At 53.2% G+C, this 42,114-nt stretch carries 35 protein-coding genes and 2 pseudogenes; 21 read left to right on the forward strand and 16 right to left on the reverse strand.

Features of this window, described 5'->3' with window-relative positions:
• The 4 genes and pseudogenes from B9P82_RS25575 to B9P82_RS25595 form a co-directional block, all read left to right on the forward strand.
• A pseudogene (locus B9P82_RS25575) lies at positions 1–182 on the forward strand (IS5/IS1182 family transposase); the annotation flags it as partial.
• Positions 183–977: 795 nt separating this feature from the next.
• Positions 978–1,460 carry an Hcp family type VI secretion system effector gene (locus B9P82_RS25585; RefSeq protein WP_101701232.1) on the forward strand — a complete coding sequence of 161 codons (483 nt, stop codon included), beginning with the start codon at positions 978–980 and terminating at the stop codon, positions 1,458–1,460.
• Positions 1,457–1,936, forward strand: coding sequence for a DUF2778 domain-containing protein (locus B9P82_RS25590; protein ID WP_101701233.1), 480 nt, complete (start codon positions 1,457–1,459; stop codon positions 1,934–1,936). The genes B9P82_RS25585 and B9P82_RS25590 overlap by 4 nt, the downstream gene beginning before the upstream one ends.
• The gene (locus B9P82_RS25595) at positions 1,936–2,202 is read left to right on the forward strand and encodes a hypothetical protein (protein ID WP_047499199.1); all 267 of its coding nucleotides are present in this window, start codon (positions 1,936–1,938) and stop codon (positions 2,200–2,202) included. The genes B9P82_RS25590 and B9P82_RS25595 overlap by 1 nt, the downstream gene beginning before the upstream one ends.
• Before the next feature lie 483 nt (positions 2,203–2,685).
• Here B9P82_RS25595 and B9P82_RS25600 read toward each other — a convergent pair whose 3' ends face one another.
• The 5 genes from B9P82_RS25600 to B9P82_RS25620 form a co-directional block, all read right to left on the reverse strand.
• A complete protein-coding gene (locus B9P82_RS25600) occupies positions 2,686–3,009 on the reverse strand; it encodes a DUF1889 family protein (RefSeq protein ID WP_071524484.1) in 324 nt (107 codons plus the stop codon).
• A gap of 113 nt (positions 3,010–3,122) precedes the next feature.
• Positions 3,123–4,934: a diol dehydratase reactivase subunit alpha gene (locus tag B9P82_RS25605; RefSeq protein WP_101701234.1), complete on the reverse strand. Its 1,812-nt coding sequence runs from the start codon at positions 4,932–4,934 to the stop codon at positions 3,123–3,125.
• 10 nt (positions 4,935–4,944) lie between these two features.
• Positions 4,945–5,373 (reverse strand): diol dehydratase small subunit, encoded by a 429-nt coding sequence (locus B9P82_RS25610; RefSeq protein WP_047358662.1) that lies wholly within the window; start codon positions 5,371–5,373, stop codon positions 4,945–4,947.
• Between the two features lie 2 nt (positions 5,374–5,375).
• Positions 5,376–5,960, reverse strand: a complete 585-nt coding sequence (locus B9P82_RS25615) for a propanediol/glycerol family dehydratase medium subunit (protein ID WP_101701235.1) — start codon at positions 5,958–5,960, stop codon at positions 5,376–5,378.
• A gap of 11 nt (positions 5,961–5,971) precedes the next feature.
• Positions 5,972–7,639: a propanediol/glycerol family dehydratase large subunit gene (locus B9P82_RS25620; protein WP_101701236.1), complete on the reverse strand. Its 1,668-nt coding sequence runs from the start codon at positions 7,637–7,639 to the stop codon at positions 5,972–5,974.
• 391 nt (positions 7,640–8,030) lie between these two features.
• Between B9P82_RS25620 and B9P82_RS25625 the strand changes: the two genes are divergently transcribed.
• From B9P82_RS25625 to B9P82_RS25640, 4 genes are read left to right on the forward strand one after another with little or no spacing between them, the layout of a single operon-like run.
• On the forward strand, positions 8,031–8,459 hold the full coding sequence (locus B9P82_RS25625; RefSeq protein ID WP_047358664.1) for a GlcG/HbpS family heme-binding protein: 429 nt from the start codon (positions 8,031–8,033) through the stop codon (positions 8,457–8,459).
• Between the two features lie 22 nt (positions 8,460–8,481).
• Entirely contained in the window at positions 8,482–9,645 is a 1,164-nt protein-coding gene (gene dhaT, locus B9P82_RS25630; protein ID WP_101701237.1) for a 1,3-propanediol dehydrogenase, read from the forward strand.
• Between the two features lie 16 nt (positions 9,646–9,661).
• The gene (locus tag B9P82_RS25635) at positions 9,662–10,015 is read left to right on the forward strand and encodes a glycerol dehydratase reactivase beta/small subunit family protein (protein ID WP_016157512.1); all 354 of its coding nucleotides are present in this window, start codon (positions 9,662–9,664) and stop codon (positions 10,013–10,015) included.
• A complete protein-coding gene (locus tag B9P82_RS25640) occupies positions 10,016–10,546 on the forward strand; it encodes a cob(I)yrinic acid a,c-diamide adenosyltransferase (RefSeq protein WP_101701238.1) in 531 nt (176 codons plus the stop codon).
• Here the strand turns inward: B9P82_RS25640 and dhaR are convergent.
• Positions 10,524–12,449 carry a dihydroxyacetone kinase operon transcriptional regulator DhaR gene (gene dhaR / locus B9P82_RS25645; protein ID WP_016154585.1) on the reverse strand — a complete coding sequence of 642 codons (1,926 nt, stop codon included), beginning with the start codon at positions 12,447–12,449 and terminating at the stop codon, positions 10,524–10,526. The genes B9P82_RS25640 and dhaR overlap by 23 nt on opposite strands.
• Positions 12,450–12,541: 92 nt before the next feature.
• Positions 12,542–13,639, reverse strand: coding sequence for a glycerol dehydrogenase (locus B9P82_RS25650; RefSeq protein WP_016154586.1), 1,098 nt, complete (start codon positions 13,637–13,639; stop codon positions 12,542–12,544).
• A gap of 561 nt (positions 13,640–14,200) precedes the next feature.
• Here B9P82_RS25650 and B9P82_RS25660 point away from each other — a divergent pair.
• Positions 14,201–15,859 (forward strand): glycerone kinase, encoded by a 1,659-nt coding sequence (locus B9P82_RS25660; protein WP_101701240.1) that lies wholly within the window; start codon positions 14,201–14,203, stop codon positions 15,857–15,859.
• Positions 15,860–15,924: 65 nt separating this feature from the next.
• On the opposite strand, the gene cfa is transcribed toward B9P82_RS25660, so the two are convergent.
• On the reverse strand, positions 15,925–17,079 hold the full coding sequence (gene cfa, locus B9P82_RS25665; protein ID WP_047358666.1) for a cyclopropane fatty acyl phospholipid synthase: 1,155 nt from the start codon (positions 17,077–17,079) through the stop codon (positions 15,925–15,927).
• Between the two features lie 67 nt (positions 17,080–17,146).
• On the opposite strand from cfa, the gene B9P82_RS25670 reads away from it, so the two are divergent.
• The gene (locus B9P82_RS25670; protein ID WP_047358672.1) at positions 17,147–17,995 is read left to right on the forward strand and encodes a helix-turn-helix domain-containing protein; all 849 of its coding nucleotides are present in this window, start codon (positions 17,147–17,149) and stop codon (positions 17,993–17,995) included.
• Here the strand turns inward: B9P82_RS25670 and B9P82_RS25675 are convergent, their stop codons facing one another.
• Positions 17,996–18,769, reverse strand: coding sequence for a siderophore-interacting protein (locus tag B9P82_RS25675; RefSeq protein WP_046276265.1), 774 nt, complete (start codon positions 18,767–18,769; stop codon positions 17,996–17,998). It abuts the gene before it with no gap.
• A gap of 235 nt (positions 18,770–19,004) precedes the next feature.
• Here B9P82_RS25675 and B9P82_RS25680 point away from each other — a divergent pair, with 235 nt between their 5' ends.
• Positions 19,005–19,679, forward strand: coding sequence for a PadR family transcriptional regulator (locus B9P82_RS25680; RefSeq protein ID WP_161623113.1), 675 nt, complete (start codon positions 19,005–19,007; stop codon positions 19,677–19,679).
• 53 nt (positions 19,680–19,732) lie between these two features.
• Here B9P82_RS25680 and B9P82_RS25685 read toward each other — a convergent pair whose 3' ends face one another.
• Positions 19,733–21,253, reverse strand: a complete 1,521-nt coding sequence (locus B9P82_RS25685) for a methyl-accepting chemotaxis protein (protein WP_016154592.1) — start codon at positions 21,251–21,253, stop codon at positions 19,733–19,735.
• Between the two features lie 430 nt (positions 21,254–21,683).
• On the opposite strand from B9P82_RS25685, the gene ygjG reads away from it, so the two are divergent.
• Complete coding sequence (gene ygjG, locus B9P82_RS25690; protein ID WP_049259762.1) at positions 21,684–23,063, forward strand: putrescine aminotransferase; 1,380 nt, start codon at positions 21,684–21,686, stop codon at positions 23,061–23,063.
• Positions 23,064–23,153: 90 nt separating this feature from the next.
• Here the strand turns inward: ygjG and B9P82_RS25695 are convergent, their stop codons facing one another.
• Positions 23,154–23,486 carry a tRNA-binding protein gene (locus tag B9P82_RS25695; protein WP_016157522.1) on the reverse strand — a complete coding sequence of 111 codons (333 nt, stop codon included), beginning with the start codon at positions 23,484–23,486 and terminating at the stop codon, positions 23,154–23,156.
• 209 nt (positions 23,487–23,695) lie between these two features.
• Here B9P82_RS25695 and ebgR point away from each other — a divergent pair, with 209 nt between their 5' ends.
• From ebgR to B9P82_RS25715, 4 genes are all read left to right on the forward strand, one after another.
• Complete coding sequence (ebgR, locus tag B9P82_RS25700) at positions 23,696–24,679, forward strand: transcriptional regulator EbgR (protein ID WP_101701241.1); 984 nt, start codon at positions 23,696–23,698, stop codon at positions 24,677–24,679.
• 206 nt (positions 24,680–24,885) lie between these two features.
• Positions 24,886–27,978 carry a beta-galactosidase subunit alpha gene (gene ebgA / locus B9P82_RS25705; RefSeq protein ID WP_101701242.1) on the forward strand — a complete coding sequence of 1,031 codons (3,093 nt, stop codon included), beginning with the start codon at positions 24,886–24,888 and terminating at the stop codon, positions 27,976–27,978.
• Positions 27,975–28,424, forward strand: a complete 450-nt coding sequence (locus B9P82_RS25710) for a beta-galactosidase subunit beta (RefSeq protein ID WP_101701243.1) — start codon at positions 27,975–27,977, stop codon at positions 28,422–28,424. Before ebgA ends, B9P82_RS25710 begins: the two co-directional genes overlap by 4 nt.
• A gap of 65 nt (positions 28,425–28,489) precedes the next feature.
• Positions 28,490–29,923, forward strand: coding sequence for an amino acid permease (locus tag B9P82_RS25715; protein ID WP_016154598.1), 1,434 nt, complete (start codon positions 28,490–28,492; stop codon positions 29,921–29,923).
• A gap of 210 nt (positions 29,924–30,133) precedes the next feature.
• Here B9P82_RS25715 and B9P82_RS25720 read toward each other — a convergent pair whose 3' ends face one another.
• Genes B9P82_RS25720 through B9P82_RS25740 form a run of 5 tightly spaced genes read right to left on the reverse strand, consistent with a single transcriptional unit; the run spans position 30,134 to position 35,760 of the window.
• Positions 30,134–31,192, reverse strand: coding sequence for a glycoside hydrolase family 130 protein (locus B9P82_RS25720; RefSeq protein WP_049268724.1), 1,059 nt, complete (start codon positions 31,190–31,192; stop codon positions 30,134–30,136).
• On the reverse strand, positions 31,176–32,759 hold the full coding sequence (locus tag B9P82_RS25725; protein WP_101701244.1) for an alpha-glucosidase: 1,584 nt from the start codon (positions 32,757–32,759) through the stop codon (positions 31,176–31,178). The genes B9P82_RS25720 and B9P82_RS25725 overlap by 17 nt, the downstream gene beginning before the upstream one ends.
• A 10-nt stretch (positions 32,760–32,769) precedes the next feature.
• Positions 32,770–33,597, reverse strand: a complete 828-nt coding sequence (locus B9P82_RS25730) for a carbohydrate ABC transporter permease (protein ID WP_016154601.1) — start codon at positions 33,595–33,597, stop codon at positions 32,770–32,772.
• The gene (locus B9P82_RS25735) at positions 33,598–34,464 is read right to left on the reverse strand and encodes a carbohydrate ABC transporter permease (RefSeq protein ID WP_016154602.1); all 867 of its coding nucleotides are present in this window, start codon (positions 34,462–34,464) and stop codon (positions 33,598–33,600) included.
• A gap of 9 nt (positions 34,465–34,473) precedes the next feature.
• Positions 34,474–35,760: an ABC transporter substrate-binding protein gene (locus B9P82_RS25740; RefSeq protein WP_016154603.1), complete on the reverse strand. Its 1,287-nt coding sequence runs from the start codon at positions 35,758–35,760 to the stop codon at positions 34,474–34,476.
• A gap of 211 nt (positions 35,761–35,971) precedes the next feature.
• On the opposite strand from B9P82_RS25740, the gene B9P82_RS25745 reads away from it, so the two are divergent.
• From B9P82_RS25745 to B9P82_RS25765, 5 genes and pseudogenes are all read left to right on the forward strand, one after another.
• A complete protein-coding gene (locus B9P82_RS25745) occupies positions 35,972–37,018 on the forward strand; it encodes a LacI family DNA-binding transcriptional regulator (RefSeq protein WP_101701245.1) in 1,047 nt (348 codons plus the stop codon).
• 25 nt (positions 37,019–37,043) lie between these two features.
• Positions 37,044–38,432 (forward strand): phosphohexomutase domain-containing protein, encoded by a 1,389-nt coding sequence (locus B9P82_RS25750; RefSeq protein ID WP_101701246.1) that lies wholly within the window; start codon positions 37,044–37,046, stop codon positions 38,430–38,432.
• On the forward strand, positions 38,429–39,496 hold the full coding sequence (locus B9P82_RS25755; protein WP_049040409.1) for an ABC transporter ATP-binding protein: 1,068 nt from the start codon (positions 38,429–38,431) through the stop codon (positions 39,494–39,496). Before B9P82_RS25750 ends, B9P82_RS25755 begins: the two co-directional genes overlap by 4 nt.
• Positions 39,497–39,637: 141 nt before the next feature.
• Positions 39,638–41,656 carry an oxidoreductase gene (locus B9P82_RS25760; RefSeq protein ID WP_016157531.1) on the forward strand — a complete coding sequence of 673 codons (2,019 nt, stop codon included), beginning with the start codon at positions 39,638–39,640 and terminating at the stop codon, positions 41,654–41,656.
• Positions 41,657–41,897: 241 nt separating this feature from the next.
• A pseudogene (locus B9P82_RS25765) lies at positions 41,898–42,114 on the forward strand (IS110 family transposase); the annotation flags it as partial.

The raw sequence follows: 42,114 nt of genomic DNA on the forward strand, positions 1-42,114 counted from the left end.
GGACAACAGATTACAACCGTCGCTCGATAGCGGAAACGGCGATGTACCGGGTAAAACAGCTGTTCGGGGGTTCACTGACGCTGCGTGACTACGATGGTCAGGTTGCGGAGGCTATGGCCCTGGTACGAGCGCTGAACAAAATGACGAAAGCAGGTATACCTGAAAGCGTGCGTATTGCCTGAAAACACAACCCGCTACGGGGGAGACTTACCCGAAATCTGATTTATTCAACAAAGCCCTGCTCCGGGTAACGTCGGCAAAATATTTTGCTCAGTACCCGGCGCAATATCCCGGCGCACGCCGTCGAACTCAAAAAGTACCGCTGCGGGATAGAAATCATCTCGAGCACTTGCGACAACAAACACACGTCTGCGTCGTTGGGCCACTTCCGAAAAATTGAAGATTACCCGCCGCCGGGAGAAGGAAAACCGCAGGAGCGGAAAAGGAAACCGGGCGATCAGTGGCGGCTCACGTCTGAGTGCCACGTTAATTAATAAAACAGGTTAATAATTATTAAAATAACCTAAAATGCAGATAATCAATATCCGATAGATAACAAACAATATCGAACAAATAATTTACATTACCCTGAATGATTTCATCGGTTTATCTCGGTGCGCAATCCATTCAAATATTCTATCATTACATTGAGCTGTTCCCGATTGGCGGCCAGCATCTCACCAGAAAGTGAACCACATAAAAATCCATGATAATCGACAAAGAAAAATGCTTCAGAATTTAAAGATCACTTATATTCTTCCAGTTTTTTAATTCCAAATTATCGCATTTATGAATTTTTTATGTTTATCGATTTCAATATTCTCCATTATACTTTCCTTTCATTTATTTTTTATATAAATCCAAATAACACATTCACATATATGTTATTTACCAGCTTACAATAAAATTATTTTAGACATACTAGCGGCTTAGGTTATAGGATTTAGTCACCTCATTAACTAAAAGGCGTTTATATAATGGCTATTCCTGCATATTTATTTTTAAAAGACGACGGCGGCGCGGATATCAAAGGTTCAGTTGATGTCCAGGATAGAGAGGGAAGCATAGAGATTCTATCTTTTGGTCATAGTCTGCATATTCCGACAGACAGCAGAACCGGAAAACTCACCGGCACCAGGCAACATGCCCCCCTTAACTTTCAAAAAGAGTTCGACTCTTCCAGCCCGTATCTTTACAAGGCTATTGCCACCGGGCAGACACTTAAAAGCGCAGAATTTAAATGGTACAGAATTAACGACGCCGGGCAAGAAGTTGAATACTTCAACATGTTGCTTGAGAACGTGAAGATCGTCAGCTCCGCGCCGCATATGCTCGATATCAAAAACCCGGCGACCGAAAAACATAATCATCTTGAAAACGTAGCCATGCGGTATGAGCGGATTACCTGGAAATACTGTGATGGCAACATTCAGTTTTCTGATGCGTGGAATGAAAGATGATCCGGTGCACCTTCCATCTTAATGGCGGACAGCTATCAACATTAAGTTGCCCGGGCGTTGGTTTTTTCCCGGCGTACTCAGGAAATGCAGGGCCACACAGGAATAACCCTGCTTCGATTACAGTAGTAAAAAAAGGGCCATTGCCGCCCGGTCTTTACTACATCGTGACGCGCCAAAGAGGCGGGCTTCACTCCCGCTGGCGGGATATGGTGCACGGCTTAGAGAGCGGCTCAGATCGCGATCTATGGTTTGCGCTTTATCGCCAGGATAGCCAAACTGATGATATCTCATTCATAGACGGTGTTGAGCGGGGTAACTTCCGTTTACATCCCGCGGGTAAATCGGGCATTAGTGATGGCTGCATTACGCTACCCAGCCATGCAGATTACGCAATCTTACTTGAGGCTTTATTAAGCACACCATCAGTTATGGTTACGGCTCAATTAAAAGCGTTCGGCACAATACAGGTGTACTGATGAAACCGGCCACACATGTTTTTTTATGGCTTTCTGAACTGCTCGCCCTGACAGTGGTTTACACCCTGCTTTGTTACTTCATCCCTGATGAAGCGTTTATGGCGTGGTATGAGGAAAACTATGGATTCATACAGGAAGCGCACTGGAATGACGGGTTTTCACTGATTCTGTATTTTCTGGCTATAGCCATCACTACGTTTGCGATCTGGTTTATTGCTGCTGCCAGACAGAGGAAGTGGAAAAAATCACAGGGTGAAAACACATGACGTTTACGTGTCCAGGCTCTGCCAACGTATTACCTTGTGATTCGAACATGACCACCTGACAGGTGGCCACAGCGGAAATACACCACAAACGCGCCGAAGTTATTAGGCGCGTTTTTATTACCTGTAACTTTTAACGCCCCACAATCCATACTCAAAAAATCACAAAAATTACTTTATATAAAAAAGTGTCCACCTGTTCACCTTTTGGATTTTTATTATATTTATCATGAAATTAAGTGGTTAACATCCACTTCAGCCACGTCGATAATGTCCAGCTTGTTCGCTAAGATCAAATCAACTGAACCTGGCTGATAGCGCTCTACCTGTTTGCACCGAAATGTGAAATGAGTAACAAGAAAAACAAGTCAGGCAGGGACGGAAAGTGTTTCACGTGATAAGGCGAGAACATGCGAAAGGCAACCCCCTCTGGACGTCGCCATCCAGAGATGGAAACGTCCGTTAGAGTTTGATTCGATAGTCAGCTCAAACTAGCTCTTTGAGCTGCTCCTGCATATAAGTTGAAAAATACTCTGGGTTCTTGATAAGGATGCGGTTACCGGAGGCCACTTTTTCTGCCCATCCGGCCACTTTTTTCGTGAACTCGGGATTCCATCCCTCCTGCTCACCCCGTGCCATCACAGCTTCCGGACTTGCTGGCACACCTAAGTCATGCAAATACTTTAAGATTCCCTTAGCGGTACTTTCATCCATTGAATGGGGTACTGACGCCGAAGTGTTCATACCACCAATAAAATCCAATGCTTTCTCAATTGCTGTTGGCATGCTCTTATCCTTAAAATTAACCACGTGAGAGACACATTTATACTATGTACCCAACTCCGCCGGGATATCAAAGAGAACATCACCTTTATTTGATTTACCCCGCAGCTAAACGCTTGCGGCGGCTGTTTTCTGCACGATTAATTCGCTATTCCGGCCAAAACCAGCCCGGTCGCTACCGCATTACGCGGCCCTTCGGTACCACGGATGTTGCCCTGTCCGGCAACCACGCCGTAATGCGCCAGCGCGTCGGTGATCATCTGCGGGATTTCGAAATCCAGCGAGGAGCCGCCCACCAGCACCACAAAAGTCATATCGCGAATAGAGCCGCCGGGTGACACCTGGCGTAAAGCGCGCAGGCAGTTGGTCACAAAAACTTTCTCTTTGGCCTGTCGGCGCACCAACCGAATTTTTTCCAGCGAGGTCTGGTTATCTACGGGGATCAGCTCGCCGTTTTTCAGATAAACGACTTTGGCAAAAACTGACGGACTGAGCGGTTCGCGAAAAAACTCCACCGCGCCGTTCTCGTGGCGAATGCTGAACAGGCTCTCCACTTTTGCCAGCGGGTATTTTTTAATTTCCTCCGCCAGATACGGATCGCTTAAGCCCAGCTCGGTTTGAATCAACAGGCTGACCATATTCCCCGCGCCAGCCAGATGGACCGCTTTCACTACGCCATCGCTATTGATAATGGCGGCATCGGTGGAGCCTGCGCCTAAATCGAGGATCGCCAGCGGTGCAGCACATCCGGGCGTTGTTAACGCACCGGCGACAGCCATGTTGGCCTCCACGCCGCCGACTTCAACCGGGATGTTTAACCGGGCGCTCAGCTCACTGGCGATGGCCTGCATCTGTAAGCGATCGGATTTCACCATCGCCGCAATGCCAACGGCGTTCTCCATTGAACACTCCCCGGCAATACCGCCCTGCACCTTGCGGGGAATAAACGTATCCACCGCCAACAGATCCTGAATATACACCGCGTTCATGTCGTGACCGGTCAGCGAGGCCATCACCTTACGCACCCGCTCCAGCATGCCGCCTGCATGCGTACCTGCTTCACCACGAATATCGCACACGGGCGCACAGGTGCTCATCGCCTGCATAATGGCCTGTGCGCCTTGCGCTACGTCGGCTTCACCGCCGCGCTTTTCGCCGCGGATAAAGATCTTACCCGCCGGGATCACCCTTGAGCGCACATCACCCTGCGGGGTTTTCAGCACCACGGCGGAACGGTTGCCAATTAGCGCCCTGGCGATGGGGACGATAGTTTGCGTTTCCTCGGGCGTCAGCGTAAAGAAGGTCGCGATGCCGTAAGGATTCGACAGCACTCGCACCACCTGTCCTGGGGCCGCCACTTCCACCGCCGCCAGCACACCTTCCGGCACCTTCTCCAGCAGGGTGACTTCATCTACCACCGGCATTGTTCGACGCAGACGATTGTTCACCAGCACGCCATCATCTTTTTTCAGGATCGCCGCCACCACGTTGACCCCGCGATCCAGCGCCTCATTGATATACCAAACCGCCTCGAGGAAATCCCTCTCCTCACCGACCAGCGGGATCCAGCCCTGGGTAAACCGATCTTCACTCAACGCCGCCAGCTTCTCCACGGCGATGGTGGTTCCCATTCCCACGCCAACGCCGCCGGGCGTTTGCGGGTTATGCCCAATCATTGTTGATTCGGTAATGATGGTTTCAGTGATGGTTTCCATCGCCACATCGCCAATCACCGGTGCCGCCTCGTTGATGCAGATTTTCGCCACATCCTGAAGCGACCACGGGGTGTTATTCAGCGCCTGCTGCAGGGAGGCCACCACCCCGGCAATATTGTCCCGTGTGCCTTTCATACCGGTCGTAGCGACAATCCCGCTGGAGATAAACCGGCCATGCTGCGCCAACGCCACTTCGGTGGTGGCGTTGCCGATATCAATCCCTGCAATTAACGGCATACAACCTCCGTCACTGGCTGCCTTTACGCAGCTTGTTTCTCTGCAGATACACCTCTGCCGACTCGCGGACAAACCCGGCGTTCACCGTGGCATGCCAGGTATGTTCCAGTTCATCGGCAATGGCCTGAAGCTCGGCGAACGAAGAACGAAACGGCCGCAGCGCGTTGTAAATTTCAAGAATACGGGCATCCGGGATTGCTATAAGCTCCGCCGCACGACGGAAATTACGCGCCACGGCGTGACGCTGCATCTGTTCGGCAATCTGCGCCTGGTACTCCAGCGTTTGCTGAGAAATACGCACATCCTGCGGACCTACGCGGCCCGCCAGCACATTCTCAAGGGTAATCTCGGTTAGCGGTTTGCCGGTAGGAGTCTGGATTTTCTCCGGGCAGCGGGTCGCTAATGGATAATCCTGCGCGGTCATGATGTTGTCGTTCATGGTCATTCCCTTACGAGTGCAATATGCAGCGTGACAGGCGCAGCATCCTGCACCACGTGTTTGGTTTCTTTGATATGAAACAGCGCGGCCTTGGCCATAAATTTGGGTCGTACCATCTGGTCATTAACCACTGGCACTGGCGAAGGCGACTCTTTACGTGCATAGCGCGCGGCGTTTTTACCAATCTGGCGATAGGTTTCCAGCGTCAGCAGCGGAGCCTGAGAGAACAGCTCAAGGTTGCTCAGAGGCAGCAGTTCGCGCTGATGAATCACCGTGGTTCCTTTCGACTGGATACCAATCCCGATGCCAGAACCGCTGAGATTTGCCGCATCCCATGCCATAAATGAAACATCAGAAGTGCGCAGAATCCTCACCACCCGAGCATGCAGGCCCTCTTCTTCAATGCCGGCAACCAGTTCTTTCAAAATCGCTTTGTGCGGCATATCAATCAATGTTTTGTGCTGATACTTATCAAAGGCCGGGCCGACGCCTATCACGACTTCATCCACGCGTTCGTCCGCTTTAGCCGCCTCGCCTTCGCTCACCTGCAAGGTGAAAACCGGCTTACGTTCAGTTGTGCATTCCACTGTGTACCGCCTTATTCGATCGAGCCGGGCTGAACCACGCCCGCAATATTTTTAATTTCCGCCCAACGTTCGGCAGAGATGCGATAGCCGGTGCCGGGTCCCTGATAATCGTTGATGTCATTAACGGCGCTGACGACGTCGAACTGACGATCCAGAATGGCCGACGTTTGCAGATAATCACCAGTAACACGCTGCCTCAGCATGTTGAGGATATTGCTGGCGATGTCTTCGAAGCCGCTGGAACTCAACGCGCCGACGATATCCAGCCCGGTGATATTGCGTTTCATCATCTCTTCCACGGCAGCCAAATCTTCCACCACATTGCGCGCGGGCATATCTTTGCTGCCGTGAGCGTAAGTGGCGGCGTCCACCTCTTCATCGCTAATCAGCGGCAGGCCCAGTTCGCGGAACACCGCCTGAATGGCGCGCGCGGCCTTATTGCGGATGGCGATTGTCTCCTCTTCCGTGACCGGACGCAGGCCCCCGTCAACCATCAGATCGCGTTGCAGAATGTTGTAATCATCGAAGTCTTCAGCGTCGAAGTTCGACCCGGCAAACATGTTGTCGTAGTTCGGTACCGCGCTATAGCCGGAGAAGATAAAGTCGGTGCCCGGCAGCATCTGCATCAGGGTGCGAGCAGTACGACGAATATCGGAGTGGGAAAAGGTCTGGTCATTGGCGGAGGCCACTTCAAGGTCGAGCATCGAGGCAATCAGGTTTTCCGCCAGCACCGCGCGAATCCCCGACGGCACAGCGCCGGTCATGCCGATACAGCTGACCGCGCCGTTTTGTAACCCCTGTACGCCCGCGCCTTTGGTGATAAAAATGCAACGCGACTCCAGATAAAGCATCGATTTACTTTCGGAATAGCCCATCAGCGCTTCCGAGCCGGTGCCGGAGGTGTAGCGCATCTTCAGACCACGAGAAGCATACGCCGAGGCAAGAAACGCTTTTGACCACGGCGTATCATCGCCATCGGTAAACACCGACTCCGTGCCATATACCGACACCGTTTCGGCGTAGCTGGTTAGCCCGCGCATTCCCAGTTCCAGCTCCGTGGCCTCTTCAACGGAGCATTGCGTCAGCACGCCGGGGCGACCGCATTGGGACCCCACCAGCAGCGCCAGGGCGTTAAACGGCGCATAGCGGGCGATCCCGACCGTTGTTTCCTGTTCGGAAAAGCCACGGATCCCCGCTTCAGCAGCGTCGGCAGCAATCTGTACCGGGTTATCTTTCAGGTTGGTCACGTGGCACTGATTGGAGGGGGTGCGTCTGGCGCGCATTTTTTGCAGCGCCATCATCATCTCCACCACGTTCATTTGCGCCATCACCTCCACCGCTTTCGCCGGGGTGATGGCAGTCGTAATGGCAATGATCTCTTCCCGACTGACGTGGATATCCACCAGCATTCTGGCGATCTCCAGCGCGTCGAGCTGCATGGCGCGCTCGGCCTCGGGCACGTTAATCGCGTAATCGGCAATGAACCGGTCAATCATGTCGAACTCGGCGCGGCTCTTGCCGTCCAGCTCAACAATACGACCATTTGCCACCTTCACCGACGAAGCCGGATCGTAAGGGCTTTCCATTGCGATCAGCCCCTCTTCAGGCCATTCGCCAATTAGCCCATCCTGATTTACAGGCCGCTGGGCAAGCACTTCGAATCGTTTTGATCTTCTCATAGTTTATGGACTCAAAAGATAAAAAATAGGGACGCCGGGCCGTATTGCCGGGGACACAACACCCGGCATTCGCCTTTCATCAGCAATAGCCGAACTCTAAATGAGCAGGACAATAAAAAAATAAAATTAATTTCGTTCCAATTTGGCACGTAATAAAAAACCATCGTTTCATATTGAAACGCGGCTCAGGAATATTCACCGCGAATTGTGACGAGGTTAAATGATCATTATCAATAAACACCGCAACAGGAAACTGAACGTAATATTTTTGAAATTCCCACCCTATTGACTTAATAACGCGGGGCGAGAAAATAAGATAAAGCCAATGATAAAAATAGCTGTTGCGCGATATTTTCGTGACCTCAGCCCTACAACCTTTTCAGGAGAGACTGTGAATAAGAGCCAACAAATCGCCACCATTACGCTGGCGGCTGCAAAGAAAATGGCGCAGGCCGTCGAGGCTAAAGCGCTTGAAATCAACGTTCCGGTGGTGTTTTCCGTGGTGGATCACGGCGGGAACACGCTGCTAATGCAACGTATGGACGACGCGTTTGTCACCAGCTGTGATATCTCTCTTAATAAAGCTTATACCGCCTGCTGCCTGCGACAGGGTACCCATGAAATTACCGATGCGGTACAACCAGGTGCCTCTCTATATGGCTTGCAGCTCACCAATCAACAACGAATTGTTATTTTTGGCGGCGGTTTACCTGTCATATTAAACGGCGAATTAATCGGTGCCGTTGGCGTAAGTGGCGGTACCGTCGAACAAGACAGATTATTAGCAGAAACCGCATTAAATTGTTTCTCTGAATTATAATTTAAATCTAAGAAGGTATATTATGAGCTATCGTATGTTTGATTACCTGGTGCCAAATGTGAACTTCTTTGGCCCCAATGCTATTTCCGTGGTCGGCGAACGCTGTAAACTGTTGGGCGGTAAAAAAGCGCTGCTGGTCACTGATAAAGGTCTGCGGGCAATTAAAGACGGCGCGGTAGATAAAACCCTCACACATCTGCGTGAAGCCGGTATTGACGTCGTGGTTTTTGACGGCGTTGAGCCAAACCCCAAAGACACCAACGTGCGCGACGGCCTGGAGGTCTTTCGGAAAGAGCATTGCGACATCATCGTTACCGTTGGCGGCGGTAGCCCGCATGACTGCGGTAAAGGCATCGGTATCGCCGCGACTCACGAAGGGGATCTCTACAGCTATGCCGGGATTGAAACCCTGACCAACCCGCTGCCGCCGATCGTTGCGGTAAATACCACCGCCGGGACCGCCAGCGAAGTCACCCGCCACTGCGTGCTGACCAATACCAAAACCAAAGTGAAGTTTGTGATTGTCAGCTGGCGCAACCTGCCGTCGGTCTCTATTAACGATCCGCTGCTGATGCTCGGCAAACCAGCCCCACTGACTGCGGCCACCGGGATGGACGCCCTGACCCACGCCGTGGAAGCCTACATTTCCAAAGATGCCAACCCGGTCACCGACGCTGCCGCTATCCAGGCGATCCGCCTGATCTCCCGTAACTTGCGCCAAGCCGTGGCGCTGGGCAGCAACCTGAAAGCTCGCGAGAACATGGCCTACGCCTCCCTGCTGGCGGGTATGGCCTTCAACAACGCCAACCTCGGCTACGTTCACGCGATGGCGCATCAGCTTGGCGGTCTTTACGACATGCCGCACGGCGTGGCGAATGCCGTACTGCTGCCGCACGTAGCGCGCTATAACCTGATCGCTAACCCGGAAAAATTTGCCGACATCGCAGAGTTTATGGGCGAAAACACTAACGGACTCTCCACCATGGATGCCGCCGAGCTGGCCATTCATGCTATTGCCCGCCTCTCCGCCGACATCGGTATTCCGCAGCATCTGCGCGATCTGGGCGTCAAAGAAGCCGATTTCCCGTATATGGCTGAAATGGCACTGAAGGACGGTAACGCCTTCTCCAACCCGCGCAAAGGGAACGAGAAAGAAATTGCCGAGATCTTCCGTCAGGCATTCTGATAACGCAGGGGGCGCAATGTTACTTTCATCACCGGGCGTACACCTGTTTTATCACTCACGCTGGCAGGGTACTCGCGTGCTTGATGAGCTGTGTTGGGGGCTGGAAGAGCAAGGCGTTCCCTGCCGGGCAATCTGTTGCGACGATCATGACTGCGCGCTGGCGCTCGGCAAACTGGCGGCCAAAAGTTCGGCGCTGCGCGTGGGTCTCGGTCTCAACGCCACCGGTGATATTGCCTTAACCCATGCCCAGTTGCCCGAGGATCGGGCGCTGGTCTGCGGGCATACCCGCGCCGGGACAGCACAGATCCGCACGCTCGGCGCCAATGCCGGTCAACTGGTTAAAGTTCTTCCCTTCAGCGAGATAAAATAAATGTACCGCATCTATACCCGAACCGGTGATAACGGCACGACCGCGCTGTTTGGCGGCAGCCGTATCGATAAAGACGACATCCGCGTTGAGGCCTACGGCACGGTGGATGAACTGATTTCCCAGCTTGGCGTCTGCTATGCCAGCACGCGCCAGGCCGAGCTACGCCAGGAACTGCACGCTATGCAGAAGATGCTGTTCGTACTGGGGGCGGAACTCGCCAGCGATCAGAAAGGACTCACACGCTTAAAACAGCGTATTGGCGAAGAGGATATTCAGGCGCTGGAGCAGCTTATTGACCGCAATATGGCGCAAAGCGGCCCGCTCAAAGAGTTTGTTATTCCGGGGAAAAATCTGGCATCGGCACAGCTGCACGTTGCGCGAACCCTGACGCGTCGGCTGGAGCGGATCCTCATCGCGATGGGCAGAACGCTGACGTTACGCGATGAGGCCAGGCGTTATATCAACCGGCTGTCGGATGCGCTGTTCTCGATGGCCAGAATCGAAGAAACTACTCCAGATGTTTACGCTTAAACTGGCTGGCATCAATGTCGTACTGCTTCATCTTACGCCACAAGGTGGTGCGACCAATATTCAGCAGTTGCGACATCTCCTGAACACGCCCACTGGTCACGCGGGCGGCATGGATAATCGCCTCTTTCTCGATGGCGGTAAAGGTCAGGCTGGCGGGCAGCAGTGAAGATGCCGTCTCCAGACCAGGACGTTCGGCAAACAGATAATCCGGCAGATTGCTCAGCCGAATATGGCCGTTATCGCTGCTGATGGCGATGTTTTCAATAATGCTGTTCAGCTCAAAATCATTACCCGGCCACGAATAGGCCACCAGTTGTGCCAACGCGTCGTCGTCGATCTTCAGGCTGGATGAAAAGCGTTTTTTTAGGCTATTCAACCGCGTATAAATCAGCGATGGAATACTGTTACGCCGCGCCCGCAGCGGCGGGATAACGATCTCAAAAGAGTGCAGCGCGTAATACAACTGACGGCTAAAGCGGTTTTGCTCCACCAGATTCGCGAGATCAACCGTGGTGGTAGCGATCACTTTGACATCCACCGGAATCAACCGCCGGGCATCCAGGCGGGTTAAAACGCCCTGCTTAATCACCTGCAGCAACGCGGATTGTAACTCCGGCGCCAGATATTCAATTTTTTCCAGAAACAGCGTGCCGCCGTTCGCCAGTTCAAGACGGCTCAGCCGACCGTTTTCATCATCAGTAGGCGCACTGCCCATAAAATCCTGCCCCAGTACGCTGTTGGCATACAGCTGGCAGTTCACGGCGATATACGGCCCGCTGGCGCGTTCGCTTTCATTGTGAATGGCCTGACTCAGTAGCTCTTTACCGACGCCCTCTTCCCCGCACAGCAGGATCGGGAAACTTCCCCTCGCCGCCTGACGACCAAAGTGGATCAAACGTCGGGTTTCTGGATCGTCTGTCGACATCTGCTCAAAGGTGTGGCTCACCTTGCCGAGCTGGCTGGTCATCAGTTGACGCATTTGCTCCACCGGATGCAGCAGCAGGATAAAGCTGTTGCCCTGCTCTTCAACAATCGGTTTCAGGGTGATGACGGCATCAACAAACTGGTGCTGGCTTTCAAAGGTGACTTCGACATGATTCAGGCCGCGGGCATGTTTGATCGCCCGACGCAGCAGCATGGGGAGATTGAGCAGGTCGTTAATATTCTTCCCCTGGCTGGCCTGCGCGTCGAGATGCAAAAGCAGCGCCGCGCGCGCATTGAGGAACTGCAATACGCCCTGTTCGTTCCAGGCCATCACGCCATCATCCATACTCTCCAGCAGCCCGTACATCTGGTTCAGATGGCGGTTGGATTCAGCCAGCAGGCTGTCAGTCAGCAATGAGTTGCCGACTTCTCTGGCAATCGCCAGCGTCAGGGATAAATCAGAAACGCACTCATGCTCTACCAGACAGCACAGCGAGATGGAGCCAAACAGTCGACCATGGTTATCGAATACTGGCGTAGAGCAGAACGACCACGGATGCAACGCCTGTTTAAAGTGCTGATCGCCAGAGGTTTTTGTCGGTTGCCCCGGCATCGTCGCCAGCGACAACGCGCAGCTGCCAATAATGCTTTCCGCACAGTAACTGCCGTCGCGAAAACCGAGCTCCGCCAGTTGCTCCACCGTCTGCGGATCGCCGCAACGGCTGAGAATACAGGCCGATTCATCCAGAATTAGCAACGCGCACGGACGGCCGTCCATAAACTCCCAGGCATCTTCCAGCGCGGCCTGAGCAATCGTCAGCAGCGCCGTTTTGCGACGACAGATCGACTCAAAGGTCAGGCCCTGCGCCTGATGCGGCGCCTGCCAGGTTTCCCGCTGCATAAACTTGCTGCAACGATGCCATGACTGGGCAATGACCGAAGAGACTTCCTTCCCAATGTCCTGAGTGTGCGTCGTCATATCCCTTTCCGCTGTTTTACCATAGACAACCCCTCCGGCAGAGACTGTCAGAGGGGGGAGAAGATGCCGGATAAAAACTTACCGACGACTGATTAACGCGCCAGCCACTGCTGTCCCAGCAGGTCTGCCGTCAGTATCGCGGCATGTACGCTCTCAGGCGTCACCGGGAACGGCATATTGTGGATGGTTTCACCTTCCGCGCAGGTCGCTTTGGCCACGGCCATGATCTTGCCGTCAATGTCGTCTTTTACGCCCATTTCCGCTAACGTTACCGGCAGGCCTACTTTCTGACAGAAATTCAGCACGGTTTCGATCTCTTCCATCGGGCTGTTTTGCAGCACCAGCTGCGCCAGCGTACCAAAGGCGACTTTTTCACCGTGGTACAAATGGTGACACTCTTCCAGAATCGTAAAACCGTTGTGGATAGCATGCGCCCCTGCAAGACCACTGCTTTCAAAGCCGATGCCGCTGAGGTAAGTGTTCGCTTCGACAATACGCTCCAGCGCATCAGTCACCACGCCAGCCTGCGCGGCAAAGCGTGCCTTTTCGCCTTCCGCCAGCAGGGTATCATAGCACAGGCGCGCCAGGCTCAGCGCCGCTACGGTGGACTGTCCGCCCGCCATGCTGGTCGCTCTGGCGTCATAACAGGCTTTCGCTTCAAACCAGGTTGAGAGCGCATCGCCCATCCCGGCCACCAGCAGGCGTACCGGCGCTTTGGCAATGATTGCGGTGTCCATCACCACCATATCCGGGTTTTTCGGGTAGATCAGATACTCTTCAAACTCACCGGCTTCGGTATAGATAACGGACAGCGCGCTGGTTGGTGCATCGGTAGAGGCGATAGTCGGGATCACCACCACCGGTAGCTTCTGGTAGTAACCAATCGCTTTGGCGGTATCCAACGTTTTCCCGCCGCCAATCCCAACCACGCCGCGGCAACCGTGCTGTTTCAGAATGGCAATCAGGCGATTAATTTCAATATGGCTGCATTCACCGTTGAAGCGTTCCGCGTGGCAGCTAATGTCGTGGCTGTGCAGGCCATTGAGTACCTTCTCTCCCGCCAGCTTCATCACGAAGTCATCCGCAATCACGAAAAAGCTGTCCGCCAGATTTTTAGCGTATTGGCCAAATAAGGTGGAAGCGTCAGGGCCCTGGAGATATTTGGCTGGAGATTGAATAACTTTTAGCATTCCTTTCATCCTCAAATAAGTACATGTTTTTACATGGTGAGCCCTGGCGTTAACCTGTTTGGCCTGTTGCTGTCGGCAAAAACAGGTGGTACCGGAGCGATGCAATAACTGTATGGCGAGGCGTGAACAAAAAAATCTTTCGTCATTTTGTTCTGATATGAAACAGATAAAAACGACGCACGTTCCATTCTGGAACGCTTATCCACAAAAATGATAAGGTTTGCGATCCCGATCCGTACATTTACCCCCAAATCTCCGGCAAACACGAAGCTCTGTTCCTCTTTTACTCATGCAGTTGTATTAAAACCGGAAAAAAAAGGCTGGCTGCGCCGTATGAGCGGCGCTGATCGCAGGAGAAAAAAGTCGAGCGAGCTCGCATTATGATCATTCCCCGCCTTTTTAAGTTTCATTTCGGAACAAAAAACAACGTCAGCGTTCCGTAATGAAACTCATTTTAGCGTTGTTTTTTTCCACGCTGACTTCGCCAGAATCTCTTCATTGCCTCCGCACCATGATCCTACATTCGGGGGTTTGTCTTTCACTCAACCTCGAGGAGCCGTTATGTCTCAATTCTTTTTTAACCAACGCACCCATCTCGTGAGCGACGTCATCGACGGGGCGATTATCGCCAGCCCATGGAATAACCTGGCGCGTCTGGAAAGCGATCCGGCCATTCGCATCGTGGTCCGTCGTGACCTTAATAAAAATAACGTAGCGGTCATTTCCGGCGGCGGTTCGGGACACGAACCCGCGCACGTTGGGTTTATCGGTAAAGGCATGCTAACCGCTGCGGTCTGCGGCGACGTTTTCGCCTCCCCGAGCGTGGATGCTGTACTGACCGCGATTCAGGCGGTGACCGGTGAGGCTGGCTGTTTGTTGATTGTGAAAAACTACACCGGTGACCGTCTTAATTTCGGTCTCGCCGCCGAGAAGGCGCGTCGCCTTGGCTATAACGTTGAAATGCTGATTGTCGGCGACGACATCTCCCTGCCGGATAACAAACACCCACGTGGCATTGCGGGAACTATCCTGGTGCATAAAATCGCAGGCTATTTTGCCGAACGCGGCTATAACCTCGCCACCGTCCTGCGTGAAGCGCAGTACGCAGCCAGCAACACCTTTAGTCTGGGCGTAGCGCTTTCCAGCTGTCATTTGCCGCAAGAAACCGACGCAGCCCCTCGTCATCATCCGGGTCATGCGGAGCTGGGTATGGGCATTCACGGTGAACCAGGCGCATCGGTTATCGACACCCAAAACAGTGCGCAAGTGGTGAACCTGATGGTGGATAAACTGCTGGCCGCCCTGCCTGAAACCGGTCGTCTGGCGGTGATGATTAATAATCTTGGCGGCGTTTCCGTGGCCGAAATGGCCATCATCACCCGCGAACTCGCCAGCAGCCCGCTGCACTCGCGTATCGACTGGCTAATTGGCCCGGCCTCGCTGGTCACTGCGCTGGATATGAAAGGCTTCTCACTGACGGCCATCGTGCTGGAAGAGAGCATCGAAAAAGCACTGCTCACCGAAGTGGAAACCAGCAACTGGCCGACGCCGGTCCCACCGCGTGAAATCAGCTGCGTAGCGTCATATCAGCGTAGCGCCCGCGTGGAATTCCAGCCTTCGGCAAACGCCCTGGTGGCCGGGATTGTGGAGCTGGTCACCGCAACCCTTTCCGATCTGGAGACTCATCTGAATGCGCTGGACGCCAAAGTCGGCGATGGCGATACCGGTTCGACCTTTGCCGCCGGCGCGCGTGAAATTGCCAGCCTGCTGCATCGCCAGCAGCTGCCGCTGAATAACCTTGCCACGCTGTTCGCGCTGATTGGCGAACGTCTGACCGTGGTGATGGGCGGTTCCAGCGGTGTGCTGATGTCAATCTTCTTTACCGCCGCCGGGCAGAAACTGGAACAGGGCGCTAACGTTGTCGAAGCGCTAAATACGGGGCTGGCGCAGATGAAGTTCTACGGCGGCGCAGACGAAGGCGATCGCACGATGATTGATGCGCTGCAACCGGCCCTGACCTCGCTGCTCGCACAGCCGAAAAATCTGCAGGCCGCATTCGACGCCGCGCAAGCGGGAGCCGAACGAACCTGTTTGTCGAGCAAAGCCAATGCGGGTCGCGCATCGTATCTGAGCAGCGAAAGCCTGCTCGGAAATATGGACCCCGGCGCGCACGCCGTAGCGATGGTGTTTAAAGCGCTGGCAGAGAGTGAGCAGGGCTAAGATGTAACAAGGAGCGCTTCTCAGGTATTTACTGCCTGATGGCGCTTCGCTTATCAGGCAGAACGTTAACGATACACGCGGATCCCGCCCTCTACGCCGCGACTAAACAGCACCTGCCAAAGTTCAATATCTCTGGCGCGGAAAGCCCCGGCGCAGGCGCATAAATAGTAGTTAAACATTCTTCTGAAGGTGGCGGAATAACGTGATGACAGCTCCGGCCATGCTTGATTAAAGCGCTCGTGCCACGCCATCAGCGTTTTATCGTAATCGCTGCCAAAGTTATGCCAGTCTTCCATCACAAAACGTGATTCGCTGGCTTCGGCAATATGGGAGATCGCCGGTAAGCAGCCGTTCGGGAAAATGTATTTATTGATCCACGGATCGACGCTCATCCCTTTTTTATTGCTACCAATGGTATGTAGCAGGAACAGTCCGTCCGGTTTTAAACAACGGTCGGCGATGCTGAAATAAGTGTCGTAGTTTTTTGGCCCGACATGTTCAAACATCCCCACCGAGACAATGCGATCGTAGTGTTTATCGAGGTCGCGATAATCCTGCAGCAGAATGTTAACGTCCAGTCCTTCACAGCGCTGCTGCGCCATTTTTTGCTGCTCTTTGGAAATGGTGACGCCTTCCACCGCCACGCCATAATGACGCGCCGCATATTCCGCCAGCCCACCCCAGCCACAACCAATATCGAGTAAACGCATGCCCGGTTTAAGTTGTAGCTTCTCACAGATCATTTTTAATTTAGCATTTTGCGCATCGTCTAATGTGGTCGCATCTTTCCAGTAAGCGCAGGAATATTGCATATGCGGATCAAGCATCAGCGCAAAGAGATCGTTACCAATATCATAATGTTCTTTGCCGACAATCCACGCGCGGCTCCGCGACTGCAAATTAAACAGGCGTGCGCTGGCAATACGTAAAATATCTTTCAGGTTACCCGGCATCTGCTGGTCAAGTTTTGCTTTCAGGATTTTGCAGAACAGAATATCGAGCCGCTCGCAGTCCCACCAGCCTTCCATATAGCTTTCGCCAAGCCCTAACGAGCCTTGTTGCAGTACCCGTTTAAAGAAACCGGCATGATGAAGTTGAATGTCCCAGGCACGGGTGCCATTAATCCTGATATCCGCTTGCGAAAGCAGCTCTTTTCCCATTCGGGTCCAGTTATCATTTGTTTCATTGACGATGACAGCATCTGAACAAAGCGAGTTCATGGTATTTACCAAAGGTGGGCTAAAAATTCTTACGCAAGATTATTATGGAAAAAAGAGTGTATGTATTATGATCCGCGGACAAGATCTATCGAGCAGCGGACACACCATCGGGAGCATTGACGATCTATTTATGGAAACTCTCGTGCAAAAACAGTGGAACTCCTTCCCGGATAACTCCATGACGGAACTGCCGCAGGATGTTTACTTTCGCTCTTATGTCCTGGAAGCCAATCATCATGTTCCACAGCATTCACACTCTTTTATGCAGTTTCATTTCGCCCGCAAAGGCAGTATGCGTATTGATGTTGCCGGCAAGTGCTGGATAATCCCGGCGCATTATGGCATCTGGATCCCGAATAATACGGAGCATGCGGTTTGGGCATTGGATGATGTGTATTTAGAGAATCTGGATATTAAACCGAGCTTTCTTGAAGAGAGCATCAATGAATGTAAAGTGGTGGCTATCAGTGATTTCGCCAGAGAGTTTATTCATTACGCCACGAATTTAATTTCGGGCCATTATGATAGCCAGTCAAAAGAGGGCAAGCTGGTTAGCGTCCTGGTCGACATTATTCTGCAGCTTCCGGAAGTCGCTTTTGTATTACCCTGGCCGCAGGATCGCGAATTAACCAAAGTTTGCCGAACAATACAAGAATCCCCGGCGCTGGAGCATTCGGTTGAATACTGGGCGCAGCATCTGGGTATGTCTGCCCGTACCTTTTCACGCCATTTCAAAAAAGAAACCGGATTGCCTTTCAGCGTCTGGAAGCAAAAAATGCGTATTCTGGAATCCGTATTAATGCTGAAGAAAAATAAAAGCGTGACCGCCGTGGCTCTCGACGTAGGGTATTCAAGCACCGCGGCATTTAGCTACGCATTCCGCCAGGCGTTTGGCGTGCCGCCATCTAATTACTGATTAACGACGCTGATGCCAGTAAGCCGCTGCGCGAACAAGTTGCTGATCGAACGCCTCGCTTTCAAAGCGAGCACTCAGGTTTTTGACCACCTTACCTTCGCCGGTAATCCAGATGTAGTAATCATCTGCAGGTACGCTTAGCTGCGATAAGTGTTCATTCACCGCCTGTTCGTCATGGCCGATAAACCACTGAATAGTAAATCCGTCGAGATGAGCAAAATAGTCCTGGTACGCGGCATCCTGCACACTTACCAGCGCCGTGATGTTCGGACGTACCGCTAAACGGCTGAGCGACTCCAGGCGTCGGCGCAGCGCAGGCATTCCCGATTCATCACACACGTAAACCTGATACGCATAGTCCTCTGGCACCACCAAAGAACCGCGCGGTCCACCTACCGTCAGCTTGTCACCCTCGCGGGCATTCATCGCCCAAGTACTTGCCACGCCACCGTCATGAATATAGAAATCCAGTGCCAGCTCATGGCGTGCTTCGTCATACAACGGCGTGTAATCACGGGATATCGGACGCACGCCGTCAGCCCAGACAATACCTTCATCGGTGACAACCGGCGGCACAAAGTGGCTGCCCGGTTCAGGGAAAAAGACCTTGGTATGGTCGTCAAAGCCGTGTGAGCTAAAACCATCCAGAGCGTCACCGCCCAGTACAATGCGCTGAAATCCCGCGCTAATACGTTCGACGCGCAGGACAGTAAGTTCCCGAAAACGCAGTTCATTGCGAACGCGCTGCGGGTAGCGTGAGGTGTTTTTTGTCATTTTTTCGCCTTCGGAAAGATAATACGATATATCTAAATTAATTTTTAAATGATAATGATTGCTAATCAGCAAGATTGCAAGCACTTTTTTGATATAGTCGACTTCTGATTAACTGACTAACGCACGCCTTTAAAAAAGATAAAAATCATCAAGTTAAATAAAAAAAATTTTATATCCTTGCACCAAAACAATATTTAGATATAAATTAGATATATCTAAAACACATCAGGAGACGATGATGCAAAACCATCATGAAGGTTGCTGCAAGCATACAGAGCACCAACACGAAGGCTGCTGCAAGGGTGAAGGACATCACCACGAAGGCCGCCACAACGAACACCATGCAGGTTGCTGCAAAGGTGAAGAACATCGCCATGAAGGCTGCAACAAAGAACATCACCACGAACAGGGTTGTGGACACCGCCACGGTCGCGGCGGCGGTCGTCGCCAGCGCTTCTTCGGTCACGGAGAATTACGCCTGGTCATTCTGGATATCCTGACCCGCGACGCCAGCCACGGCTATGAGCTGATTAAAGCGATTGAAACCCTGACTCAGGGCAACTATACCCCGAGCCCGGGCGTCGTCTATCCGACGCTGGATTTCTTGCAGGATCAAGAGCTGATCACTATCAGCGACGAGGAAGGCGGGCGTAAACAGATTGCGATCACAACCCAAGGCCAGCAGTGGCTGGATGAAAACCGTGAGCATCTGGAACATATCCACGAACGTATTAAAGCCCGCTGCGTGGGTTTTGAATTACGCAAGAACCCGCAGATGAAACGCGCGCTGGAGAACTTCAAAGCCGTGCTGGACCTACGGGTCAATCATGGTGATACCAGCGATGCGCAGATCAAAAAAATCATCGGTATTATCGATCGCGCTGCGCTGGATATTACTCAACTGGATTAATCTACAGAGCAGGCGGAACGCGTTCACCCTGCGTTCCGCCTTTATCGTTAATATTAATGCAGCACCGTGACTGCATCTTCCAGACGACCAGCGCGATGTTTCACCATCGCGGAAATCTGGGCGCTCTCTTCAACCAGCTCGGCGTTTTTCTGCGTAATGTTGCTTAATTCATTCACTGCGCGAGTCAGGCTCGAAAGACCATCTGACTGTTCCAGCGTTGAGTGACTGATTTGGGCGATCAACTGCGTCACGTTTTGCACCTGCGCTACAATATCATCCATCGTGCGCCCTGCGGCGTGAACCTGGTCAGATCCGGACTGCACCTTATCGGCGCTGGCATCAATCAGCTTGCGGATATCATTGGCTGCACTGGCGCTGCGGCTGGCAAGATGACGCACTTCTCCCGCCACCACGGCGAACCCTTTCCCCTGCTCACCCGCCCGTGCGGCTTCAACAGCGGCGTTCAGGGCCAGAATATTAGTCTGGAAAGCAATATCGTTAATCAGCGTGGTAATGGTGCCGATCCGCTGGGTGCTGTTGGCGATATCGTCCATAGTTTTGATGACGGTATCCATCGCCTCGCCGCCGTGCGTCGCCGCGCTGCTGGCTGCAATGGAGAGCTTGTCGGCCGCGGCGGCGGTCTCTGAGTTTTGCTTCACCGATGCCGCCATCTGATTCATGGTGGTCACCGTTTCCTGCACGTTCTCTACGGTCTGCTGCGTATGCTTGTTTAAATCATCGCTGCCTTTCGCCAGCGTTTCGCTGTCGCTGCGCACACAGCTCACCTGACTGGAGACATCATGGATGAGCCAACGGCACATTAGCCCCAGTTGCCCAACCGCTCGCAGCATCAGGCCCAGTTCATCACTGCGGTTAAGATGCGACACGCTGTTTCGTTCACCGGTCGCCACTTTTAGCGCCTGACGAGCGACATTCTCAATAGGACGCACAATCTGCCATTCGAAAATAGCCGTTCCCAGCATCATCACCAGCGCGCTTATCAGCAGTAACGGCCATTCGGCGCCCATTTGCTGCAATGCGGCCGCCAGTACGATAAACATAATTGCCATTACGCTGCGCACTCGCCAGCGAATCGGCAGCGCCGGGAGTTTACCCAGCCAGCCTTTGCGTACCACCAGTCCTTTATGGATACGTCGGTTGCAACGCCCTTCATTCAGCGCTTTATATAAAGGCTCTACCGCCGCAATCTCCTCGTCAGTGGCCCGGGTACGAATCGACATATATCCGGTGACACGACCTTCCCGTACCATCGGCACCGCATTGGCCCTTACCCAGTAGTGATCGCCATTCTTACGCCGGTTTTTCACAATCCCGCTCCATGGCTCGCCCTGTTTCAGGGTGTACCACATATCCGCAAACGCCGCTTTTGGCATATCCGGATGACGAACCAGATTGTGCGGCTTATCGAGCAATTCATTCAGTTGATAGCCACTGACCTGGACAAAAGTATCGTTCGCGTGGGTGATATAGCTTTGTAAATCGGTGGTCGACATGAGGGTGATATCATCATCCAGCGGTGTATTTTGCTGACTAACGTAGGGATGAGAAGACATGATTGCGTCCTGTGCAGGTTATCTGGTTGTTAACTCTTTCGGCTTATGTTATTTCGGCGATAATTTTTTTATCTTTAGTTGTTAAATTTGATTTAGATCGCAATTTGCGATTAAACCTCAAAATCTGTACGCATTCTAATCCATTGATTTAAAATACTTTCATTCAGTAACTATTCAACTGCACTTCTACCAACGCACCGTCACAGTGCAAACATTGCTCACTTTTAGCGCAGAAAAGTGCTTTTCCGATCTGTTTTCGCGGCCTTAACCTGGGCAAAATGTCAGCAAATGTTAAACATCAGCATTAAATGTTGCGTGAATGAGGTGTTTCCTGGTGTTTATCCCGATTTTTGCTAAGCGCGCCGGAATGGCGCAATCACTGCAATACTTAAATCAGTATCATGTGATACGCGAGCTCCGGGAGCATATTTTGAACAGGTTACCTTCCAGCGCATCGGCCCTGGCCTGCAGCGCACACGCACTAAATCTCATCGAAAAGCGCACGCTTGATCATGAGGAAATGAAATCATTAAACCGAGAGGTGATTGAATACTTCAAGGAGCATGTCAATCCGGGGTTCTTAGAGTATCGAAAATCTGTAACTGCAGGCGGGGATTACGGAGCCGTAGAGTGGCAAGCGGGAAGCCTGAATACGCTTGTCGACACCCAGGGGCAGGAGTTCGTCGATTGCCTGGGTGGATTTGGAATTTTCAACGTGGGGCACCGTAATCCAGTCGTGGTTTCCGCCGTACAGAATCAACTCGCGAAACAACCTCTGCACAGCCAGGAGTTACTTGACCCTCTGCGGGCCATGCTGGCAAAAACCCTCGCCGCGCTGGCGCCAGGTAAACTGAAATACAGTTTTTTCTGTAACAGCGGGACCGAGTCGGTTGAAGCCGCTCTGAAGCTGGCGAAAGCGTATCAATCGCCGCGCGGTAAATTTACGTTCATTGCCACCAGCGGCGCATTCCACGGCAAATCATTGGGAGCACTGTCCGCCACGGCTAAATCAACCTTCCGCAAACCCTTTATGCCGCTGCTGCCAGGTTTCCGCCATGTACCGTTTGGCGATATTAACGCGATGCGCACCATGCTCAGCGAGTGTAAAAAGACTGGTGACGACGTCGCAGCCGTGATCCTCGAACCTATCCAGGGTGAAGGGGGCGTGATCCTGCCACCGCAAGGGTATTTGCCCGCCGTGCGTAAACTTTGCGATGAGTTTGGCGCGCTGATGATCCTTGATGAAGTGCAGACCGGCATGGGTCGTACCGGCAAAATGTTCGCCTGCGAGCACGAAAACGTGCAGCCCGACATTATGTGTCTGGCCAAGGCGCTGGGCGGCGGCGTGATGCCAATTGGCGCAACCATTGCCACCGAAGAGGTGTTTTCCGTCCTGTTCGACAATCCCTTCTTGCATACCACCACGTTTGGCGGCAACCCGCTCGCTTGTGCGGCTGCGTTAGCCACCATTAACGTCCTGCTGGAGCAAAATTTACCGGCTCAGGCGGAGCAGAAAGGCGATATGTTGCTGGATGGTTTCCGCCAGCTTGCGCGGGAGTACCCAGACCTGGTGCATGATGTACGCGGTAAAGGCATGCTGATGGCAATTGAGTTTGTCGATAATGAAATCGGCTACAACTTTGCCAGTGAGATGTTCCGCCAGCGGGTACTGGTTGCCGGCACGCTCAACAATGCAAAGACGATCCGTATCGAACCGCCGTTAACGTTAACGATCGAGCAATGCGATCTGGTATTGCGATCGACGCGCAAAGCCCTGGCAGCATTACGGGTGAGCGTGGAGCAGGTGTAATACAGGTCGGATGGCGCTGCGCATCTCAGGCTTACGGGATCAAATGTAGGTCGGCTAAAAGCGTAGCCGCCATCCGGCAATTAGCACAACTTAAACAATCCGCACACCCGCAGGCATAAGGCGTTCTGGCGTCAGCAGCACGCTTTCGCTGCCATCGTCCGTCTCAGCGCACAGCAACATGCATTCTGACGTTTCCCCGCGCATTTTGGCCTTTTGCAGATTACACAGCACCACCACCGTTTTCCCCATCAGCTCCTCTTCGCTGTAATAAGGCACCAGGCTGGTCACGGTTTGCAGCGTACGCTCTCCCACATCCACCTGCACGATATACAGCTTATCAGCATTGTCATGGCGCTTTACCTGTGCGATTTTTCCAACACGTATTTCCATTCGGGCAAAATCAGCAAATGCGACGGTATCCATTGTGTTCTCCTTTGGTAAAATTTTACTAAATACTAGCAAAATATTTTCTTGGCATGGTTCTCAAAAGCGGGAAAATGACGTAGTCATCACACTCTGAAAGCCCCGTTTTACCCCAGGCATGTCAATTAAACGTACTTTTTTTACTGAAAACAGATGAATAGATAAGCGCTTCATTTACAATGCGCAGGTAACTCAGGGAAAAGGCAAACATGGCAACACTTAAAGACATCGCAATCGAAGCTGGCGTGTCCCTGGCGACAGTGTCCCGGGTTTTAAACGATGACCCCACGCTGAATGTAAAAGAAGAGACCAAGCATCGCATTCTGGAGATCGCGGAAAAACTGGAGTACAAAACCAGCAGTGCTCGTAAAAACCAGACCAGCGCGCTCGGCCCCCAGCATATTCTGGCGCTCTACAGCTACCAGCAGGATTTGGAAATCAACGATCCTTACTATCTCGCTATCCGTCACGGAATAGAAACCCAGTGTGAGAAGCTGGGGATCGAACTGACCAACTGCTATGAGCACAGTGGGCTGCCGGAGAACAGAAACATTACCGGCATTCTTATTGTCGGCAAGCCTTCTCCGGCTTTGCGTAATGCGGCAACAGCGCTTACCGACAACATCTGCTTTATCGATTTCCATGAACCCGGCAGCGAATATGACGCCGTCGATATCGATCTGGCCCGCATCAGTAAAGAGAGCATCGACTACTTCATCGCCCAGGGCGTCACTCGCATTGGCTTCATCGGCGGTGAAGACGAACCCGGCAAGGCAGATATCCGTGAAGCCGCGTTTGTCGAATACGGTCGTCTGCAGCAGGTCGTTTCTGAACAGGACATCTATCGCGGCGGTTTCTCCAGTTCATCAGGGTATGAACTGGCCAAAAAAATGCTGGCGAAAGCCGACTATCCCGGTGCCCTGTTTGTGGCTTCAGACTCGATTGCTATTGGCGTTCTGCGCGCCATTCACGAGCGTGGCCTGAACATTCCGCAGGACATTTCGCTGATTAGCGTTAATGATATCCCGACAGCGCGCTTCACCTTTCCTCCGCTTTCCACCGTTCGCATCCATTCAGAAATGATGGGCAGTCAGGGCGTCAACCTGCTGTTTGAGAAAGCCCGCGATGGGCGTGCGCTTCCTCTGCTGGTTTTTGTTCCCAGCAAGCTGAAACTGCGCGGCACCACCCGCTAAAATCCCCAGTAAACACGCCCGGTTTCTTCTGATGCCGGGCGCGCATTGTCATGCATTATTTTCTGCGCCCCATTATTTTCGTGATCCAGTTAAAGTAAATCACCTTACTCGCTATATTTTAGTAAAACTTTTACTAAAATCACCATCAATTACACTTACTCACCATTAAAATGAATGGTTCCGATTTTTCTCCACCGGGAGGCCTTATGAATCGCTGGGAAAACATTCAGCTCACCCACGAAAATCGACTGGCGCCACGCGCATATTTTTTCTCTTATGACTCCGTTGCGCAGGCTCGCTCGTTTGCCCGTGAAACCAGCAGCCTCTTTCAGTTGCTAAGCGGTCAGTGGAATTTTCAGTTCTTTGAGCATCCGCTGCAGGTGCCGGAAATCTTTACGTCGCAGTTGATGAATGACTGGGGCAGCATCACCGTCCCAGGCATGTGGCAGATGGAAGGACACGGCAAACTGCAGTATACCGACGAAGGTTTTCCTTTCCCGATTGATGTCCCCTACGTTCCGACCAATAACCCCACCGGAGCCTACCAGCGCATTTTCTCCCTCAGCGAAGGCTGGCAGGGCAAACAAACGCTGATTAAATTTGATGGCGTAGAAACCTACTTCGAAGTTTACGTGAATGGTCAGTACGTCGGTTTCAGCAAAGGCAGCCGCCTGACGGCTGAATTTGATATCAGCGCGGTGGTGAAGACCGGTGACAACCTGCTGTGCGTTCGCGTAATGCAATGGGCTGATTCCACTTACGTTGAAGACCAGGACATGTGGTGGTCGGCGGGAATTTTCCGCGACGTCTATCTGGTAGGCAAACAGGCGACCCATATTCAGGATTTTACCGTTCGCACCGAGTTCGATGATGACTATCGCGACGCCATCCTCACCTGCGACATTGCGCTGGAAAACCTGGCTGCCACGCCAGCGATGGCGTCGCTCGAATACACCTTGTTTGACGGTGAGCAGGCGCTGCATAGCGGCGTGATTAACAATCTGGCAGTGGATCAACACACCCGCACCGCTTTTAATTTCAAGGTTAGCGCGCCGCAGCAGTGGTCAGCGGAATCGCCGTATCTTTATCATCTGGTGATGACGCTGAAAGATGCCAACGGCAATCTCCTTGAGGTCGTGCCACAGCGGGTCGGATTCCGCGATATCAAAGTTCGCGACGGTCTGTTTTACATCAATAACCGCTACGTGATGCTGCATGGCGTTAACCGTCACGACAACGATCATCTTAAAGGCCGTGCGGTTGGCATGGATCGCGTTGAAAAAGATCTGCTGTTAATGAAGCAGCACAACATCAATTCCGTGCGTACCGCTCATTACCCGAACGATCCGCGCTTCTATGAATTGTGCGATATCTACGGTCTGTTCGTGATGGCCGAAACCGACGTTGAATCTCACGGCTTCGCCAATATCGGCGATATCAGCCGGATAACAGACGATCCGCTGTGGGAAAACGTCTACGTTGAGCGCATCGTGCGCCACATCCATGCACAAAAAAACCACCCGTCGATCGTCATCTGGTCGCTCGGCAACGAATCCGGATACGGCTGTAACATCCGCGCCATGTATCACGCCGCGAAAGCGCTGGATGACACGCGTCTGATCCATTACGAAGAAGATCGTGACGCCGAAGTGGTGGATATCATCTCCACCATGTACACCCGTGTGCCGCTGATGAATGAGTTTGGCGAATATCCACATCCTAAGCCGCGCATCATCTGCGAATATGCTCACGCCATGGGCAACGGTCCCGGCGGGCTGACGGAATATCAGAACGTCTTTTATCAGCATGATTGCATTCAGGGACACTATGTCTGGGAGTGGTGCGATCACGGGATTCAGGCCAAAGATGACGACGGCAACGTCTGGTACAAATATGGCGGCGACTACGGCGACTATCCGAACAACTACAACTTCTGCCTTGATGGCCTGATTTACTCCGATCAAACCCCGGGGCCGGGTCTGCAGGAGTACAAGCAGGTGATTGCGCCAGTAAAAGTACGCGCACAGGATCTGGCTCGCGGCGAGCTACGGGTAGAAAACAAACTGTGGTTTACCACGCTTGACGACTACACCTTGCATATTGAGGTTCGCGCCGAGGGAGATACGCTTTCTGCTCAGCAGATAAAACTGTGCGACGTCCCTCCTAACAGCGATACCCTCGTGCAATGCACACTGCCGGAGCTGGATGCGCGCGAAGCGTTCCTCAACGTCATCGTGACGAAAGATTCCCGTACGGCATACAGCGAAGCCGGGCACCACATCGCGACTTATCAGTTCCCGCTGAAGGCCAGAACGGCGGCTGCCGTACCGTTTAGCCAGCAAAACGCTATTCCTCTGACGCTGGAAGACAGCCGCCAGAGCTGCACCATACGCGGTTATAACTTCCTTCTGACCTTCTCAAAACTGAACGGTAAGCCCATTAGCTGGACCGTTAACGGTGAGGAGCTGATTACCCGTGAGCCGAAGATTAATTTCTTCAAACCAACCATTGATAACCACAAACAAGAGTTCGAAGGCCTTTGGCAACCAAATCATTTACAGATTATGCAGGAGCATCTGCGCGATTTTGCCATTGAGCAAACCGATGACGCGCTGTTGATAACCAGCCAGACGATTATCGCCCCGCCGGTATTTGATTTCGGTATGCGCTGTACCTACCGCTGGCGGATTGCCGCAGATGGTCAGTTGAACGTGGAGCTTTCCGGCCAGCCTTACGGCGAGTACCGGGACATTATTCCGTGCATCGGCTTCACGATGGGCATCAACGGCGATTTGGGGCAGGTGGCGTATTACGGACGTGGTCCCGGTGAAAACTATGCCGATAGCCAGCAGGCCAACATCATCGATATCTGGCGCAGCAGCGTGGATGAGATGTTCGAAAACTATCCGTTCCCGCAAAACAACGGCAATCGTCAGGACGTGCGCTGGGCAACGCTAACCAACCGCCACGGCAACGGTCTGCTGGTGGTTCCGCAGCGCCCTGTCAACCTGAGCGCCTGGCGCTATACGCCAGAAAATATCTTTGCCGCACAGCACTGTAATGCGCTGCAGCGCAGCGATGACATCACCCTGAATCTGGACCACCAGGTGCTGGGCTTAGGTTCCAACTCCTGGGGAAGCGAGGTGCTTGATTCCTGGCGCGTCTGGTTCCGTTCGTTCAGCTACGGCTTCACGTTGTTGCCGGTTTCCGGTAGCGAATCTAGCGCTCAAACCGCCGCCAGCCGCGTCTTTGGTACCGGGTTCTTTTCCACGAATTTGCACAGCGAGAATACAAAATGAGGATCGTCGACAACTTAGCGCAGTTCCAACAAATTTACGCATCCGGGAAGAAGTGGCAGCGCTGCGTCGAAGCGATTGAAAATATTGATAATATTCAACCAGGCGTCGCCCACTCTATCGGTGATTCCCTGAGCTATCGCGTGGAGACAGACTCCGCGACCGATGCGCTGTTTACCGGTCATCGTCGTTATTTTGAGATCCATTACTACCTGCAAGGACAGCAAAAAATAGAGTATGCCGCCAAAGAGGATCTCCAGGTGGTTGAATATTATCGCGATGAAACCGATCGCGAATATCTGAAAGGCTGTGGAAAAACCGTAGAAGTGCGCGAAGGACAAATGGTTATTTGTGACAACCATGAAGCCTATCGTTTTATTTGTAATAACGCAGTGAAAAAAGTCGTACTCAAAGTCACCATCGAAGATGGTTATTTTCATAATAAATAAAAACACAGGCGGCGCCGACGTTGCGCCGCCAGTACCCTATAATAATCAGGAATCGGAGATGTGCTATGTCTGATACCAAACGTAATACCATCGGCAAGTTCGGCTTACTTTCACTCACCTTTGCCGCGGTTTATAGTTTTAATAACGTTATCAACAATAATATTGAGCTGGGTCTGGCATCCGCACCGATGTTTTTCCTCGCGACGATCTTCTACTTTATTCCGTTCTGCTTAATCATCGCTGAATTTGTTTCGCTGAATAAAAACTCCGAAGCCGGTGTCTATGCATGGGTGAAAAGTTCGCTGGGCGGACGTTGGGCATTTATTACCGCCTACACCTATTGGTTCGTTAACCTGTTCTTTTTTACCTCGCTGTTACCCCGTGTTATCGCCTACGCCTCATATGCTTTTTTAGGCTACGAATACATTCTGACGCCGTTCGCAACCACTGTATTAAGTATGGTGCTGTTTGCCTTCTCCACCTGGGTTTCGACCAACGGCGCAAAAATGTTAGGACCAATTACTTCGGTCACCTCCACATTGATGCTGCTGCTGACCCTGTCCTACATCCTGCTGGCGGGTACTGCGCTGGTTGGCGGCGTACAGCCTGCTGACCCTATCACCGTAGACGCAATGATCCCGAATTTTAACTGGGCCTTCCTCGGTATCACCACCTGGATCTTTATGGCGGCAGGCGGTGCGGAGTCAGTGGCAGTGTACGTCAACGACGTCAAGGGCGGGTCAAAATCGTTCGTGAAGGTCATTATCATTGCCGGGATTTTTATCGGCGTGCTCTATTCCATCTCCTCGGTACTGATCAACGTCTTCGTGAGCAGCAAAGAGCTGAAATTTACCGGTGGTTCGGTACAGGTATTCCACGGCCTGGCGGCATACTTTGGCCTGCCGGAACTGATCGTTAACCGCTTTGTTGGCCTGGTCTCCTTTACCGCGATGTTCGGCTCTCTGCTGATGTGGACCGCAACGCCGGTGAAAATTTTCTTCTCTGAAATTCCGGCGGGTATTTTCGGTAAAAAAACCGTCGAACTGAATGAAAATGGCGTTCCGGCCCGCGCAGCCTGGATTCAGTTCCTGATTGTTATCCCGCTGATGATTATCCCAACACTCGGCTCCAATACCGTGCAGGATTTAATGAACACTATCATCAACATGACCGCCGCCGCATCGATGCTGCCGCCGCTGTTTATTATGCTGGCTTACCTGAATCTGCGCGCAAAACTGGACCACTTACCGCGCGACTTCCGTATGGGCTCGCAAAAAACCGGCATTATTGTGGTATCGATGCTGATTGTCCTTTTCACCATCGGGTTTATTGCCTCGACCTTCCCGACCGGCGGTAACATCATGACCATTATTTTCTATAACGTCGGGGGGATTGTTATTTTCCTCGGTTTTGCCTGGTGGAAATACAGTAAATACATCAAAGGGCTAACCAAAGAAGAAAAAGCTATTGAGGCGGCCCCCGCGTCAGATATTAATTAAAATATAAATAACGTTAGGCGCAATCTGTTTTCTTGCGCACCTGAAATACAATGTGACATTAAATATACAGACTTGCAGGGCATTTATTGCCCTGCTCTTCTGTTGTGTATTTTCATTATTTGCAGAAAAGATTCGTCCACCAGCGGCCGCAACGTGTGAATCGCCCCCCTGCCAGAAGGAGGTTTAGCAACCCAGGACGCTCTGCGGCATTTATTTAACCCCCAGATGCCGCCACAGTTTGTCCAGCGGCATTGTCGCCAGCGCCACACACTCATCGGCGGCGCCATACCAGACGTGCAGCGTCTCATCGCGGATCAGCGCCCCACAGGTGAATACCACGTTGCCGAAGAAGCCTTCGCGCTCGTAGGGCGCATCTGGCTCCAGCAACGGCACCGGTGATTTCGCCAGAATGCGGGTCGGATCGTTGAGATCCAGCAGCAGCGCGCCAAGGCAGTAGCGCTGATCGGCATCCACACCGTGGTAGATCTCCAGCCAGCCGCGATCGGTTTTTAATACCGGCGCGCCGCCGCCTGATTTACGGCAGTCCCAGGCATCGCCGGACCGTCCCAGCAGGTGGCGATGGTTGCCCCAGTGCAGCATATCCGGCGACTCGCAGATCCAGATTTCCGGATGACCGAAGTGACACGGGGCCGGACGGGTCAGGGCGTGATATTTACCGGCGATCTTTTCCGGGAAAAAGCAGACGTCGCGGTTGTCCGGGCAGAGGATCAACCCTTTTTTCTCCACCGTGACAAAATCTTTGGTCACCGCCAACGCGGTAGAGATCCCCAGCGACGACACCGCCGAGTAGTTGATGTACGCGGTATCATCGATGCGGGTGATCCGCGCATCTTCGCAGCCGAACTCTTCATATTGCGTATCGGCGATGATAAACGGCTGGCTGTCAATCCGGAAGTTCACCCCGTCGCGGCTGCGCGCCAGGCGCAGATGCGACATGGAGGTCAGCCACACCCGCGCCGGATCGCTTTTCAGCACGATCACCCGCGGATCGCTGAAATCATAGCGTTCATCGCGACGATCGAAACTCGCGGTGGCCTGTACCCAGCCCGCATCGGTTTTTTCCAACAGCGGTACGACACGCTGCTGCGGGTCGGAATTGATCACGCTTTCCGCCACCCGCAGCAGCAGAACGATCTCCCCGTCACACTCCGTTACGCCAGCATTGAAAACACAATCGACCTTCCTGCCGGGCAGTGAAGGCGTCACGTCAGCCGGGGTAATCAACGGGTTTTTATTGTGCCTGTCCATGTACTCTCCTTTTGATCAAACATTGATTCTTGCCAATCCATTGCGCGTCCTCCCCGTACAGCACTTCAGCCTCAATCTCCTGCCACGGATTGCGAACGGGCGCACCAAAGTTGATGGCGACCCAGACCTGCTCCTCCGCCGTCGAACGGGTAAACCAGACGCATTCGTCAGTGAGGTCGAGCGAGTCCTGCTGTCCCTGATGCAGCGCCGCAACGCGGCGGCGCAGGGCGATAAGCTGTCGGTACTGATGCCAGAACGATGTCTCATCCTGCTGCTGGCGCTCCGCGTTAATCAGGGTGATATCGCCGCCGACGGGCATCCACGGTGCGACGGAGGAAAATCCGCCAAAGGGGGCGTCGCGCCAGGGCAGCGGCGCGCGCGAACCATCCCGCGAATGTTCAATAGCCAGCGCCAGCGCCTGCTGTGGGCTGCTGCCTGCGGCAAGGGCGGTGCGGTAATGGGTTTTTCCCTGAATATCAAAAAGCTGCTCTGCCGTTTGCGGACGGTAGTCGGTCACCCCCAGCTCTTCTCCCTGGAAGATAAACGGCACGCCGCTCACCGTTAGCTGAAGCGCCAACACCGCCAGCGCCCGCCCGGTATCGCGCTCGTTTTCGCCAAAGCGGCTGATCATCCGCGACATATCATGGCTGGAGAAAAACAGCGTCGGTAAACCCGACTGCGCAGCCAGCGTGGTTTTTAACTGGCTGAAAAAACGGGAAACATCAAAGGTTTTCTGGCTGCCGATATTGAAATTAAACACCACGTCCATCAGTTGCGGACTTTGATAGCGGCTGAGCACGTCAGGGTCTTCGCTGCCGATTTCGCCAATCAGGAAATAGTCACCCTGCGCCCGAACATGGGCACATAGCCGTTGCAGCGTTTCAGGGAGTCGCGGCTGATTGATGTCAAATTCATGGCGCTGCTCGCCGTTCTCTTCCGGGTTATCAGGCCCAATGCCGTCGGTAGTAAGAAAGTTGATGACGTCAAAGCGAAAACCGTCCACCCCCTGCGTAACCCAGAAATCCACTACCCGGTAAATTTCCTGTTCCACCGCGGGGTTGGCCCAGTTGAGATCCACCTGGCCGGGCGCGAATTTATGGTAATAAAACTCGCCGGTGTCTGGCTCAGCGGTCCACGCGCTGCCGGAAAAGAAAGAACGCCAGTTATTCGGCTGGCGGCGAAAAAGGAAATAATCACGATAGCGGCTGCCCGGATTATTCCACGCATCGCGAAACCAGGGATGTTCTGAGGAGACGTGATTGACCACCAGATCGATAATCACCCGAATGCCTCTGGCGTGGCAGCCGTCAACCACCCGGCGGAAATCGTCGAGAGTGCCGAAACGGGCGTCAACGGCGCAGTAATCGCTGATATCGTAGCCGTTATCCACCAGCGGAGAGGGATAAAACGGCGTGATCCACACCGCGCCGATGCCCAGCGCCTGCAAATAATCCAGCCGGGAAATCAGGCCCGGAAAATCGCCCAGCCCGTCGTTATTGCCGTCGCAAAACGAAGGCAGATAAATTTGATAACAGGTACACGCCTGCCACCACGGTTGCTTTTTCACGTCACGTTCCTTATTTCAGTGATAACGACATGCCTTCGAGGAAGTATTTTCTGAACAGAATAAACAGGACAACGATTGGCAGCATCTGCACCACCGACCCCGCCAGCACCGGTCCCAGGTAGATGCCGTAGGATTTGCTGAAGGTGGCGAGCAGCACCGAAAACGGCATTTTGTCCACTTCGCGCATCACGATCAGCGGCCAGAGGAAGTTGTCCCATGAGCTGGAAAAGGTGAACAGTGCGACAATCGCCAGAATGGATTTATTCAGCGGCATCATCACATGCCGCAGGATCCCCCACAGGCTGGCGTGATCGAGCCTTGCGGCGTACAGGTAATCATTCGGCGTGCCTTTAAAGCTCTGCGAAACCATAAAAATGCCCCAGGCGCTCATCGCATACGGCAGGATCATCGCCCCGTAGCTGTTGATCAGCCCCAGTTCACGCATCAGGACAAACTGTGGAATGATGAACATAAAGACCGGGAAAACCATCTGCACAATCAACAGGTTGCGAAACGCATTTTTGCCGCGAAACTCGGTTTTCGCGACGGCATATCCCACCAGCATTGAGGTCAGCGTGACGCAGACGGTAATGGTGAGCGACACGAACAGCGAGTTAACCAGGGTGCGCAAAAAAGGTTTGTCCGCCCGGTTGCTGTTATCGAACAGAAAAGCGTAATTCTCCAGCGTCAGATGACCGGAAAACAGCCCGGTCGTGTAGATTTGCGCCGTCGGTTTCAGCGAGGAGATCACCATCCAGATAAAAGGATAGAGCCAGGTGAGCGCCAGCAAAAACATCACGGCGTGAATGAGCAGCGTTAAGGGAGTCAGTTTCTTCATTCACACAATCTCGATATGTTTTTCGAATACTTTGCGGAAGACCCAGATGGCGAGGAAACTGCATGCCGCAACGATAATCGACATGGTCGCCGCCCAGGTTGGCTTCATTTTCTGGAACGCCACTTCATACATCACCACCATCGGACTGGTGGTGCTGTTGAGCGGCCCGCCGCCGGTGATTAGATACGGCTCGGTAAAGATGCTGAACGCCACGGTAATCGCCAGCACCATCACCATCACGATTTGCGCGTTCATCATCGGCAGGGTAATCGCCCAACTTTGCTTAAACTTCCCGGTTTTATCCAACTGCGCCGCGCTGTAAATATCCGCGGGGATCGCCACCATCCCGGAATAGAGAATCAGCCCGTAATAACCGACGAATTTCCAGGTGACAATTAACGCAATGGATAACATGGCGCAGTCAGGATTGGTAAACCAGGGCACAGAGATGCCGAAACTGGCCTGTAAAAATTGATTGACCGGCCCGTATTCGCTGAACAGTTTTGCAAAGACGATGGAATAGGCCACCCCCGAAGAGATATTCGCCAGTAAAAAGCTCAGGGCAATAAAACTTTTCCCGTACTTAATTTTTCGTAATCCCGCGGCAAAAAGCAGCGAGGCAAGAAAGACAATCGGGATATACCACATTAAAAAACGGCACACGTTCCACATCGATTGCCAGAATAACGCGTCATGAAACACGCCAATGATATTCTGTAATCCGCTAAACGTCGGCGTGCCAATAAATTGCCAGTTCGTCACGCTGAGCACGACCAGCCAGCACAGCGGATAAAACCAGAACAGCAACGAATAACCGATCCACGTGGAGGCCAACAGGCCTCCGGTGCGGGATTCATATCCAGCCATTTTTTCCCCTTATTTCGCCAGCAACGTGTTAATTTCCTGCGCGGATTTATCGAGGGTGGCTGCCGGATCGGCGTGGTTGAAAATGACCTGCTCCAGCATCTGCGTCATGCTGCGCTGAATCTCCGTGGTTTGCGTAGTGGCCGCTGGCGGCAGCGCGACGTCCACGTAAGAAGCGATCGCCTTCTCCAGCGGGTTTTTCTCAAAGTAATTCACAAACAGCGGATTACTCATTAAATCACTGCGTGCTGGCGGCATACCGGTCAGCTCCAGCCAGCTCCGGTCGTGCTCGGCGTTGTTAAAGACCCACTGAATAAACGCCCACGCCTGCGCTTTGCGCTTGCTGGAACTGAAGATCACCACCCCTTTGCTGTCGCCGAACGTATACGGGTGCGCGTCGCCTTTCTCGGTGAGCATCGGCCCAATTTGCAGCGTTTTGAGGATCTCCGGATACTGCTTGTGATAGCGAGCGATATCCCACGGACCGCGCGCGGACGCCAGCACCTGTCCAGTCGCTAACGGATCGTCGGCGGCGGTGAAGTCGTAGCTGCTCCACTTGCTGTTAAAGACTTTCCCCATAAAGGTCAGTACCGCCTGTCCGGCAGGATCGGCAAACGTCGCCTGATGACCCGCGAGGTAAGGTTTACCGCCGTTTTGCGCATAATAAAGCGGAATAAAATCGAACCAGCGTTCCCACCAGTTTTTCCCGGCGGTCATCTGGATAACATAGCCGTTATTATCCGCCGCCCGGCGCTCTGCCAACTGATAAAGCTCATCATAACGGGTCGGAACATGGTCAAAACCATACTGCTTGAGTAAATCGCCCCGCCACCACCAGACGATAGGATTAATATAGATTGGCAGAACGTGTTGCTCGCCGTTTAATTGCCAGGCAGGAATAATTTTGCCCATCTGTCGGTTATTAACGAGTTCATTAAAACCACTCATTTTAGACAGGTCTTCAAGCTGACCAATTTCCACCAACTGGCTGGCAAAACCGATAAAGATATTACTGGAAATATCGGGTTCCGTGCCGGAAGCCAGCGCGTTCATTATTGCCTCTTCAGAACTGCTGGCGGCAGGAATGGGCGTAAATTCGACCGGGGTATGCGCCGGGTCTTTATTCCATTCTTTAACCATAGTATTCCAGAAGGCTTCTTCATTTTCGTTTGGTGCCACCCACATTTTAATTGGCGTTTTTGCTGTCTCTGCGGATTTTTTATCATCCGGACCGCAGCCAGAAATACAAAATGCGAATAGTACACAGGCTGTTAATTTAGCTAATTTTACAACTCTCACGATAACTCTCCATTTACTTTCAATAAGTATTGATTTACCGCTACCCTGCTATTGAATGGAGCGTAAATTAACACCCCCTTTTTATGTTTAACGTTAAACAAATCACAAAACGATTTTTGTTTAACGTTAAACTTTGTATCAACGTTCAACACAATGGACGATAGAAATAAATAATTCACGCCAATATATAAACCCAGCAAATATATTAAACATGAAAATAAACGTTAATGATAATAAAGATAAGAAACGTATTACGATAAAATTATTGGCCAAGATTATGGGTATTTCCCATACCACGGTGTCGAACGCATGGAATAATCCGGAAAAATTATCTCCGGAGCTGCGCCAGCGAATTTTGCAATATGCCAGCGAGCTTGGCTTTCAGGGACCGGACAAGCTGGCGCGCGCGCTGCGTACCGGCAAATCTGACACCATCGGCGTGATATTCAACGACTCTATGAGTTACGTGTTTATCGATCCCCACGACATTGCGCTGATGCGGGGGATCGCCGTCCAGTGTGAAGAACAAAACGTCAATCTGGTCTTGATCCCTTTGCGTAAGCGGCAACAGACGCCGCTCAACACCCTGGTTGATGGCTATATTCTCAACGCCACGCATAACAATGCGGCCATGATCCAGCACGCGCTGGCTCATGGGCGTCCGGTGGTCACGCTCGATTTTCAGTTTCCCGACCACAGCAGCGTCTCCATCGATAACGCCTGCGCCATGCGCGATATTGCCCGCTATCTGGCCGATAAAGGTCATCGACATTTCGGCATCATCGCCTTTCCGTCACAGCCCTCCGCGCAGGGAATGTGCGATCTGACCGCCCCCGTCACCGGCGACAACCTGCTGATGCTCTCCCGCGTGCATGCCTGCCGGGAGGTTTTCCAGCAGCGCGGCTTCGCCCTTGATACGTGCTGGCTGTATCAAACCCGACACGATGAAGAACACGGCGAACAGGCGGCCAAAGCGTTACTGGAAACCCATTCGGAGATCACTGCGCTTATCTGCCTTTCCGATCGCTTCGCCGTCGGTGCGATCCACTACTGCCAACGGCAGCAGCTGGCGGTTCCGCAGCGGGTTGCCGTTACCGGTTTCGATAATCTCGCCGTTGAGGTGGCGGGAATACGCCTGACCACTATCGCGCAAGACGCGGAAAAGAAAGGGGAAATGGCCGTCAAATTGCTGCTCACCAGAGGACCGGTGACCCACTATGAATTGCCTTACCAGCTCATCATTCGGGAGTCAGCCTGACTCATTAATTACAGAAGAGTAGATTATGGATGAACTAACCTGTTTTAAAGCCTACGACATTCGCGGTGAGGTTGGCGTCAACCTGACGCCGGATATCGCCTTTCGCATCGGTCGCGCTTACGCCGCCTGGCGCCATCCGCGCCGGGTAGTGATCGGCGCCGACATTCGCCTTAGCTCGGAATCGTTAAAATCCGCCGTGACCGACGGGCTGATTTCCAGCGGCGTGGATGTTATCGACATTGGTCTGTCAGGCACCGAAGAGATCTATTTCGCCACCCGGGAACTGCGTGCCGACGGCGGCATTCAGATTACCGCCAGCCATAACCCGGCGCAGTACAATGGTATGAAACTGGTGCGCGAAGAGGCGCGTCCGATCAGTAACGACAACGGCCTGCTGGAGATAAAAGCGCTAGCGGAGCGCAATGACTTTGCTCCGATTGTCCATCGTGGCAGCCTCATCCCTTATGATAATCGCCCCGCCTGGATTGCCTGCCTGCTACGCTTCCTTCAGCATCCGCCGACTCGCCCGCTACGTATTGTTACCAACGCCGGACATGGCACCGTCGGGCCTGCGCTTGACGCGATCGCCGACGGACTGGCCCGTGCGGGCGTTCAGATTGAGTTTATTCGCCTGCACCATCAGCCGGACGGTCATTTCCCCGCAGGCGTGCCCAATCCGATGCTGACGGAAAACCGCCTCATCACCCAGCAGGCGGTTATCGAGAATCAGGCTGATTTCGGCATCGCCTGGGACGGCGATTTCGATCGCTGCTTCTTCTTTGATGAGTGTGGCCGCTTTATTGAGAGCTACTACCTGGTTGGCCTGTTCGCCGAGCACTTCCTGCAACGCTCCGCAGGCAGTCACATCATTCTCGACCCGCGCCTGACGTGGAATACGCTGGACGTTGTAACTCGCTGCGGCGGAATCCCGGTCATCAGCAAAACCGGGCACGCCTTTATCAAAGCGCGGATGCGCGAAGAGGACGCGGTCTACGGCGGAGAAATGAGCGGCCACCACTACTTCCGCGATTTTGGCTATTGCGACAGCGGGATGATCCCACTGGTATTGCTGCTGCAAATTATCGGCAGCGACAGCCGTCCGCTGTCGGCGTATATCGAACACGCCCAGGTGCGCTTTCCGGTTTCCGGCGAAATCAATCTGACGGTGGCCGATCCGCAATCTGTCATGCAATCCATCGCCGCTCACTATCTGCAAGCCGGCGGCCTGCGTGACGATTGCGACGGGTTGAGCATCGACTTCGTTGACTGGCGCTTCAACTTACGCGCCTCCAACACCGAGCCGCTACTGCGCCTGAACGTGGAAACCCGCGCGGATACGGCACTGCTGGCGCGCAAAACCGATGAACTTTTAACGCTGATTGCAGCCTGGGATTCTGACAAGGAGAGGTTATGACCGCGCTAAGCCTGAGTAATATTCATAAAGCCTGGGGCAAGAACACCATCATTGAAAATCTGTCGCTGGAGATCGCCTCCGGGGAGTTCATTGTGCTGGTTGGCCCTTCCGGATGCGGGAAATCCACGCTGCTGCGGATCATCGCCGGACTGGAAATCCCCGACGGCGGTAAACTGGTGATGGGGGGAAAAGAGGTCACCAGGCTTGCGGCGGGCAAACGCAACCTGTCGATGGTGTTTCAGTCCTACGCCCTCTACCCGCATATGACCGTCAGGGAAAATCTGTCATTCGGTTTACGTAATATCAACACGCCCGCCGCCGAGATTGATAAGCGGGTCGCTCACGCCGCCAGCATGCTGAAGCTGGAAGAGATGCTGGACAGGCTGCCGCAGAATCTGTCCGGCGGGCAGCGCCAACGTGTGGCGATCGGGCGTTCTATTGTCCAGCAACCGGAACTGTTTCTGTTTGATGAACCGCTGTCTAACCTGGATGCCGCGTTGCGGGTCGGGATGCGCCAGGAGATCCAGCAACTGCATAACACCCTGAAAAACACCATGATCTATGTAACGCACGATCAGGTGGAGGCGATGACGCTGGCCGATCGCATCGTGGTGCTTTACAAGGGAAAAATTGAGCAGGTGGGCACGCCGCTGGAGCTGTATAACACCCCGGCAAACCTGTTTGTCGCTGAGTTTATCGGCACGCCGAAAATCAATGTTCTGCCAGCGGTATGGCGCGAAGGCGCGCTGCATATCGCCGATAACCTTGTCTTCCGCCTCACCCGTCAGCCAGCAGGCGTTAGCGACGGGGACAAGCTGTTTGTCGCCATCCGCCCGGAGCATATGCAGTACCAGCAGACCGGGGATTTCACATTGCAAGGTCGTACCCGGCTGTGTGAATTACAGGGCGACTCCACGCTGGTGTGGTTGGATTTAGCCGGCCACCCCGTGTGCCTGAAGTCTTTTCAACAGCTTAGCTTCATGCCGGATACACCGCTTACGCTCACCGTACAAGAGTCGCACCTGCACCTCTTTGACGGTCTGGGTAAACGACTGGCGTTCTGACCCAGTTGCCCTTGCGTCCGCAGGGGCATTTTTTGAATCCCATCACAATCACGGCATTCCCCTTTTCCCTTTTACGCGGCGACGGCTAAATTATTAACTCATCCGACCACATAACAATAATTTTACATACTGGACACCTTTATGAGCTATCCGTCGCTGTTCGCCCCGCTCGATTTAGGCTTCACCACGCTTAAAAACCGCGTGCTGATGGGTTCAATGCATACCGGGCTGGAGGAGTATCCCGACGGTGCAGAACGGCTGGCCGCGTTCTACGCCGAACGCGCCCGTCACGGCGTAGCGTTAATTGTGAGCGGAGGTATTGCGCCTGCGCTTTCCGGCGTGGGGATGGAAGGCGGCGCGATGCTGAACGACACCAGCCAACTTGCACATCATCGCGTCATTACCGACGCCGTGCATGACGAAGGCGGCAAAATCGCCCTGCAAATCCTGCATACCGGGCGTTACAGCTACCAGCCGCATCTGGTGGCACCTTCTGCCATTCAGGCGCCAATCAACCGCTTTACGCCGCATGAGCTGACGCACGATGAGGTGCTGCAGTTGATTGAAGATTTTGCCCACTGCGCTCAACTGGCGCGGGAAGCAGGCTATGATGGCGTCGAAGTGATGGGCTCGGAAGGCTATCTCATCAACGAATTCCTGACTCTGCGCACCAATCAGCGCAATGACGAGTGGGGTGGCGAGTATGCCAACCGCATGCGTTTTGCCGTGGAAGTGGTGCGCGCGGTACGCCAGCGTGCCGGTAATGACTTTATTATTATCTTCCGCCTGTCGATGCTCGATCTGGTGGAAAACGGCGGAACCTTCGACGAAACCGTCCAACTGGCGCAGGCGATAGAAGCCGCAGGGGCGACCATTATTAACACCGGTATTGGCTGGCATGAGGCGCGTATTCCCACTATCGCCACCCCGGTGCCGCGCGGTGCGTTTAGTTGGGTGACACGTAAGCTGAAAGGGCATGTGACGATCCCACTGGTCACCACCAACCGCATTAACGATCCTCAAGTCGCCGATGACATTCTGGCCCGTGGCGATGCCGATATGGTGTCGATGGCCCGTCCGTTCCTCGCCGATGCCGAACTGCTGTCAAAAGCGCAAACCGGGCGAGCGGATGAGATCAATACCTGTATCGGCTGTAACCAGGCCTGCCTGGATCAGATCTTCGTCGGCAAAGTCACCTCATGCCTGGTGAATCCGCGCGCCTGCCATGAGACCAAAATGCCGATCGTTGCCGCCACTGTGCCGAAAAATCTGGCGGTTGTCGGAGCAGGTCCTGCAGGCCTCGCCTTCGCCATTAATGCCGCCGCACGCGGTCATCACGTGACATTGTTTGACGCGCATAGCGAGATTGGCGGGCAGTTTAATATCGCTAAGCAGATCCCCGGCAAAGAAGAATTTTATGAAACCCTGCGCTACTACCGCCGGATGATCGATGTGACTGGCGTGTCGCTGAAGCTGAATCACTTTGTCAGCGCACGCGATCTGTACCCCTTCGATGAAGTGATCCTCGCCAGCGGGATCGAGCCTCGCATGCCACCGATCGAGGGGATCGACCACCCTAAAGTACTGAGCTATCTTGACGTCCTGCGCGATAAAACGCCGGTGGGCAAACGCGTGGCGATCGTTGGCTGCGGCGGGATAGGTTTTGATACCGCCATGTATTTGAGCCAGCCCGGTGAGCCCACCAGCCAAAACATTGCGGAATTCTGCGTGGAATGGGGGATCGACACCAGCCTGCAACAGCCTGGCGGCTTACGCCTGGAAGGCCCGCACTTATCCCGCAGCCCGCGCCAGATAGTGATGTTGCAGCGCAAAGCCAGCAAACCGGGACAAGGTTTAGGGAAAACGACGGGCTGGATCCATCGCGCCACCCTGCTCTCACGCGGCGTGAAAATGATCCCGGCAGTTAGCTATCAGAAAATTGATGATGATGGCTTACACGTTGTGCTGAACGGCGAACCGGTGATCTTTAACGTGGATAACGTGGTGATTTGCGCCGGACAAGAGCCGCGCCGTGAGCTGGTCGATCCGCTCCACGCGGCGGGTAAAACGGTGCATCTGATCGGCGGCTGCGATGTGGCGATGGAGCTGGATGCCCGACGCGCTATTGCGCAAGGGACGATGCTGGCGCTGGAAATTTAACAGTATGTATTTCGTAGGCCGATGTGATGGACACCTCCCACCTTACGGCATCATCGTGCCAGACTGAGGTGTTAACTTCAGTTCCCAGGGGGAGGTGTCCACATGAATATTAAACGTATTGGCCTCGATCTCGCAAAGCAGGTTTTTCAGCTTNAGGCCGATGTGATGGACACCTCCCACCTTACGGCATCATCGTGCCAGACTGAGGTGTTAACTTCAGTTCCCAGGGGGAGGTGTCCACATGAATATTAAACGTATTGGCCTCGATCTCGCAAAGCAGGTTTTTCAGCTTTATGCTGTTGATCACTGTGAACGTGTTGTTCTTCGCAAAACCCTGCGCCGCTCTCAGATGCTCACTTTTTTCACCCGCCTCGAACCCTGCCTTATCGGCATCGAAGCATGCGGCTCCTCGCATTACTGGGCCCGCGAGCTTACCCGGCTCGGCCACACGGTGCGGA

The organism is Citrobacter sp. L55, assembly GCF_002850715.1.
Lineage (GTDB): Bacteria > Pseudomonadota > Gammaproteobacteria > Enterobacterales > Enterobacteriaceae > Citrobacter > Citrobacter braakii.

What these genes read in the sequence shown, in the direction of transcription:
- B9P82_RS25585 (WP_101701232.1), top strand. Translation starts at nt 978, where the DNA reads ATGGCTATTCCTGCATATTTATTTTTAAAAGACGACGGCGGCGCGGAT.
- B9P82_RS25590 (WP_101701233.1), top strand. Translation starts at nt 1,457, where the DNA reads ATGATCCGGTGCACCTTCCATCTTAATGGCGGACAGCTATCAACATTA.
- B9P82_RS25595 (WP_047499199.1), top strand. Translation starts at nt 1,936, where the DNA reads ATGAAACCGGCCACACATGTTTTTTTATGGCTTTCTGAACTGCTCGCC.
- B9P82_RS25605 (WP_101701234.1), bottom strand. Translation starts at nt 4,934, where the DNA reads ATGCCGTTAATTGCAGGGATTGATATCGGCAACGCCACCACCGAAGTG.
- B9P82_RS25610 (WP_047358662.1), bottom strand. Translation starts at nt 5,373, where the DNA reads ATGAACGACAACATCATGACCGCGCAGGATTATCCATTAGCGACCCGC.
- B9P82_RS25620 (WP_101701236.1), bottom strand. Translation starts at nt 7,639, where the DNA reads ATGAGAAGATCAAAACGATTCGAAGTGCTTGCCCAGCGGCCTGTAAAT.
- dhaT (WP_101701237.1), top strand. Translation starts at nt 8,482, where the DNA reads ATGAGCTATCGTATGTTTGATTACCTGGTGCCAAATGTGAACTTCTTT.
- B9P82_RS25635 (WP_016157512.1), top strand. Translation starts at nt 9,662, where the DNA reads ATGTTACTTTCATCACCGGGCGTACACCTGTTTTATCACTCACGCTGG.
- B9P82_RS25640 (WP_101701238.1), top strand. Translation starts at nt 10,016, where the DNA reads ATGTACCGCATCTATACCCGAACCGGTGATAACGGCACGACCGCGCTG.
- dhaR (WP_016154585.1), bottom strand. Translation starts at nt 12,449, where the DNA reads ATGACGACGCACACTCAGGACATTGGGAAGGAAGTCTCTTCGGTCATT.
- B9P82_RS25650 (WP_016154586.1), bottom strand. Translation starts at nt 13,639, where the DNA reads ATGCTAAAAGTTATTCAATCTCCAGCCAAATATCTCCAGGGCCCTGAC.
- B9P82_RS25660 (WP_101701240.1), top strand. Translation starts at nt 14,201, where the DNA reads ATGTCTCAATTCTTTTTTAACCAACGCACCCATCTCGTGAGCGACGTC.
- cfa (WP_047358666.1), bottom strand. Translation starts at nt 17,079, where the DNA reads ATGAACTCGCTTTGTTCAGATGCTGTCATCGTCAATGAAACAAATGAT.
- B9P82_RS25670 (WP_047358672.1), top strand. Translation starts at nt 17,147, where the DNA reads ATGATCCGCGGACAAGATCTATCGAGCAGCGGACACACCATCGGGAGC.
- B9P82_RS25675 (WP_046276265.1), bottom strand. Translation starts at nt 18,769, where the DNA reads ATGACAAAAAACACCTCACGCTACCCGCAGCGCGTTCGCAATGAACTG.
- B9P82_RS25680 (WP_161623113.1), top strand. Translation starts at nt 19,005, where the DNA reads ATGATGCAAAACCATCATGAAGGTTGCTGCAAGCATACAGAGCACCAA.
- B9P82_RS25685 (WP_016154592.1), bottom strand. Translation starts at nt 21,253, where the DNA reads ATGTCTTCTCATCCCTACGTTAGTCAGCAAAATACACCGCTGGATGAT.
- B9P82_RS25695 (WP_016157522.1), bottom strand. Translation starts at nt 23,486, where the DNA reads ATGGATACCGTCGCATTTGCTGATTTTGCCCGAATGGAAATACGTGTT.
- ebgR (WP_101701241.1), top strand. Translation starts at nt 23,696, where the DNA reads ATGGCAACACTTAAAGACATCGCAATCGAAGCTGGCGTGTCCCTGGCG.
- ebgA (WP_101701242.1), top strand. Translation starts at nt 24,886, where the DNA reads ATGAATCGCTGGGAAAACATTCAGCTCACCCACGAAAATCGACTGGCG.
- B9P82_RS25710 (WP_101701243.1), top strand. Translation starts at nt 27,975, where the DNA reads ATGAGGATCGTCGACAACTTAGCGCAGTTCCAACAAATTTACGCATCC.
- B9P82_RS25715 (WP_016154598.1), top strand. Translation starts at nt 28,490, where the DNA reads ATGTCTGATACCAAACGTAATACCATCGGCAAGTTCGGCTTACTTTCA.
- B9P82_RS25720 (WP_049268724.1), bottom strand. Translation starts at nt 31,192, where the DNA reads ATGGACAGGCACAATAAAAACCCGTTGATTACCCCGGCTGACGTGACG.
- B9P82_RS25730 (WP_016154601.1), bottom strand. Translation starts at nt 33,597, where the DNA reads ATGAAGAAACTGACTCCCTTAACGCTGCTCATTCACGCCGTGATGTTT.
- B9P82_RS25735 (WP_016154602.1), bottom strand. Translation starts at nt 34,464, where the DNA reads ATGGCTGGATATGAATCCCGCACCGGAGGCCTGTTGGCCTCCACGTGG.
- B9P82_RS25745 (WP_101701245.1), top strand. Translation starts at nt 35,972, where the DNA reads ATGAAAATAAACGTTAATGATAATAAAGATAAGAAACGTATTACGATA.
- B9P82_RS25750 (WP_101701246.1), top strand. Translation starts at nt 37,044, where the DNA reads ATGGATGAACTAACCTGTTTTAAAGCCTACGACATTCGCGGTGAGGTT.
- B9P82_RS25755 (WP_049040409.1), top strand. Translation starts at nt 38,429, where the DNA reads ATGACCGCGCTAAGCCTGAGTAATATTCATAAAGCCTGGGGCAAGAAC.
- B9P82_RS25760 (WP_016157531.1), top strand. Translation starts at nt 39,638, where the DNA reads ATGAGCTATCCGTCGCTGTTCGCCCCGCTCGATTTAGGCTTCACCACG.